General features: G+C 73.0%; 53 protein-coding genes and 3 pseudogenes (2 of these 56 cut by a window edge). 30 read left to right on the forward strand and 26 right to left on the reverse strand.

The genetic code is table 11. From position 1 onward, the window contains the following. The 7 genes from ACFV4P_RS27170 to ACFV4P_RS27200 form a co-directional block, all read left to right on the forward strand. Nucleotides 1–563 carry the final stretch of an FAD-dependent oxidoreductase gene (locus ACFV4P_RS27170; RefSeq protein ID WP_380475379.1) on the forward strand. Its footprint begins 844 nt before the window's first position, so the window shows 563 of its 1407 coding nt (coding positions 845–1407); its start codon lies off the left edge, out of view; the stop codon is at nucleotides 561–563. 42 nt (nucleotides 564–605) lie between these two features. Continuing rightward, on the forward strand, nucleotides 606–1544 hold the full coding sequence (locus ACFV4P_RS27175) for a dihydrodipicolinate synthase family protein (RefSeq protein WP_380475381.1): 939 nt from the start codon (nucleotides 606–608) through the stop codon (nucleotides 1542–1544). An 87-nt stretch (nucleotides 1545–1631) separates the two neighbouring features. Continuing rightward, entirely contained in the window at nucleotides 1632–2639 is a 1008-nt protein-coding gene (locus tag ACFV4P_RS27180) for a proline racemase family protein (protein ID WP_380475383.1), read from the forward strand. Between the two features lie 186 nt (nucleotides 2640–2825). Next, nucleotides 2826–4208: an aldehyde dehydrogenase family protein gene (locus ACFV4P_RS27185; RefSeq protein ID WP_380475385.1), complete on the forward strand. Its 1383-nt coding sequence runs from the start codon at nucleotides 2826–2828 to the stop codon at nucleotides 4206–4208. Nucleotides 4209–4304: 96 nt separating this feature from the next. Then, the gene (locus ACFV4P_RS27190; RefSeq protein WP_380475386.1) at nucleotides 4305–5312 is read left to right on the forward strand and encodes a proline racemase family protein; all 1008 of its coding nucleotides are present in this window, start codon (nucleotides 4305–4307) and stop codon (nucleotides 5310–5312) included. Beyond that, complete coding sequence (locus ACFV4P_RS27195) at nucleotides 5309–6223, forward strand: ornithine cyclodeaminase family protein (protein WP_380475388.1); 915 nt, start codon at nucleotides 5309–5311, stop codon at nucleotides 6221–6223. The genes ACFV4P_RS27190 and ACFV4P_RS27195 overlap by 4 nt, the downstream gene beginning before the upstream one ends. A gap of 88 nt (nucleotides 6224–6311) precedes the next feature. Then, nucleotides 6312–6995, forward strand: coding sequence for a GntR family transcriptional regulator (locus ACFV4P_RS27200; RefSeq protein ID WP_380475390.1), 684 nt, complete (start codon nucleotides 6312–6314; stop codon nucleotides 6993–6995). 199 nt (nucleotides 6996–7194) lie between these two features. On the opposite strand, the gene ACFV4P_RS27205 is transcribed toward ACFV4P_RS27200, so the two are convergent. Then, nucleotides 7195–7833: a flavin reductase family protein gene (locus ACFV4P_RS27205; RefSeq protein WP_380475392.1), complete on the reverse strand. Its 639-nt coding sequence runs from the start codon at nucleotides 7831–7833 to the stop codon at nucleotides 7195–7197. A 65-nt stretch (nucleotides 7834–7898) separates the two neighbouring features. Between ACFV4P_RS27205 and ACFV4P_RS27210 the strand changes: the two genes are divergently transcribed. Next, a complete protein-coding gene (locus ACFV4P_RS27210; RefSeq protein WP_380475394.1) occupies nucleotides 7899–8606 on the forward strand; it encodes an ArsR/SmtB family transcription factor in 708 nt (235 codons plus the stop codon). A gap of 836 nt (nucleotides 8607–9442) precedes the next feature. Here the strand turns inward: ACFV4P_RS27210 and ACFV4P_RS27215 are convergent. Both ACFV4P_RS27215 and ACFV4P_RS27220 read right to left on the reverse strand, forming a co-directional pair. Further along, nucleotides 9443–10141, reverse strand: a complete 699-nt coding sequence (locus tag ACFV4P_RS27215; RefSeq protein ID WP_380475396.1) for an ABC transporter ATP-binding protein — start codon at nucleotides 10139–10141, stop codon at nucleotides 9443–9445. A gap of 32 nt (nucleotides 10142–10173) precedes the next feature. Then, complete coding sequence (locus ACFV4P_RS27220; protein ID WP_380475398.1) at nucleotides 10174–11160, reverse strand: FtsX-like permease family protein; 987 nt, start codon at nucleotides 11158–11160, stop codon at nucleotides 10174–10176. A gap of 245 nt (nucleotides 11161–11405) precedes the next feature. Between ACFV4P_RS27220 and ACFV4P_RS27225 the strand changes: the two genes are divergently transcribed. The 4 genes from ACFV4P_RS27225 (at nucleotide 11406) to ACFV4P_RS27240 (ending at nucleotide 14982) form a co-directional block, all read left to right on the forward strand. After that, entirely contained in the window at nucleotides 11406–12698 is a 1293-nt protein-coding gene (locus ACFV4P_RS27225; protein WP_380475399.1) for a sensor histidine kinase, read from the forward strand. Continuing rightward, nucleotides 12695–13336: a response regulator transcription factor gene (locus ACFV4P_RS27230; protein WP_073808597.1), complete on the forward strand. Its 642-nt coding sequence runs from the start codon at nucleotides 12695–12697 to the stop codon at nucleotides 13334–13336. Before ACFV4P_RS27225 ends, ACFV4P_RS27230 begins: the two co-directional genes overlap by 4 nt. An 84-nt stretch (nucleotides 13337–13420) precedes the next feature. Further along, nucleotides 13421–14011: a helix-turn-helix domain-containing protein gene (locus ACFV4P_RS27235; RefSeq protein WP_380475401.1), complete on the forward strand. Its 591-nt coding sequence runs from the start codon at nucleotides 13421–13423 to the stop codon at nucleotides 14009–14011. After that, on the forward strand, nucleotides 14008–14982 hold the full coding sequence (locus ACFV4P_RS27240; protein ID WP_380475403.1) for a hypothetical protein: 975 nt from the start codon (nucleotides 14008–14010) through the stop codon (nucleotides 14980–14982). Before ACFV4P_RS27235 ends, ACFV4P_RS27240 begins: the two co-directional genes overlap by 4 nt. Here ACFV4P_RS27240 and ACFV4P_RS27245 read toward each other — a convergent pair. Beyond that, the gene (locus ACFV4P_RS27245; protein WP_380475405.1) at nucleotides 14961–15833 is read right to left on the reverse strand and encodes an NAD(P)H-binding protein; all 873 of its coding nucleotides are present in this window, start codon (nucleotides 15831–15833) and stop codon (nucleotides 14961–14963) included. The genes ACFV4P_RS27240 and ACFV4P_RS27245 overlap by 22 nt on opposite strands. A 127-nt stretch (nucleotides 15834–15960) precedes the next feature. On the opposite strand from ACFV4P_RS27245, the gene ACFV4P_RS27250 reads away from it, so the two are divergent. The 4 genes from ACFV4P_RS27250 (at nucleotide 15961) to ACFV4P_RS27265 (ending at nucleotide 17962) form a co-directional block, all read left to right on the forward strand. Further along, nucleotides 15961–16350, forward strand: a complete 390-nt coding sequence (locus tag ACFV4P_RS27250) for a winged helix-turn-helix transcriptional regulator (protein WP_380475407.1) — start codon at nucleotides 15961–15963, stop codon at nucleotides 16348–16350. 68 nt (nucleotides 16351–16418) lie between these two features. Beyond that, entirely contained in the window at nucleotides 16419–16790 is a 372-nt protein-coding gene (locus tag ACFV4P_RS27255) for a VOC family protein (protein WP_380475409.1), read from the forward strand. 61 nt (nucleotides 16791–16851) lie between these two features. Next, nucleotides 16852–17331: a hypothetical protein gene (locus ACFV4P_RS27260; protein WP_380475411.1), complete on the forward strand. Its 480-nt coding sequence runs from the start codon at nucleotides 16852–16854 to the stop codon at nucleotides 17329–17331. 94 nt (nucleotides 17332–17425) lie between these two features. Further along, complete coding sequence (locus ACFV4P_RS27265; RefSeq protein ID WP_380475413.1) at nucleotides 17426–17962, forward strand: hypothetical protein; 537 nt, start codon at nucleotides 17426–17428, stop codon at nucleotides 17960–17962. On the opposite strand, the gene ACFV4P_RS27270 is transcribed toward ACFV4P_RS27265, so the two are convergent. Both ACFV4P_RS27270 and ACFV4P_RS27275 read right to left on the reverse strand, forming a co-directional pair. Further along, complete coding sequence (locus tag ACFV4P_RS27270; protein WP_380475415.1) at nucleotides 17938–18411, reverse strand: carboxymuconolactone decarboxylase family protein; 474 nt, start codon at nucleotides 18409–18411, stop codon at nucleotides 17938–17940. The genes ACFV4P_RS27265 and ACFV4P_RS27270 overlap by 25 nt on opposite strands. 85 nt (nucleotides 18412–18496) lie before the next feature. Beyond that, complete coding sequence (locus ACFV4P_RS27275) at nucleotides 18497–19009, reverse strand: hypothetical protein (protein WP_380475417.1); 513 nt, start codon at nucleotides 19007–19009, stop codon at nucleotides 18497–18499. Between the two features lie 105 nt (nucleotides 19010–19114). Here ACFV4P_RS27275 and ACFV4P_RS27280 point away from each other — a divergent pair, with 105 nt between their 5' ends. Then, complete coding sequence (locus ACFV4P_RS27280) at nucleotides 19115–20131, forward strand: nitronate monooxygenase (protein WP_380475419.1); 1017 nt, start codon at nucleotides 19115–19117, stop codon at nucleotides 20129–20131. Beyond that, entirely contained in the window at nucleotides 20128–20838 is a 711-nt protein-coding gene (locus tag ACFV4P_RS27285; RefSeq protein ID WP_380475421.1) for a RibD family protein, read from the forward strand. Before ACFV4P_RS27280 ends, ACFV4P_RS27285 begins: the two co-directional genes overlap by 4 nt. Before the next feature lie 24 nt (nucleotides 20839–20862). Here ACFV4P_RS27285 and ACFV4P_RS27290 read toward each other — a convergent pair. Next, a pseudogene (locus ACFV4P_RS27290) lies at nucleotides 20863–21459 on the reverse strand (DUF6183 family protein); the annotation flags it as partial. Nucleotides 21460–21471: 12 nt separating this feature from the next. After that, nucleotides 21472–22923: an aminopeptidase P family protein gene (locus tag ACFV4P_RS27295; RefSeq protein ID WP_380475423.1), complete on the reverse strand. Its 1452-nt coding sequence runs from the start codon at nucleotides 22921–22923 to the stop codon at nucleotides 21472–21474. Nucleotides 22924–23142: 219 nt separating this feature from the next. Here ACFV4P_RS27295 and ACFV4P_RS27300 point away from each other — a divergent pair, with 219 nt between their 5' ends. The 6 genes from ACFV4P_RS27300 (at nucleotide 23143) to ACFV4P_RS27325 (ending at nucleotide 30683) form a co-directional block, all read left to right on the forward strand. After that, complete coding sequence (locus ACFV4P_RS27300; RefSeq protein ID WP_380475425.1) at nucleotides 23143–24882, forward strand: ABC transporter substrate-binding protein; 1740 nt, start codon at nucleotides 23143–23145, stop codon at nucleotides 24880–24882. 16 nt (nucleotides 24883–24898) lie between these two features. Beyond that, complete coding sequence (locus ACFV4P_RS27305) at nucleotides 24899–25858, forward strand: ABC transporter permease (RefSeq protein WP_380475427.1); 960 nt, start codon at nucleotides 24899–24901, stop codon at nucleotides 25856–25858. Then, nucleotides 25855–26844, forward strand: coding sequence for an ABC transporter permease (locus ACFV4P_RS27310; RefSeq protein ID WP_380475429.1), 990 nt, complete (start codon nucleotides 25855–25857; stop codon nucleotides 26842–26844). Before ACFV4P_RS27305 ends, ACFV4P_RS27310 begins: the two co-directional genes overlap by 4 nt. Beyond that, nucleotides 26841–27827, forward strand: a complete 987-nt coding sequence (locus ACFV4P_RS27315) for an ABC transporter ATP-binding protein (protein WP_380475431.1) — start codon at nucleotides 26841–26843, stop codon at nucleotides 27825–27827. Before ACFV4P_RS27310 ends, ACFV4P_RS27315 begins: the two co-directional genes overlap by 4 nt. Beyond that, on the forward strand, nucleotides 27824–28840 hold the full coding sequence (locus ACFV4P_RS27320) for an ABC transporter ATP-binding protein (protein WP_380475433.1): 1017 nt from the start codon (nucleotides 27824–27826) through the stop codon (nucleotides 28838–28840). The genes ACFV4P_RS27315 and ACFV4P_RS27320 overlap by 4 nt, the downstream gene beginning before the upstream one ends. 82 nt (nucleotides 28841–28922) lie before the next feature. Further along, nucleotides 28923–30683, forward strand: coding sequence for a glycoside hydrolase family 36 protein (locus ACFV4P_RS27325; protein ID WP_380475435.1), 1761 nt, complete (start codon nucleotides 28923–28925; stop codon nucleotides 30681–30683). A gap of 3 nt (nucleotides 30684–30686) precedes the next feature. Here ACFV4P_RS27325 and ACFV4P_RS27330 read toward each other — a convergent pair whose 3' ends face one another. The 11 genes from ACFV4P_RS27330 to ACFV4P_RS27380 form a co-directional block, all read right to left on the reverse strand. Further along, nucleotides 30687–31061: a hypothetical protein gene (locus ACFV4P_RS27330; protein ID WP_073808573.1), complete on the reverse strand. Its 375-nt coding sequence runs from the start codon at nucleotides 31059–31061 to the stop codon at nucleotides 30687–30689. Nucleotides 31062–31159: 98 nt separating this feature from the next. Next, nucleotides 31160–31591, reverse strand: a complete 432-nt coding sequence (locus ACFV4P_RS27335) for a roadblock/LC7 domain-containing protein (protein ID WP_380475437.1) — start codon at nucleotides 31589–31591, stop codon at nucleotides 31160–31162. Between the two features lie 40 nt (nucleotides 31592–31631). Continuing rightward, nucleotides 31632–32720: a transcriptional regulator gene (locus ACFV4P_RS27340; protein WP_380475439.1), complete on the reverse strand. Its 1089-nt coding sequence runs from the start codon at nucleotides 32718–32720 to the stop codon at nucleotides 31632–31634. After that, a complete protein-coding gene (locus tag ACFV4P_RS27345; RefSeq protein WP_380475441.1) occupies nucleotides 32720–33103 on the reverse strand; it encodes a hypothetical protein in 384 nt (127 codons plus the stop codon). Before ACFV4P_RS27345 ends, ACFV4P_RS27340 begins: the two co-directional genes overlap by 1 nt. A gap of 179 nt (nucleotides 33104–33282) precedes the next feature. Continuing rightward, complete coding sequence (locus ACFV4P_RS27350; protein ID WP_380475443.1) at nucleotides 33283–34581, reverse strand: MFS transporter; 1299 nt, start codon at nucleotides 34579–34581, stop codon at nucleotides 33283–33285. Further along, nucleotides 34578–35150, reverse strand: a complete 573-nt coding sequence (locus ACFV4P_RS27355; RefSeq protein ID WP_380475445.1) for a winged helix-turn-helix domain-containing protein — start codon at nucleotides 35148–35150, stop codon at nucleotides 34578–34580. The genes ACFV4P_RS27350 and ACFV4P_RS27355 overlap by 4 nt, the downstream gene beginning before the upstream one ends. 93 nt (nucleotides 35151–35243) lie before the next feature. After that, on the reverse strand, nucleotides 35244–37601 hold the full coding sequence (locus ACFV4P_RS27360) for an immune inhibitor A domain-containing protein (RefSeq protein WP_380475447.1): 2358 nt from the start codon (nucleotides 37599–37601) through the stop codon (nucleotides 35244–35246). Nucleotides 37602–37665: 64 nt separating this feature from the next. Continuing rightward, the gene (locus ACFV4P_RS27365) at nucleotides 37666–39753 is read right to left on the reverse strand and encodes a prolyl oligopeptidase family serine peptidase (protein ID WP_380475448.1); all 2088 of its coding nucleotides are present in this window, start codon (nucleotides 39751–39753) and stop codon (nucleotides 37666–37668) included. Between the two features lie 137 nt (nucleotides 39754–39890). Then, entirely contained in the window at nucleotides 39891–40220 is a 330-nt protein-coding gene (locus ACFV4P_RS27370; RefSeq protein WP_073808563.1) for a helix-turn-helix transcriptional regulator, read from the reverse strand. A gap of 46 nt (nucleotides 40221–40266) precedes the next feature. Beyond that, nucleotides 40267–40641, reverse strand: a complete 375-nt coding sequence (locus tag ACFV4P_RS27375) for a hypothetical protein (RefSeq protein ID WP_380475450.1) — start codon at nucleotides 40639–40641, stop codon at nucleotides 40267–40269. Nucleotides 40642–41225: 584 nt separating this feature from the next. Beyond that, nucleotides 41226–41957, reverse strand: coding sequence for a hypothetical protein (locus ACFV4P_RS27380; protein ID WP_380475452.1), 732 nt, complete (start codon nucleotides 41955–41957; stop codon nucleotides 41226–41228). Between the two features lie 312 nt (nucleotides 41958–42269). Between ACFV4P_RS27380 and ACFV4P_RS27385 the strand changes: the two genes are divergently transcribed. Beyond that, nucleotides 42270–45119 carry a DEAD/DEAH box helicase gene (locus ACFV4P_RS27385; RefSeq protein WP_380475454.1) on the forward strand — a complete coding sequence of 950 codons (2850 nt, stop codon included), beginning with the start codon at nucleotides 42270–42272 and terminating at the stop codon, nucleotides 45117–45119. A gap of 115 nt (nucleotides 45120–45234) precedes the next feature. On the opposite strand, the gene ACFV4P_RS27390 is transcribed toward ACFV4P_RS27385, so the two are convergent. Further along, complete coding sequence (locus ACFV4P_RS27390) at nucleotides 45235–46074, reverse strand: SAM-dependent methyltransferase (RefSeq protein ID WP_380475456.1); 840 nt, start codon at nucleotides 46072–46074, stop codon at nucleotides 45235–45237. A gap of 307 nt (nucleotides 46075–46381) precedes the next feature. On the opposite strand from ACFV4P_RS27390, the gene ACFV4P_RS27395 reads away from it, so the two are divergent. Then, nucleotides 46382–46954 carry a sigma factor-like helix-turn-helix DNA-binding protein gene (locus ACFV4P_RS27395; protein WP_380475458.1) on the forward strand — a complete coding sequence of 191 codons (573 nt, stop codon included), beginning with the start codon at nucleotides 46382–46384 and terminating at the stop codon, nucleotides 46952–46954. A 2-nt stretch (nucleotides 46955–46956) separates the two neighbouring features. After that, nucleotides 46957–47778 (forward strand): hypothetical protein, encoded by an 822-nt coding sequence (locus ACFV4P_RS27400; RefSeq protein WP_380475460.1) that lies wholly within the window; start codon nucleotides 46957–46959, stop codon nucleotides 47776–47778. On the opposite strand, the pseudogene ACFV4P_RS27405 reads toward ACFV4P_RS27400, so the two are convergent. The 3 genes and pseudogenes from ACFV4P_RS27405 to ACFV4P_RS27415 all read right to left on the reverse strand — a co-directional run. Beyond that, a pseudogene (locus ACFV4P_RS27405) lies at nucleotides 47741–48150 on the reverse strand (5'-3' exonuclease H3TH domain-containing protein); the annotation flags it as partial. The gene ACFV4P_RS27400 and the pseudogene ACFV4P_RS27405 overlap by 38 nt on opposite strands. A 98-nt stretch (nucleotides 48151–48248) precedes the next feature. Further along, complete coding sequence (locus ACFV4P_RS27410) at nucleotides 48249–48776, reverse strand: GNAT family N-acetyltransferase (RefSeq protein ID WP_380475462.1); 528 nt, start codon at nucleotides 48774–48776, stop codon at nucleotides 48249–48251. Then, nucleotides 48773–49723, reverse strand: a complete 951-nt coding sequence (locus ACFV4P_RS27415; protein ID WP_380475464.1) for a hypothetical protein — start codon at nucleotides 49721–49723, stop codon at nucleotides 48773–48775. Before ACFV4P_RS27415 ends, ACFV4P_RS27410 begins: the two co-directional genes overlap by 4 nt. A 214-nt stretch (nucleotides 49724–49937) precedes the next feature. On the opposite strand from ACFV4P_RS27415, the gene ACFV4P_RS27420 reads away from it, so the two are divergent. Next, a complete protein-coding gene (locus ACFV4P_RS27420) occupies nucleotides 49938–50243 on the forward strand; it encodes a hypothetical protein (RefSeq protein ID WP_380475466.1) in 306 nt (101 codons plus the stop codon). Between the two features lie 645 nt (nucleotides 50244–50888). After that, nucleotides 50889–51696 (forward strand): annotated as a pseudogene (locus tag ACFV4P_RS27425) (IS5 family transposase). Between the two features lie 148 nt (nucleotides 51697–51844). Here the strand turns inward: ACFV4P_RS27425 and ACFV4P_RS27430 are convergent. Both ACFV4P_RS27430 and ACFV4P_RS27435 read right to left on the reverse strand, forming a co-directional pair. Then, nucleotides 51845–52750 (reverse strand): 5'-3' exonuclease H3TH domain-containing protein, encoded by a 906-nt coding sequence (locus tag ACFV4P_RS27430; protein ID WP_380475674.1) that lies wholly within the window; start codon nucleotides 52748–52750, stop codon nucleotides 51845–51847. A 74-nt stretch (nucleotides 52751–52824) separates the two neighbouring features. Further along, the gene (locus tag ACFV4P_RS27435; protein WP_380475468.1) at nucleotides 52825–53913 is read right to left on the reverse strand and encodes a cation diffusion facilitator family transporter; all 1089 of its coding nucleotides are present in this window, start codon (nucleotides 53911–53913) and stop codon (nucleotides 52825–52827) included. 178 nt (nucleotides 53914–54091) lie between these two features. Between ACFV4P_RS27435 and chrA the strand changes: the two genes are divergently transcribed. Then, entirely contained in the window at nucleotides 54092–55291 is a 1200-nt protein-coding gene (chrA, locus tag ACFV4P_RS27440) for a chromate efflux transporter (RefSeq protein WP_380475470.1), read from the forward strand. 341 nt (nucleotides 55292–55632) lie between these two features. Here chrA and ACFV4P_RS27445 read toward each other — a convergent pair whose 3' ends face one another. Beyond that, a protein-coding gene (locus ACFV4P_RS27445) for a gamma-glutamyl-gamma-aminobutyrate hydrolase family protein (protein WP_380475472.1) crosses the window boundary here: on the reverse strand, nucleotides 55633–55722 show its final stretch. The gene runs 633 nt beyond the window's last position; the window shows 90 of its 723 coding nt (coding positions 634–723); the start codon falls outside the window, past its right edge; it ends in the stop codon at nucleotides 55633–55635.

Below are 55722 nucleotides of genomic sequence, written 5' to 3' on the forward strand. Positions count from 1 at the left end.
CGCAGATCGACCTGGCCGTCGAACTCGGCGCGGACACCGTCACCACCGCCGACGGCACCGCCGCGCTGAAGGTGGACGCCCAGCAGCGCACCACCGTGCCCGGACTGTGGGCGGCGGGGGAGACCTGCGGCGTCGGCGGGGCCGACCTGGCGCTCGCCGAGGGCGTGCTCGCCGCCTACTCGGTGGCGCAACGACCGGCTCCGGCCAAGGAGTTGGCGGCGCGCCGGCGGCGGCGGGCGTTCGCCGCGCTGATGGCGGCCGCGCACGCGCCCGGGCCGGACTGGACGGGCTGGGTGACCGACGACACCGACGTCTGCCGGTGCGAGGAAGTCCCGGCGCGGGCCGTCCGGGAGGCCGTCACCGAACTCGGCGCGGCCGACGCCCGCACCGTCAAGCTGCTGACCCGGGCCGGCATGGGCTGGTGCCAGGGCCGGATGTGCGGGCCCGCCGTGGCCTGCCTGTCCGGCGGCCCGCTCGGGCGGCCCGACAGCCGACCGCTGTCCTGTCCCGTTCCGCTGGCCCAGCTGGCCGAGCAGGACGGGTCGTCGGAACTCTCCGAGTAGAGCGTCGGCGAGGGCCTTGCGTCCTCGTCGAGGATTTGTAAAATGTCACACATCATATCGAGGGAGACCCCCGTGACTCGCACCGCCCACGACCCCGCCCGCCCCTGGCGCGGAATCATGGTCGCCACCACCCTGCCGTTCCGCGCGGACGGCGGCGTGGACTACGACGCCTACGCCGAGCACGTCAGCTGGCTGATCGACAACGGCTGCGACGGCGTCGTCCCCAACGGCTCGCTCGGCGAGTACCAGACCCTCACCGCCGAGGAGCGCGCCAAGGTCGTCACCACGGCCGTCGAGGCGGCCGGCGACGGCTCGCGCGTGATGCCGGGCGTCGCCGCCTACGGCAGCGCCGAATCCCGCCGCTGGGCCGAGCAGGCCGGCGAGGCCGGGGCCGGCTCCGTGCTGCTGCTCCCGCCGAACGCGTACCGCGCCGACCACGACGCCGTCCGCGCCCACTACGCCGAGGTCGCCGCCGCCGGCGTGCCGATCGTCGCCTACAACAACCCGATCGACACCAAGGTCGACCTGGTCCCCGCGCTGCTCGCCGACCTGCACGCGGCCGGGCACATCGTCGCCGTCAAGGAGTTCACCGGCGACGTCCGCCGCGCCTACGAGATCGCCGAGCTCGCCCCCGAGCTCGACCTGCTGATCGGCGCCGACGACGTCCTGCTGGAGCTCGCCGTCGCCGGCGCGGTCGGCTGGATCGCCGGCTACCCCAACGCGCTGCCCGCCACCTGCTCCGAGCTGTACCACGCCGCCGTCGCCGGCGACCTGGCCACCGCGCTGCCGCTCTACAAGTCGCTGCACTCGCTGCTGCGCTGGGACTCCAAGACCGAGTTCGTCCAGGCCATCAAGCTCTCCATGGACCTGGCCGGCCGCAACGGCGGACCCACCCGCGCCCCGCGGCTGCCGCTGCGCCCCGAGATCGAGGCCGCCGTGCGCGCCGCGACCGAGAAGGCGCTCGCCGAGGGCCACAAGTAGGCCCTCCCTTCCAAGCACCGGCCCGGACCGGCGACCTCGGGGGCGCACGGTCCGGGCCGGACCACCAGCCGTCAGGAGAACACCGCGATGCGGACCCGCCACGTCTTCCACGCCGTCGACTCGCACACCGAAGGCATGCCCACCCGCGTCATCACCGGCGGCTTCGGCACCATTCCGGGCGCCACGATGGCCGAGCGGCGCACCCACTTCCAGCAGCACCTGGACCACTTCCGCACGCTGCTGATGTACGAACCCCGCGGCCACTCCGCGATGAGCGGCGCGATCCTGCAGCCGCCGACCCGGCCGGACGCCGACTTCGGCGTGCTGTACATCGAGGTCTCCGGCCTGCTGCCGATGTGCGGGCACGGCACGATCGGGGTCGCGACCGTGCTGGTCGAGACCGGGATGGTGCCGGTGGTCGAGCCGGTCACCACGGTGCGGCTGGACACCCCCGCGGGCCTGGTGGTCGCGGAGGTCGCGGTGCGGGACGGGGCCGCGGTGGGCGTCACCATCCGCAACGTGCCGTCGTTCTCCGCCGCGCTGGAGCGCAAGATCGACGTGCCCGGGTACGGGACGGTGACGTACGACCTCGCGTACGGCGGCAACTACTACGCGATCCTGCCGCTGGAGCAGTTCGGGCTGCCGTTCGAGCGGGAGCGGAAGGACGAGATCCTGGCGGCCGGGCTCGCCATGATGGACGCGATCAACGCCTCCGAGGAGCACCGGCCGGTGCACCCGGAGAACCCGTCGATCCACAGCTGTCACCACGTCCAGCTGCTCGCGCCCGGTTCGGACGCGACGCACTCGCGGCACGCGATGGCGATCCACCCCGGGTGGTTCGACCGTTCGCCGTGCGGGACGGGGACCTCGGCGCGGATGGCGCAGCTGCACGCGCGGGGCGAGCTGGCGATCGGGGCGGACTTCCGCAACGACTCCTTCCTGGGGACGACGTTCATCGGGCGGCTGGTGGAGGAGACCACGGTGGCCGGCCTGCCCGCCGTCGTGCCGACCGTCACCGGGCGGGCCTGGGTGACGGGGACGGCGCAGTACTTCCTCGACCCGACGGACCCGTTCCCGGCGGGGTTCCTGCTGTAGCGCGCGTGGGGTAGTGGGGGATGGGGGAGTGAGCAGGCGGGTGGGACCGGGGTACGGGCGGCGGCGCGGGTTCGTGGCGTGCGACTCGGCGGAGTCGGGCGTGGCGTCCGTCCTCCGTGCCCCGATTCGACCCGCCTGCTCGTTCGGCTGTACCGGCGGTTCTTCTAGTGAGAGGTTTTTCTGATCGTGAGCACCATCGACTCGTACAACCCGGCTTCGCCCGAGGATCTCGTCGTCTCGGCAACGGCCGTGGGAGCCACGGGAGTTGAGGAGGCGATCGCGCGGGCGCGGGTCGCCCAGCGGGAGTGGTGGGCGCTCGGCGCGGCCGGGCGGTCGGCTGCGCTCGGGCGGGCCGCGGCGGCCGTGGAGGCGGCGGCCGAGGAGCTCGTCGCGCTGACGGTGCGCGAGGTCGGCAAGCCGCTCGCGGAGGCGCGCGGCGAGGTGGCGCGGACGGTCGCGATCTGGCGGTACTACGCGCAGGCGCCGTTCGCCGCGTCGGGCGAGGTGCACGAGCCGGCCGCCGGGCAGGGCCTGCTGCTGACGCGTCGCCGGCCGTACGGCGTCGCCGGCCTGGTGACGCCGTGGAACTTCCCGCTGGCGATCCCGACCTGGAAGGCCGCGCCCGCGCTGGCCGTCGGCAACACCGTGGTGCTCAAGCCCGCCCCCGAGGCGACGGCGTGCGCGCTGCGGCTCGCCGAGCTGGCCGGGCTGCCGGACGGGGTGCTGACGGTCGTCCCGGGCGGCGGCGAGGAAGGGGCCGCGCTGGTCGGCGGCGTCGACGTCATCTCGTTCACCGGCTCGACGGCCGTCGGCCGACTGGTGGTCGCGGCGGCGGCCGAGCGGGGCATTCCCGTGCAGGCGGAGATGGGCGGGCTGAACGCGGCCCTGGTGCTGCCGGACGCCGACATCGCGCAGGCGGCCGCGCACCTGGCGTCGGCGATCGCCGGATACGCGGGGCAGAAGTGCACGGCGACCAGCCGGGTGATCGCCGTGGGCGACGCCTACGAACCGCTGGCGGAGGCGCTGGCGAAGGCCCTCGGACAGATCCGGGCGGTCGACCCGGCGGGCGCGGGCGCGGTGTGCGGGCCGGTGATCAACCGGCAGGCGCTGGAGCGGCTGACCGACGCCATCGACAGCGCGAAGGCCGCCGGCGCGACCGTGCTGGCGGGCGGGACGCGGGCCGACGACCTCGCGGGCTGGTACCTGGAGCCGACGCTGCTGGAAGGCGTGCCGGGCGAACACCCGCTGGCGAGCGAGGAGTTCTTCGGGCCGGTGGCGGTGCTGATCGGCGCGGCCGACCTGGACGAGGCGATCGCGCTGGCCAACGGGACGCGGCACAGCCTGTCGACGTCCGTGCACTCGCGGAGCCTGGACGTCGCGCTGGCGGCGGCGGACCGGCTGGACGCGGGCATGATCCGGATCAACGCGCCGAGCAGCGGCGTGGACTTCCACCTGCCGTTCGGCGGCGCGAAGGCCGCGTCGTACGGGGCGCGGGAGCAGGGACAGGCGGTACTGGACTTCTACACGGCCTCGCGGACGGTGAGCGTGCTGCCGGCCGAGGAGTACTGACAGCCGCGCCGTCGGCCGGGGCGCGGGCACGCTGCCCGCGCCCCCCGACGGCGACCGTTCCTTGTCCAGTTCCGTTGTCACGTCATGGAGTTGCTGATGAACATCACCACCACCGACTACCACACGGCCGGTGAGCCGTTCCGGATCGTCACCGGGGGGCTGCCGCCCGTGCCCGGGGACTCGGTCGCCGAGCGGCGGGCGATCGTCATCGGGTCGGGCGGCGAGGCGACGGCGCCGCGGCGCAGCGCGCTGGACGACGCGCGGCGCCTGCTGACCCGGGAACCGCGCGGGCACGCCGGGATGTACGGCGGGTTCGTCGTCCCGGCGGACGACAGCGAGGCGCACTTCGGGGTGCTGTTCTGGCACAAGGACGGGTACTCGACGGCGTGCGGGCACGGGACGATGGCGCTCGGCGCGTGGGCCGTGGACACCGGGCGGGTGCCGGCCCCGGACGACGGGACGGCGCTGGTGCGGATCGACGTGCCGTCGGGCCGGGTGAGCGCGACGGTGCACCGGCGGGAGGGCCGGACGACCGCGGTGACGTTCCGCAACGTGCCGACCCGGGTGCTGGCGCGGAAGGTCGAACTGGCCGTCTCCGGCACGACGGTGGCGGTCGACCTCGCCGACTCCGGCGCGGTCTACGCGTCGCTGCCGGCCGCCGCGCTGGGCCTGTCCGTCGTCCCCGACCAGCTGCCCGCGCTGACCGCCGCCGGGCGCGAGATCCGGGCCGCGCTGGAGGGCCACCCCGTGCTGGCCGAGCACCGGGACGGCGTCTACGGCGTCATCCTGTACGACGAGCTGCCCGACACGCCGTCGGGGCCGTACCAGCGCAATGTGACGGTCTTCGCGGACGGGCAGATCGACCGCTCGCCGTGCGGGTCCGGCACGTCCGCCCGGCTGGCGCTGCTCGCGGACGAGGGGGCGCTGTGGCCGGAGCAGATCCTGCGGCACGACTCGATCATCGGGACGGTGTTCACCGGCCGGGTCCGCGGGCAGGAGGCGGGCGGCGTGGTCACCGAGGTCACCGGCACCGCGCACCGCACCGGCGAGCACCAGTTCGTGCTGGACGCCGACGACTCGCTGGGAGCGGGGTTCCTGCTGTGAGGCCGACGCTGGAGTTGACGATCGACCACCAGGCGGCCGTCGAGGCGCTGGAGCGGGTGCTGCTGGCCGGGCTGGACGTGGAGAGCTGCCCGCCGCGGTCGGCGGTGCCGGTGCCCGCCGGGGAGCTGCTGATGATGCCCGCCGCCGCGGGCGGGTTCGCGGGCGTGAAGATCGCCGGGGTGGCGCCCGCCAACCCGGCGGCCGGGCTGCCCCGGATCACCGGCAGCTACCTGCTGCTGGACGGCCCGACCCTGCAGCCGCTGGCCCTGCTGGACGGCGCGGCGCTCACCGCGCTGCGCACGCCCGCCGTCACGGCGCTGGCGCTGCGCGCGCTGGCGCGGCCGGACGCCGCGCACCTGGTGGTGTTCGGCGCGGGACCGCAGGCGTTCGGACACGTGGACGCGCTGCGTGCGGTGCTGCCGCTGGAACGGGTGACGGTGGTGGCACGCCGGGCCGACGCGGCCGAGGAACTGGTGCTCTACGCCCGCGAGTCGGGCCTGGAGGCGGTGGCCGGCGGGCCGGAGGCGGTGGCGGAGGCGGACGTGGTGGTGTGCTGCACCACGGCGCGCACCCCGCTGTTCGACGGCCGGCTGGTGCCGGACGGCGCGGTGGTCGCGGCGGTCGGCTCGCACGAGCCGGACGCGCGCGAGGTGGACGCCGAACTGGTGGGCCGCGCGGACCTGTTCGTGGAGGCGCGGGCGGTGGCCCGGCGGGAGGCCGGGGACCTTCTGATGGCCGGGGCGGCCGAGGAACGGATGAATAATCTGTCAGAACTGGTGACCGGAACGGCTGTTGTCCGTCATGATCGGCCGAGGTTCTTCAAGAGCGTCGGCATGGCCTGGCAGGATCTGGCGGTGGCGGCGGCGCAGTACGACCGCGCGGGAGCCGGCGGAAGTGGATCCGCGACGTAAGCGGATTCGACGGAAACGGATCAAGGCGTTCACTCTCCGCAACGTGACATTGTACAATGGGGCTCTGTTGAAACCCCGGAGGAACGCCATGTCCGACCTGAAGCCCCGCAACCTCATCTCCGTCCAGGAGCGGCTGCGCGACCAGGTCGCCCACGCCCTGCGTGCCGCACTGATCTCCGGCGAGCTGCGCCCGGGCGTGGTGTACTCCGCGCCCGCGCTGGCCGCCGACTTCGGGGTCTCCGCCACCCCCGTCCGGGAGGCGATGCTCGACCTGGCCCGCGAGGGCCTGGTCGAGGCCGTCCGCAACAAGGGCTTCCGGGTCACCGAGCTCAGCGAGCGCGACCTCGACGAGTACACCGAGATCCGCGCGCTGATCGAGGTCCCGACGGTCGGCCGGGTCGCCGGCGTCGCCACCGCCGAACAGCTGGAGGCGCTGCGCCCGCAGGCCGAGGCGATCGTCGCGGCCGCCCGCAAGCACGACCTGATCGGCTACCTGGAGGCCGACCGGCAGTTCCACCTCGACCTGCTGGCCCTGGCCGGCAACACCCGCCTGGTCGAGACCGTCGGCGACCTGCGCAAGCGCTCCCGCCTGTACGGCCTCAACCGGCTCGACCAGCGCGGCGAGCTGGTCTCGTCGGCGGAGGAGCACTTCGAACTGCTGGACGTGCTGCTCACCGGCGACGCCAAGGCCGCCGAGGAGTGCATGACCCGCCACCTCAGCCACGTCCGCCACCTGTGGGCGGAGGGCGAGCAGGGCTCGGTCGGGCGCTGACGGGCGGTTGGGCGCTGACGGGCGGGCAGTCGGGCGGTTGGGCGCTGACGGGCGGTTGGGCGCTGGCGGTTGGGCGCTGACGGGCGGGCAGTCGGGCGGTTGGGCGCTGACGGGCGGTTGGGCGCTGGCGGTTGGGCGCTGACGGGCGGGCAGTCGGGCGGTTGGGCGGTCTGGCAGTCGGGCGGTTGGGCGCTGGCGGTCAGGTGGTGGGGCGGCGGGGTGTGCGGCTGCGGGAGGAGTGGCCGAGCTCCGCGCCCAGGCCGAAGTAGTGGCGGAAGTTGTAGACCAGCGGGCTCCACGCCGCCGGTTCGACGTAGTCGGTGCCGGCGACGGTGATCGACTCGGCTGCGTGCACCCGCAGAACGTGCGCCTCGACGACGAGGAACTCGCCGGTGGCGTCGCTGCGCAGATCTGCGACCCGGGCCTCCAACTGGAGCGGGCACTCGGCGACCCGGGGCGGCGCGACCAGTTCCGCGGGCTGCGGCGTCAGGCCCGCGTGGGCGAACTTGTCGCGGACGAAGTGCGCCGCGTCCGGCCGGCCGGTGGTGTCGCCGAGCCGCTCCACCTGCCGCCACAGCTGCGGGCCGGGGACGTTGATCACCAGCTCGGGGCGGGCGGCGAGGTTGTGGGAGGTCCGGCCGTCCGGGCCGAGACCCAGGACGACGGTGCGGTCCAGCGCCCAGGCGGAGGAGATCGGCGCGAGGTTGACCACGCCGGCGGCGTCGACCGTGCTCAGCAGGACGACCGGCGTGCCGAAGTAGAGGATGTGCGGCTCTATCGCGCGGTGCGGCGCGCCGGTGCGGTGCGGAGCGGCGGTGTGGTGCGTGGTGCGGTGCATGGCGTCGACCGTAGGGCGGGGACGGTTCGGTCCGGACCGAAGTGTCGGCGCGGCACCATGGACGGGTGGACACCCCGCTCAGCGCCCGCCGGCTCGCCGACACCGCCGCCCTGCTCGCCGACCCGACCAGGGCCGCGATCTGCCTCGCGCTGCTGGACGGCAGGGCCTGGACGGCCGGTGAACTCGCCCGGCACGCGAAGGTCGCGGCGCCCACCGCGACCAGCCACCTGAACCGGCTGGTCGGAGCCGGGCTGCTCGCCGAGGAACGCCAGGGCCGCCACCGCTACCTGCGGCTCGCCGGGCCCGCCGCGGCCGAACTCGTCGAATCGCTCGCCCAGTTCGGCGGCGTGGCGGGGGTCGGGGTCGCCGCGGGCTCGCTGCGCGGCGTACGGCGGGGTGGCGAGCTGGCCCGCGCCCGGACCTGTTACGACCACCTGGCGGGGGCGCTGGGCGTCACCGTCACCGAGGCGATGACGGCTCTGGGCCTGCTGGACGACCGGCACGGGCTCGCCCTCACCGCCGCCGGCGCGCACTGGCTGGCAGCCGCGGGCGTCACCGTCGGCCCCGGCCGACGCGCCGCAGTCCGGGCCTGCCTGGACTTCACCGAACGCCGCCCCCACCTGGCCGGCGCGGTCGGCGCCGCGCTGTGCGCGCACGCACTGGCGGAAGGGTGGGTCGAGCGGCGGCCGGACAGCCGGGCGGTGCGGGTGACGGCGGCGGGGGAGCGGGCGTTGGGGGAACTGCTGGGGGTGCGGTGGGAGGCCGCGAGCTGACTTGACGGTGGGCCCGCGACGCTGCGTGAGCGCGGCTGCCGGGTCGGTGGGCGCGGCCGGGGCGGGGGCGAGTTTCGGCGGGTGGTCGGTTGTGGGGGTCGGACGGGGTCTGCGGCGGTGGGGGATGCGCGGCCGGGTGGCCGGGCGGTCGGGCGGACGGGCGGGGTCGGGGCGGTGTCGGCTGTCGGGTCCGGTGGGCGGGGGGCGGACACCGGGCTGTGGCCTGGGCGTTCGGCGAGTGGCTGTCAGGTCCGCCTGCGTGGGGATGCCGAGCCTGGCGCGGCGGTGACGGGTGGGCCGTCGGGGCGGCGTCGGTTGCCGGGGGGCGGGGGCGAGTTTCGGTGGGTGGTCGGTTGTGGGGGTCGGGCGGGGTCTGCGGCGGTGGGGGATGCGTGGCGCGGACGCAGGTGCAGGCGCGGTCGGACGCGGCGTGGGTGGTCGGGCGGGGTCGGGGCGGTGTCGGTTGTCGGGTCCGGTGGGCGGGGGGCGGACACCGGGCTGTGGCCTGGGCGTTCGGCGAGTGGCTGGCGGGTCCGCCTGCGTGGGGATGCCGAGCCTGGCGCGGCGGTGACGGGTGGGCCGTCGGGGCGGCGTCGGTTGCCGGGGGCGGGGGAGAGTTTCGGTGGGTGGTCGGTTGTGGGGGGCGGGCGGGGTCTGCGGGCAGTGGGGATGCGCGGCGCGGACGCAGGTGCAGGGCCGGTCGGACGCGGCGCGGGCGGTCGGGCGGGGCCGGGGCCCGGGTGTTCGGGGAGTGGCTGGCGGGTCGGCCCGGGTGGGGACGCCGAAGTCCGGCGCGGCGGTGACGGGTGGGCCGTCGGGGCCGCGCCGGGGGCGGGTCAGCGGGGGGTGAGGCGGCCGTCGTGCATCTCCAGGGTGCGGTCGGTGCGGGTCAGCAGGTCGCGGTCGTGGGTGACCATGACGGTGGCGGTGTTGTGGGTGCGGGTGATGTCGGCGAGGAGCTCGACGACCTGGGCGCCGCGTTCGTGGTCGAGGGCCGAGGTGGGCTCGTCGACGAGAAGGACCGACGGGTTGCCGAACAGGGCCCGGGCGATGTTCACGCGCTGGCGTTCGCCGCCGGAGAGCTGGTGGGGGCGGCGGCGCTGCTTGGCGGCGGCGAGGCCGACGGAGTCGAGGAGTTCCTCGGCGCGCCGGCGGGCGCGCTCGGGGCGGCGGCCGCGGACGGATTCGAGGACCAGGAGCTGTTCGACGGCGGTGAGCGAGGCCAGCAGGTTGGACTGCTGGAAGACGATGCCGAGGCGCTCGCGGCGCAGCGTCGTCCGCTCCCGGTCGCCGAGCGCGCCGGCGTCCACGCCGTCGACGAGGACCTGGCCGGAGTCCGGGCGCTGCAGCGTCGCGGCGACCGCCAGCAGGCTGGACTTGCCGGAGCCCGACGGGCCCGCGATGGCGGTGAACTCGCCAGGGGCGACCGTGAGTTCGACGTTGTCGAGGGCGACCAGGCGGCTCTCGCCGTCGGGGTAGGTGAGGGTGACGCCGCGCAGCGCGAGGCCGGTGCGGACGGCGGTGGTGGTGGTCATGGCGCGGGCCTTTCGGTGGTCGGGGGCGGCGGTCAGCGGTTGGCGCCGAGGGCGGCGAGCGGGTCGACGGCGGTGATCCGGCGGACCGCGAGGGCCGCGCCCGCCAGGCCGAGCAGCACCATCGCGGCGACCGGCACCGCGACCGTCGACACGCTCACGTCGAACGGCACCGCCGCCGAGGCGAACGCCCCGCCGAGCGCGCCGATCGCCCCGCCGAGCAGCGAGCCCGCCAGCAGCACGGCCGCGGCCTGGGCGAGCGCGTCGCGCACCAGGTAGCCGCTGGACGCGCCGACCGCCTTGAGGACCGCGATGTCGGGGCGGCGCTGCACCGTCCACACCGTGAAGAACGCGCCCACCACGAGGGCGCTGACCGCGAACAGGAAGCCCTGGATCAGCTGCAGGCTGCCCTGCTCGGCCGAGTAGCCGTTGATGCCCGACAGCGCGTCGCCCCGGGAGACGGCCTTCAGGTCGGCGGGCAGGTCGTGCGGGGTGCCGCGCACCGCGAGGGCGGTGGGCTGCTTCTGGCCGGAGACCTGCTGCCAGGTGTCGACGGTCGTCCACACGCTCGGCGCGTGCGACAGGGAACGCTCGGCGGTGACCGCGCTGACCGTCAACTTCTGCGAGCCGAGGGTGACTTGGGAGCCGGGGGAGAGGTGGTGCGCGGAGGCCGTGTCGGCGCCCACGGCGACCTCGCCGTCCTTCGGGGCCGCGCCCGCCGACAGCGGGGGCAGCAGCGCCGCGTCGGTGCCCAGCACGCTCACCGAGGCCGCGCCGTCCGGCGCCGTGAGCCGCGTCATCGCCACGCCCAGCGGGTGGACGGCGGTGGTGCCCGGGGCCGCGGCGACCCGCTCCTGCTGGGCGGCCGTCACCGTGCTGGACGCGAACGACACCTCCGCGTCAGCGCCCGCCGGCGCGCCGAACACCACGCCGTCCGCCGGGAGCTCGGCGACCGTCGAGGACGCGGCCGAGGCCAGCCCGCCGGTCAGGCCGTACAGGAACACCACCAGAGTTGTGATCATGGTGACCACCGCACCCATCAGGGCGAAGCGCCCACGGGCGAAACGGATGTCACGCAAGGCGACGAACACGGGAAACCTTCCGACGGACAGCGGACGAGACCACTCAACCCTCGCGGTTTTCGCCCGCCCTGCCATCAGGGAGACGGCGGACTTCGCACCGTCCGAGAGGTGCAGCCGAAAATCCATCGAACGGTTGATGCCGCGCCGCGCCGACCGGCCGCCCCCGCCCCGTACCCTCGGACAGCGTGCCCCGTACCGAACCGCCCCCCGCCGTCGAACCGCACCGCTCGCCCGTCGGGCCGACGCCCGCGCTGCGCCTGGCCAACCTCGCCGTGCACGGCCTGTTCTTCACCCTGCTCGCGGTACTGCTGGTCCGCGCCGCCGCCGACGGCGCACTCGACGCGGCCGGCTGGGCCTTCGCCGGGGCACTCGCGGCCGCGTACGCCGCCGGCGGAGTGCTGCGCCCGGTGCGCGAATCGCGGGCGATGGGCATCGCCTGGCTGCTGGCGGTCGCCCTGCTGTGGATCGAACTCACCCTGCACCACCCCGAGTTCAGCTACCTCGCGTTCCCGCTGTACTTCGTCTGCCTGCACGCCCTGCCGCCGCGCTGGGCGCTGCCCGCCGTCGCCGGAATGACCGCCGCCGTGATCGCCGCCCAGGCCACCACCCCCGGCGGCCTCACCACCGCCAAGGTTCTCGGCCCGCTCGCCGGCGTCGTCGTCGCACTGCTCACCGCCTACGGCTACGCCGCCCTCTACCGGGAGAGCCGGGCCCGCCAGCAACTCATCGACGACCTGGTCCGCACCCGCGACGAACTCGCCGCCAGCCAGCGCGAAGCCGGCCGCCTCGCCGAACGCCAACGCCTCGCCCGGGAGATCCACGACACCCTCGCCCAGGGCCTGTCCGGGATCGTCCTGATGGCCCGCGAAGCCGCCGCCGCGCTGCCGGACTCCCCGGCGCCCGCCGCCGCACCGCTGCTGCGCGACATCGAACGGACCGCCTCCGCCAACCTCGCCGAGGCCCGCCGCTTCGTCCACGCCCTCACCCCGCCCGCGCTCGACGACACCACCCTCGCCGACGCGCTGCGCCGCCTCGCCGACGGCGCCGACGCCGCCTTCCACCTCGACGGCGAGCCCTACCCGCTGCCCGTCGAGGCCGAGGTCGCGCTGCTGCGCCTCACCCAGGAAGCCCTCGCCAACGCCGTCCGGCACGCCGCCGCCCAGCACATCGCCGTCACCCTCGGCTACCTCGACGACACCGTCACCCTCGACGTCTACGACGACGGCACCGGCTTCGACCCGGCCGGCGCACCCACCCCCGGCTCCTTCGGCCTGCACGGCATGCACGAACGCATCGCCGCGCTCGGCGGCACCCTCACCGTCGAATCCGCCCCCGGCGAAGGCACCGCCGTCGCCGCCACGCTGCCGCTGCGCGCCATCGACCCGCCCGCGTCGCCCGCCGAGGAGCCGAAGGCCCCTCCGGCGCGGCCCGGCGGCGGCACCGCGCTGCGCCTGCGGCTCGCGGGGGTGCTGCGGTGATCCGGGTGCTGGTGGTGGACGACCACCCCGTGGTGCGGCGCGGCCTGCGCGCCATGGTCGACGACCTGCCGGACGTCACCGCCGTCGGCGAGGCCGCAGACGGGGCCGCCGCGCTCGACCTGCTCGCCGCGCTGCCCGCCGAGCAGCGCCCGCACGTGGTCCTGATGGACCTGCAGATGGGCGCCGGCATGCACGGCGTCGAAGCGACCCGCCGGGTCACCGCGCTGCCCGACCCGCCCGCCGTGCTCATCCTCACCACCTACTCCACCGACGCCGACATCCTCGCCGCCGTCGAGGCCGGCGCCACCGGCTACCTGCTCAAGGACGCCCCGCCCGAGGACCTCGCCGCCGCCATCCACGCCACCGCGCGCGGCGAGACCGTCCTCGCCCCGCCCGTCGCCGCCCGCCTGCTCGGCCGCGTCCGGGCCGGCCGCCCCACGCTGTCCCCGCGCGAGGCCGAGATCCTCCAACTCCTCGCCGAGGGGCTGCCGAACCGGCAGATCTCCAAGCGGCTGTTCATCAGCGAGGCGACGGTGAAGACCCACCTGGTGCACATCTACGACAAGCTCGGCGTCGACTCCCGGACGTCGGCCGTCGCGGCGGGCCTGGCGGCGGGGCTGATCCGGTCCGTGGGCTGATCCGGGCCGCTGCGCGAATTCCGGACCGAGTATGGTTTTGTACTCGGTCCAGCGTAGGGTGATCGGATGGTCGGACTGCGGGAAATGAAGAAGGAACGGACCGGGCGGCGGATCGCCGAGCAGGCGCTGCGCCTGTTCGACGAGCGCGGCTTCGAGGACGTGACGATGGGCGAGATCGCCCGGGCCGCCGAAGTGGCCCGGGCGACGCTGTTCGCCTACTACCCCACCAAGGAGGCGCTGGTCCTCGACGGAGTCGCCGGCGACGACCTGGCCGCCGCAGTCGCCGGACGCGCCGACGGACAGAACGCGCTCGCCGCGCTGCGCGCGCACCACCGCGCCCTGGCGGCCGGTCCGGTCGCCGCCGCCGACCTGCTCGCGCTGCTCGCCCGGGTCCGGGTGATCCAGGCCAGCCCCGCGCTGCGGGCCGCCGCCGACAGCCTCCGCTACCGGCAGCGCCAGGCCCTCGCCGACGTCCTGGCCGAGGAACACGGCGAAGCGGCGGGCACGCTGATGGCCGCCCAGATCGCCGCCTCGCTGGCCGTCCTTCAGGAACGCCACTTCGCCCGCCTGGTCGGCGGAGACCCGGACGGGCGGGCGGGCCGCGCTCTGGAGCAGGAGGTCGAACTCGCCTTCGACCTGCTGGAGCGGGGCTTCGCGCAGGCGGAGCGACGATGAGCACGCGCACGCTCGGCATCACCTACGACACCGGCACGTTCGGCGGCGAGCGGCTCACCCGGCGGCACTTCGATCCGGCCCAGGTGCGTCGCGAACTCGCGGTGATCGCCGAGGAGTTGCACTGCCGGGCGGTACGGATCACCGGCGGCGACCCCGAACGGCTGGACGTGGCGGCACAGGTGGCGAGCGAGGTCGGGCTGGAAGTGTGGTACTCGCCGTTCCCCGCGGACCTGCCGCCCGCTCGACTGCTGCCGTTCTTCGCGGACTGCGCGCGGCGGGCCGAGACGCTGCGGTCGGAGGCGCTGCGGCGGAACGGCGCTCCGGTGGTGTTCGTCGCCGGGTGCGAGCTCAGCGTCTTCGCCGAGGGGTTCCTGCCCGGCGCGACGCACCTCGACCGGCTGCACGCCATGACCACCGCCGACCTGGACTGGTGGCTGTCCCTCGGGCCCGTTCCGGAACGGCTGAACGACTTCCTCGGTGAGGTGGCGGCGACCGTTCGCGGGGAGTTCGGCGGCCCGGTCGGTTACGCCGCCGGGTCGTGGGAGCCGATCGACTGTACGCCGTTCGACCTGGTGGGACTCGACGCGTACCGGTCCGGGCAGAACGCCGCCGAGTACCGCGAGCAGCTGCGGGAGGCGCGCAGCCACGGCAAGCCCGTCGCGGTCACCGAGTTCGGCACCTGCGCCTACCGCACGGCCGGCGAGCGCGGCGGGACGGCGTGGCAGGTACCGGCCGACGCCGTGGCCGACGAGAGCGAACAGGTGCGGTACCTGGAGGAGTTGCTCGACGTCTTCGAGGAGGAAGGCATCGACAGCGCCTTCTGGTACACCTACGCCTCCTACGACAAGCCCGGGCCTCGCGACGTGGGCTCCTACGGCGTGGTGCGCCTGCTGGATGACGACGGCGAGCGGTGGGAGCGCAAGCGGGTGTTCGAGGCGATGGCGAAGGCCTACCTGAACGCGGCGACGTAGCGCTGCGCCCAGTCGGCGAAGGTGCGAGGGGCGCGGCCGAGGAGGCGCTCGACGTCCGGGCTGATGCGCCGCTCGGCCGGGGTCGGGTCGCCGAGGATGCTCAGCGTGGTGTCCGCGACCGCCTCCGGCATGAGGCGGAGCAGGTGCGCCCGCGCCTCGTCGCGGGTCAGCTCGACGAAACGGACGGGCTCGCCGAGGGCGTCGGCGAGCGCCTCGGCCTGCCGGCGGGGGGTGGTGGCGGACGGGCCGGTCAGCTCGTAGATCCGGCCGTCGTGGTCGTCGTGGTCGTCGTGGCCGTCGTGGTCGCCGGCTCGCAGGGCGAGTGCCGCGACCTCGGCGATGTCGTCCGGGTCGATGTGCGGCAGGGCGACGTCCGCGAACGGTGCGGCGACCGTCCGGTGGGTGCGGACCGACTCGGCCCAGGCGTACGCGTTGGAGTGGAAGCCGCTCGGCCGCAGGATCGTCCACGCCAGGCCCGACTGCCGCACCGCGTCCTCGAACGCGAGGGCCACCGCTCCGTGGGACTGCGAATCGGGGCGGGTCGCCACGCCCTGCGAGGACAGCAGGACGACGCGCCGGATGCCGGCGGCCTCTGCGACGTCCAGGATGTCGCGGGGGTTGAGCAGGTGGGCGCTCGGGCCGCCGTTCTGCAGGAACAGGGCCTCGGCGCCGTCGAAGACCGCGCGCAGGGCGTGCGGGTCGGCCAGGTCGGCGCGGCGGTGGGGCACGTGGTCCGGGACGTCGGCGGCGGAGATGTTCCGGGACGTCGCGGTCGTCCGCGCACCCGCCGCGGCGAGGATCCGGACCAGCGAACTGCCGACGTTGCCGGTCGCGCCCGTCACTACGATCATGACAACTCCCTTGATGATGTGCCTGGTTGACCCGCCCGGTCGGAGCGGCGCTCCGGGGCGGTGGGAGGACGCTAACAAGGCGGATACAGTACGTACCTAGGGGAAAGCGACTACCTGGGGAGTGCGCGTGGCCACCGAGACCGAGTGGGCGCCGGCGGCCGCGACCGACCCCGAACTCGCCTGTCCCACCAGTGCGGTGGTCGACATCGTGTTCAGCCGGTGGACCACGCCGATCCTGTGGACCCTGCACACCGAGGGCCGCCAGCGGTTCGTCGAACTGGAACGGCGGATCGGCACCATCACCGCGAAGGTGCTGACGCAGCGGCTGCGGCAGCTGGAACGCGACGGCATGGTCGTGCGCACGTACCACCCGGAGGTGCCGCCCCGGGTCGAGTACGAGATCAGCGAACTCGGCCGAGGCCTGGCCCCGCTCTTCGCGCACCTCGCGCAGTGGGCGGCGAGCAACCTCGACGAGGTGGAACGGGCGCGGCGCGCGTACGACGTGCAGAACCCCTGACGGGTGGGGTCACGGCCGGTGCGGGGGCGGCGCGTTGGGGGTGGCCGGGCTGCGCGAGAATCGGCGGCATGGTGAGTGTCGGGTCGGTGGTGTTGGGCGCTTCGGATGTGGCGCGGGCGGCGGCGTTCTGGACGGGTGCCCTCGGGTACCTGCCCCGGGAGGCGGGGACGGAGCGCTGGGTGGTGCTGGTGCCCGGCGACGGGGGCGGGGGCGTGCAGATCGCGCTCGGGCTGAGCGAGTCGCCGGTGCAGGAGCACCCGCGTGTTCACCTGGACCTGTACGCCGCCGATGCGGCGGAGCAGGCCGCCGAGGTCGAACGGCTGGTGGCCCTCGGCGCGCAGCGCGTCGACTGGGACAGCTACCCGCAGGACCCGGACTTCGTGGTGCTCGCCGACACCGAGGGGAACCGCTTCTGCGTGATCGACACCAGCCGCGCCTGACCTGCGGCGCCGCGGGAAAACCGCTGGTCGGAAGGGTGCTTCGGCTGGCAGGCTGCGGCGCATGGAGTCTCTGCGTGTGAGGGCGATGCGTCAGGTCGTCGGGCAGCTGTGCTGCGAGCAACTGCCCATGGCGGCGGCCGAGTTGCTGGCCGAAGGCGACGACTCGCCGACGCTGCGGGAGTTGGCCGGGTGCAACGGCCGGGAGCCGCGCGACGAGCTGGAGCAGCTGTGGGGGCGGGCACTCGACGAGCTCGGCGTGCAGCGGCCCGGGCAGGAGGAGGCCCAGCGGTGGGCGCTGCGCGACCTCGCCGGCCGCCTGCACTCCGGCGAACTCGACTCGCTGGCCGAAGCGGTGGCGACGGTCGGCGGACTGGAGTACGCGGAGGGCGAACCGGAGTTGGCGTTCTGCCGGATCGTCATGGAGGGCTGCTGCGAGGGGTGCGTCGCGGACGGGAACCCCGAGGCGCTTGCCGAGTGGGAAGCGAGGGTGCGGGCCGCCGCGGCGGCACTCGTGGCCGAGGGGCGCCGTGTCGGCGGGTGAACTGTCCATGGGTGGAGCGGCGTTGAAGCCGTGGTGCGGGCCAGTTCCTTGGGCGACGGGTGCCGGGTGCGTTCGGGTGGGAAGCGGAGGAGCGGTGAGCGGGACGGTGGGCGTGGAGCGGGTGCGGGAGGTTGCGCTGCGGTATCGCGTGGGGGAGCTGAGCACCGACGAACTGCCCATGGCCGCAGCTGAGTTGGTGGCCGAAGGGTGCGACTCGCCGGCGTTGTGCGACCTGGCCGGGCGGGCGCGGCGGGAGTCGGCGTTCGAGTCGGAGGCGCTGCTGCGGCAGGTGGTGGACGAGTTCGGGCTGAGCTGGCCCGAACTGGCCGACGGGGAAAGGTGGTTGCTGCGGAGCCTCGCGAGCCGGGCGGCGGCGGGGAGGACGACGCCGCTGGAGCTCGCCAGGGCGGTGACCGAGCGCGAGCTACGTGGCGTGGGCGAGGACGAGAAGGCGCTGACCAGGCTGCTCAACCAGTACTGCTGGTGCTGCGGCGGACGGTGGACGCCGGCGGAATTCGCCGTCTGGGAGGCGGACGTCCGGGCCGCCGCCGCGCGGGTGTCCGCCCCTGTCGCGGGGCCCGGGGGCACCGCGACAGGGGCGGAGCGTCAGGCGAACTGCCCGGGGACGTAGTCGCCCGCCGGCTGACGGATGATCACGTTGACCCGGTTGTAGGTGTTGATCAGCGCGATCAGGCCGACCAGGGCGATCAGCTGCTCCTCGTCGAAGTGCTTGGCGGCCTCCGCCCAGGCCTCGTCACCGACCCCGCCCGCCGCGTCGGCGATCCGGGTGCCCTGCTCGGTGAGTTCGAGTGCGGCGCGCTCGGCGTCGGTGAAGCAGGTGGCCTCGCGCCAGGCGGCGACCAGGTGCAGGCGCTGGTGGGTCTCGCCGGCGTGCACGGCGTCCTTGGTGTGCATGTCGGTGCAGAAGCCGCAGCCGTTGATCTGGCTGGCGCGGATCTTCACCAGCTCCTGGGTGGCGGCGGGCAGCGAGGACCCGCCGATGGCGGCGCCGGCCGAGTTGATGTGCTTGAGGATCTTCCCGGCGAGCGGGTTGCCGAAGTAGTCGATGCGTGCGTCCACGGTCGGGCTCCTTGTCGTGTGTGCTTCTGCAAGGACTGACCGAACAGGCCCCCCGAATGTGACGGCCCTGCAGATGTGACGCCCGTCACGCTACCGGCGGCTGCTCTCCCGGCCTCGGAACCGGGGCCGCGCCGACACCGCGCACCCACACCGGGAACGGCGGGAACCCCGGCTCGGGCTCGTCGAGTGCCGACCGGTCGGTGACGGTGACGAGGCTCGCCCAGGGGACCAGGCCCGGTTCCTCGTCCCGCAGGTAGCCCTCGACGATCGGGCCGAGGTCGTCGACCGGCAGGTACGCGGCGCCGAACGGCAGGCGGTCGGCGGGCACCGACCCGGTCGAGCAGCGGAGTTGGCCGGCCTGCTCGTCGTGCCACACGTAGAAGGTGGCGACCCCGGCGAAGCCCCGCTCCCGGATGCGCCGCCGGATGCGGTCGGCGGTCTCCTCGAAGGCGGCCACCACCTCCCGCACGGACAGTGCCCGTCGCTCGGCGTCGTCCGTGCTCAGCCGCCAGGTGTTGGTCTCCCACTCCACCGGCCGGTCGTCCGGCTCCAGCGCCAGCGGTTCGTCCGCCACTTCGGCGATCCAGGTCAGCAGCATCCGGGGAGTGTCCCACGGCCGCCGGACGAGGGAGCGTCGGGGGGATCGGGCGCGGACGTAGGGTGGGGGCGACCGGATCGGCGCGCGTGGAGGCGAGGGAGCGGCATGGCATTCGACTGGGAGGTGCCGCTGATCGCGGCCCCGATGGCGGGCGGGCCGAGCACCCCCGAGCTGGTCGCGGCCGTGAACGGGGCAGGCGGCATCGGCTTCCTCGCCGCCGGGTACCGGACGGTCGACTCGACGCTCGAACAGATCCGCCGCACCCGCGAGCTGACGGACCGCCCGTTCGGGCTGAACCTGTTCGTGCCCGCGCCGCCGTCCGACCCCGGGCCGGTCGCCGCGTACCGTGAGCGGCTGCTCCCCGAGGCCGAGCGGTGGGGCGTCGAGCTGCCCGCCGACATCCGGCCCGACCGGGACGGCTGGGAGGCCAAGCTGGAGGCGCTGCTGCGCGACCCGGTGCCGTACGTCTCCTACACCTTCGGCCTGCCCGGACCGGACGAGGCCGACGCGATCCGGGCCGCCGGAATCCGCCAACTCGGCACCGTCACCGACCCGGAGGAGGCCCGCGCCGCCACCGCGCTCGGCCTGGACGCCCTGGTCGTCCAGGGCCCGGAGGCGGGCGGCCACCGCGGCACCCACCGCGCCGAGGACGTCCCCGGCACCCTCCCGCTGCTCCCACTCCTCGCCGCCGTACGGGAAGTGACACCGCTCCCGCTGATCGCCGCCGGCGGCCTCGGCGACGGACCGGCCGTCGCCGCCGCCCTGCGCGCGGGCGCGATCGCCGCCCAACTCGGCACCGCCTACCTGCGCACCGACGAGTCCGGGGCCTCCGCCGCCCACCGCCGGGCCCTGGTGGAGATCCCCGACACCACCGTCACCCGGGTCTTCACCGGCCGCCCCGCCCGCGCCCTGCGCAACGCCTTCATCGCCCGCCACGACGGCCACGCCCCCGCCGTGTACCCCGAGGTCCACTACCTCACCCAGCCGCTGCGCGCCGCCGCCGCCCGCCGCGAGGACCCCTCCGGCATGCACCTGTGGGCCGGCACCGCCCACGCCTCGGCCCGCGAGGGCGGCGCGGCGGAGGTCACCCGCGCGCTGTGGGAGGAAGCCGGGCGCGCGTGACCCCCCACGACCCGAAGAGCGGAGCCACCATGGCCGAGCGGCCCTTCGTGCTGCTGAGTGTCGCCACCTCGATCGACGGGTACATCGACGACGCCTCGGCGGAGCGGCTGCTGCTGTCGAACGCCGCCGACTTCGACCGGGTGGACCGGGTGCGGGCCGAGTCGGACGCGATCCTGGTCGGCGGGAACACGCTGCGGTCGGACAATCCGCGGCTGCTCGTCAACAGCGAGCAGCGGCGGGCCGCGCGGGTGGCGGCGGGCAAGCCGGCGTACCCGCTGAAGGTGACGGTCACGGCGAACGGCGACCTCCCGCGGGGGCTCAACTTCTGGCACTTCGGGGGCGAGAAGGTCGTCTACACCACCGACGCTGCCGCGTCGAAGCTGCGCGACACCCTGGACGGGCTGGCCGAGGTGGTCGCCACCGGGGAGGCGGTCGACTTCGGGACGGTGCTCGACGACCTGGCCGCGCGCGGCGTGCGGCGGCTGATGGTGGAGGGCGGGGGACGGATCCACACGCAGTTCCTGGCGCAGGGCCTCGCCGACGAGATCCAGCTGGCGGTGGCGCCGCTGCTGGTCGGCGAGGCCGGGGCACCGCGGTTCGTGTACCCGGCGGCGTTCCCGGGCGGCAGCGCGCACCGGATGGCGCTGCTGGGCGTCGAGACGGTCGGCGACGTGGTGCTGCTGCGCTATGCGCCGAAGGGGAGTTGACGGCGCGCGTCGGTCGGTGTCGGTGGCCGCGAGGACGGCGAGGCGGCGGCCGTCGGGGGTGAGGGCGATGTGGTCGAACCAGGGGGAGGTGGGGGCGTTGAAGGTGAGCCAGCGGCACGCGGCGGCGCGGGACTGGACGGTGGCGGGGCCGGCGTCGGCGAGGGCGGTGACGGACTGCCGGGCGGTGAGGCGGCCGTACGCGCCGCGACTGCCGGAGCTGTAGGCGCCGCCGGCGGAGGCCGCGGCGAACAGGATGTGCCAGGCCTCGGCGGGCGGGCAGGTGGAGACCGAGAAGGCGGCGGGCCGCACACCGGCCAGGCACTCCAGTCCGAGGGCATGCAGGGCCCCGGGCACGGACGCGACGGGCAGCGGTTCGGCGAACGCGAACACCCGGGCCTCGATCCGGCCGTTGGATTCCGCCGCCCTCCCCGGCACCGTCGAGGCGTTCGGCGAGGCCGAGGTCGGTGGGAAGGCGGGGTCGCCCTGCGCGAGCCGTTCCTCGGCCACCGCCCGGACGCCGGTGACGCTGTTCAGATCGGGGAGCTGCGCCGGCAGGCGGGAGGGCGGGCGGTGCGGTCGGTCATGGCAGCCGAGCCGACGCAGCACCGCCCGCCCGATCATCCGGTTGTCGGGTCAGCGCTCCGACAGCAGTTCGCCCATCCAGGTCTCGATGCCGTCCACCGTGCGCGGCAGCGCGGAGGACATCAGCCGGGCGCCGTCGGCGGTGATGACCAGGTCGTCCTCAATGCGGACGCCGGTGCCGCGCAGCGCGGGCGGCAGGGTGAGGTCGTCGGGCTGCAGGTAGAGGCCGGGCTCGACGGTGAGCACCATGCCCTCCTCCAGGACGCCGTCCAGGTACGTCTCGGCGCGGGCCTTCGCGCAGTCGTGGACGTCCAGGCCGAGCATGTGGCCGCTGGCGCACAGGGTGTAGCGGCGGTACAGGCCGGAGTCCTCGCGCAGCGCCTCCTCGGCGGAGACGGGCAGCACGCCCCACTCGGAGAGGCCCTCGGCGATCACCCGCATCGCGGCGCGGTGGAAGTCGCGGAACGACGCGCCGGGGCGCAGCGTGGCGATGCCGGCGCTCTGGGCGGCGAGGACGAGTTCGTAGACGTCGCGCTGGGCGGAGGAGAAGGTGCCGGACAGCGGGAGGGTGCGGGTGATGTCCGCGGTGTACAGGGTGTCGGTCTCCACGCCCGCGTCCAGCAGCAGGAGCTGGGTGGGGTCGAGCGGCCCGTCGTTGCGGATCCAGTGCAGCACGCAGGCGTGCGCGCCGGAGGCGACGATGGTCTCGTAGCCGGTGCCGTTGCCCTCGGCGCGGGCGCGGGCGTTGAACGCGCCCTCCAGGATGCGCTCGCCGCGGTGGTGGCGCAGCGCGGCGGGCAGGGCGCGGACCACGTCGGCGAAGCCGGCGGCGGTGTGGTCGACGGACAGCTGCAGCTGCTCGACCTCCCACGGGTCCTTGATCAGGCGCAGCTCGCTGAGCGCGGCGGCCAGCTGGCCGTCGCGGACGGTGTGGTCGGCGTGCGGGCGGCCGGTCAGCGCGTCGAGGACGGGGTCGACGTCGGCGAGGACGCGGGTGGGGACGGAGCCGGTGAACAGCTTCGGCAGGTCGTCGAGGTGGGCGGCGCGGAGGCCGGTGAGGTTCGCGGCCTCGGCGAGGTCGGCGCGCCGGCCGACCCAGAGCTCGCCGTAGCGGCGGTCGCGGAAGAACGCGCCGGTGCCGTCGGACCGGTCGGAGCGCGGCCGCAGGTAGAGGACGCCCTCGCCGTCGGGCTCGATCACCAGGACGTGGCCGACCTGCTCCTCGCCGGTCAGCCCGGTGAGGTGGGCGTAGGCGCTGTTCGGGCGGAAGCGGTAGTCGCAGTCGTTGCTGCGGACCTTCAACTGCCCGGCGGGGACGAGCAGTCGCTCGCCCGGGAAGGCGGCGGCGATCCGGGCCAGGCGGCCCGCGAGGTACCCGTGGCCGGGCACCCGCAGGTCGGCGGAGAGCGGGGTCGGGGCCCACTGGTCGGACATGTAGGCGGACAGGGCGGGGGTGACGGGGAGGTCGTGGCTGCCGGTGTGCAGCGCGGACTGGTCGGCCATCGGGGGAGGGCTCCTTCGCGGGGGCGTGGTCAACAGGCGTGGTGGGAAAACCACTTGCACTTTCGGGCGGGAGTCAATGACACGTCTCGGTAACGGTCCGACCGCCTCATTGCGTAGTGCAATTTCACATTACTATGTTACGGGTCACACCTCAGAGCGGGCCAGTCCCCGGGCGGCACGGATCCCCGGTTGAGCGGCCCCCAGTACCGGAGTGCACTCATGAACAGGCGTACCCACGCCGCCCTCGCGGCGGTCATCACGGCATCCCTCACCCTCGCCCTCGGCGCGTGCAGCAGCACCTCCAACGACGGCGGCGACAACGGCGGACAGCAGGGGGTGACCACCGCGGGCGACGGCATCATCGGCGGCACCCCGGTCAAGGGAGGCACCCTGACCATCCTGTCCAACCAGGACTTCGACCAGCTCGACCCGGCCCGCAACTGGACCATGCCCGTGATGGACGTCGGCGTGCGGATGCTCTACCGCACCCTGACCACCTTCAAGGCCGCCCCCGGCGCCGAGGGCCTGAAGCTCGAAGCCGACCTGGCCACCGACCTCGGCACCTCCAGCGACGGCGCGAAGACCTGGACCTTCCACCTGAAGGACAACCTCAAGTACGAGGACGGCACCCCGATCACCGCCGACGACATCAAGTACAACGTCGAGCGGTCGTACTCGCCGGAGCTGGCCGGCGGCCCCGACTACGCGGTGCGCTACCTCAACGCCCCGGCCGGCTACCAGGGCCCGCTGAGCGGCGAGCGGCTCGGCAAGGAGGCCATCGAGGTCCCCGACGCCAAGACCATCGTCTTCCACCTCAAGCGCCCGGTCGCCGAGTTCGCCTACACCACCTCCCTGCCCACCTTCTCGCCGGTGCCCAAGGCGAAGGAGGCCGGCGCCAACTACTCCAACCACCCGGTCTCCTCCGGCCCCTACAAGATCGAGAGCTACGACCGCGGCAAGCGCATGGTGCTGGTCCGCAACTCCAACTGGGACCAGGCCACCGACCCGATCCGCAAGGCCTACCCCGACAAGATCGTCGTCGACCAGACCCTCAAGGGCGGCGGCATCGCCGACCGACTGATCGCCGACCAGGGCGACGACAAGAACGCCATCTCCTACGTCGACCTGGTTCCCTCGAAGATCTCCGAGGTGCTCACCAACCCCGACGTGAAGAAGCGCCTGGTCAGCGAGAACGCCGGCTGCACCACCAAGCTGGACATGAACAACACCAAGGCCCCGTTCGACAACGCCAAGGTCCGCCTGGCGATGCAGTACGCGGTGGACAAGGAGTCCTTCGCCGGCGCCATGGGCGGCCCCGCGTTCAACGAGATCGCCACCACCTACCTGCCGCCCGTGCTCACCGCCGGCGCGGCCGTCGACCACTTCATGATCAAGCCCGCCGGCGACCCCGAGAAGGCCAAGCAGCTGCTCGCCGAAGCCGGCTTCCCGAACGGCTTCTCCACCGAGATGGTCACCTCCACCGGCGGCAAGCCGCAGGCCGAGTCCATCCAGGCCTCCCTGAAGCGCGTCGGCGTGGACGTCACCATCACCACCGTCGACCCCACCGCCGTCAACTCCATCGTCGGCGACAAGGACAAGCAGCCCGGACTCACCAGCCTCGGCTGGTGTCCCGACTACCCGTCCGCCGGCACCTTCCTGCCGATGATCTTCGACGGCCGGGCCATCAAGGACAAGAGCAACAACGGCAACATGACCCGGTTCAACGACCCGTCCGTCAACGCCGAACTCGACCGGATCGCCGGCATGGACGACCTCCAGAAGGCCAACGCCGCCTGGCTGGCCCTGGACGCCAAGATCATGGACCTCTCGCCCGCCGTCCCGCTGATCTGGCAGAAGAAGCCCGTCCTGGTCGGCTCCAACATCGCCGGCGCCTACGCCCACCCCGTCTGGGCCGGCCAGCTCGACTACGCGGCCATCGGCCTCAAGTCCGCCAAGTAGAGCCGGAGTCCAGACCATGACCACCCCGCTCCCCACGGCCCCGGCCGAGGGAGCGGGGGCCCCGGCTGCCGCCGAGGCCCCCGCCTCCCCCTGGGCCCTCGCCCTGCACCGCCTGCGCCGCCGCAAGGCGGCCCTCGTCGGCGCCGGCATCATCGGCTTCTTCGTGCTCGCCGCCCTCCTCGCCCCCGTGCTGACCGCGATCAGCGGCACCCGCCCCGACACGGTCGACAAGAAGGCCATCGACCCGTACCTCGGCGGCCTGCCCCGCGGCTCCCTCGGCGGCATCAGCTCGCACCACTGGCTCGGCGTCGAACCACTGCTCGGCCGCGACATCTTCGCCCGACTCCTCTACGGCGCCCAGATCAGCCTGCTCGTCGCCTTCAGCGCCGCCCTGCTGATCACCCTCATCGGCACCGTCCTCGGCATCACCGCCGGCTACTTCGGCGGCCGCGTCGACGCCCTGATCAGCCGCTTCATGGACGTCATGATGTCCTTCCCCAGCCTGATCTTCATGATCGCGCTGCTCTCCGTCGCCCGGGACGTCAACCGCGTCGTGCTGCTGATCGGCGTCATGTCGCTGTTCTCCTGGCCGTACATCGCCCGCGTGGTCCGCGGCCAGACCCTCTCGCTCCGGCACCGCGAATACGTCGAGGCCGCCCGGGCCAGCGGCACCAGCAACGCCCGCATCCTGTTCGGCGAGATCCTGCCCAACCTCACCGGCACCATCGTCGTCTACGTCACCCTCGCCGTCCCCGGCCTGATCGGCACCGAAGCCGCGCTCAGCTTCCTCGGCGTCGGCATCCGACCGCCCACGCCCTCGTGGGGCCAGATGATCTCCGACGCGGTGCTCTACTACAAGGTCGACCCGATGTTCTTCATCCTCCCCAGCGCCTGCCTCTTCCTGGTCGTCCTCGCCTTCACCCTGGTCGGCGACGCCCTGCGCGACGCCCTCGACCCGAAGGGCAGCCGGGCATGATCGGATACCTGCTCCGCCGGCTCGCCGCGATGGCAGCCACCCTGCTGATCGTCTGCGCGCTCACCTTCGCCGTCTTCTACCTGCTCCCCAGCGACCCCGCCGCCCAGTTCTGCGGCAAGGACTGCTCCACCGAACGCATCGAACTCGTCCGACAGCAGCTCGGACTGGCCGACCCCCTGATCGTCCAGTTCTGGCACTACGTCCGCGGCATCTTCGCCGGCCAGACCCTCGGCACCGGCCAGTACGCCGTGCAGTGCGGCTTCCCCTGCTTCGGCTACTCCTTCCAATCCGCCCAGCCCGTCTGGGCGTTGATGATGGACCGGCTCCCCACCAGCATCTCCCTCGCACTCGGCGCGGCCACCCTCTGGCTGCTCCTCGGCGTCGGCGCCGGCGTGATCTCCGCCCTGCGCCGCGGCACCTGGCTCGACCGCACCCTGATGATCGGCACCATCGGCATCGCCGCCCTGCCGGTCTACTTCACCGCGATGATCCTGCTCTACCTGGTCGTCACCGTCGCAGGCATCCTGCCCTACCCCCGGTACATCGCCTTCGGCGAGAACCCCGTCGGCTGGATCACCAACCTGATCCTCCCGTGGATCACCCTCGCCCTGCTGAACGCCGCCATCTACGCCCGGATGACCCGCAACTCCGTCATCGAGACGATGGCCGAACCGTACGTCCGCACCGCCCGAGCCAAGGGCCTGCCCGAACGCCGGGTCGTCGGCAAACACGGACTGCGCCCCGCCCTCACCCCCGTCGCCACCATGCTCGGCATGGACCTCGGCGGACTGCTCGCCGGCGCCCTCATCACCGAATCGCTGTTCAGCCTCCCCGGCATCGGCAAACTCTTCGCCGACTCCCTCAACAAGTCCGACCAACCGGTGATCATGGGCGTGACGCTGCTCGCCTCCTTCTTCATCGTCACCTCCAACCTGGTCGTGGACCTCGTCTACGCCTGGATCGACCCGAGGGCGAGGCTGTCATGACCCCCCACCCGCTGCTCGAAGTCCGCGACCTCGCCGTCGAGTTCCCCACCGCCGAAGGCACCGTCCGCGCCGTCAAAGGCATCGACTTCACCGTCGAACGCGGACGCACCCTCGGCATCGTCGGCGAATCCGGCTCCGGAAAGTCCGTCACCTCCCTCGCCGTCATGGGACTCCACCGCGGCGCCACCGTCACCGGCTCCGCGAAACTCGACGGCACCGAACTGATCGGCACCCCCGACGACCGGCTCCGCGCCCTGCGCGGCCGGAAGATGGCGATGGTGTTCCAGGACGCCCTCACCGCGCTGCACCCCTACTTCACCGTCGGCGACCAGATCGCCGAGGCCTACCGCCAGCACTTCGGCGGCACCCGCAAAGCCGCCCTCGCCCGCGCCGTCGACGTCCTCGGCGACGTCGGCATCCCCGAACCCGCCCGCCGCGCCCGCGAACACCCGCACCAGTTCTCCGGCGGCATGCGCCAACGCGCCATGATCGCCCTCGCGCTGTCCTGCGACCCCGACCTGATCATCGCGGACGAACCGACCACCGCCCTCGACGTCACCGTCCAGGCCCAGGTCCTCGAACTGCTGATGCGCCTCCAACAGGAACGCGGACTCGGCATCGTCATGATCACCCACGACCTCGGCGTGATCGCCCGGGTCGCCGACGAAGTCCTCGTCATGTACGGCGGCTCCGCCGTCGAACAGGCCCCCGCGGAGAAACTGTTCACCGCACCCCGGCACCCGTACACCCGCGGCCTGCTCGACTCGCTGCCCCGCCTCGACGACGAGGACGGCGCCGAACTGCGCGCCATCCCCGGCGCCCCGCCCTCCCTGCTCGCCCCACCCGCCGGCTGCGCCTTCCACCCGCGCTGCCCCGCCTACGCCGCGAGCTCCGACGGCCGCTGCACCGGCGACCGGCCGCCGCTGCGCACCGTCGCCGACGGACACCGCAGCGCCTGCGTCCTCGATGAGGTGACCGCATGACCACCGAGACCCTCCACGCCGCCGAACACGCCCAACCCGCGCCCTCCGACGCCCTGTTGAGCGTCCGCGACCTCGGCATGACCTTCCCCGGCGCCCGCGGCGTGCTGCGCCGACTGCCCGGCGTCCGGGCCGTCGACGGCGTCAGCTTCGACGTCCGGCCCGGCGAGACGCTCGGACTGGTCGGCGAATCCGGCTGCGGGAAGTCCACCACCGGGCGGATGCTGGTGCGGCTGCTGGACCCGACGGCGGGCACCGTCGCCTTCCGCGGCCAGGACATCACCCGGACCTCGCAGGGACGGCTGCGGCCGCTGCGCAGCAAGTTCCAGATGATCTTCCAGGACCCGTTCGCCTCGCTGAACCCGCGGCAGACCGTCCAGCAGATCATCGCCGCGCCGCTGCGGGCCCAGGGGGCATCGTCCGGCGAGATCGCGCGCGAGGTCCGCGACCTGGTGCAGCTGGTCGGACTCGCCCCGGAGCACCTGGAGCGCTACCCGCACCAGTTCTCGGGCGGACAGGCCCAGCGGATCGGGATCGCGCGCGCGCTCGCCACCCGGCCCGAGCTCGTGGTGGCCGACGAACCGGTCTCCGCGCTCGACGTCTCGATCCAGGCGCAGATCGTCGGACTGATGGAGCGCCTGCAGCGCGAGCTCGGCGTCGCCTACGTGTTCATCGCGCACGACCTCGCCGTGGTGAAGCACATCAGCCACCGGGTCGCGGTGATGTACCTCGGACGGATCGTCGAGATCGGCGACAAGGACGACGTCTACCAGCGGCCGGCGCACCCGTACACCAAGGCGCTGCTGTCGGCCGTCCCGCTGCCCGACCCGGCCGCGGAACGGGCGCGCGAGCGGATCGTGCTGCTCGGCGACCCGCCCAGCCCGGCGAACCCCCCGTCGGGGTGCACGTTCCACCCGCGCTGCCCGAAGGCGCAGGCGCGGTGCCGCGAGGAGGCCCCGCTGCTGACGCTCACCACGCGGGCGCAGCAGGTGGCCTGCCACTACCCGGAGACGTAGCAGCCGCGTCCGGCCCCCCGCGCCCCGTGACGGGGCGCGGGGGCAGTTGTTCTTGTTGATTCGCTCGGAAGGAACGTTTGTTGTGACTGCTCTGTCGTGGGACGGCTCCGCGCCGCCGTCCGGTCTGGTCGAGACCTCCCGGACCGTCGAGGCCGGGGGACTGGTGGTGCGGGTGACGGCGGTCGGGAGCGAGGTGCCGCCCGAGGTGCGGGTGGTGCAGGACGCCGGGGTGGTGGTGGTCGAGGCGGACGGCGAGCGGCTGCGGGTCGAGTGGCAGCTGCCCTGCACCGGAGCCGCCGCCTACTGGACGCCCAACACCAACTCCCGCTGGCTGCCGCCCAGTTGGGCCCGCCCGCGGGAGTCCTCGGTGGCGAAGGGCGCCCCCGTGGGCAGCCTGGTCGGCGCGGGCGACCGGGCGCTGTGCACCTTCGCGCTCGGCGAGCTGGTCCGGCCGGTGACGATCGGCGAGGGCGCGGTGGAGGAGACCGGCCGGTTCGCCTGGTGGGCCGAGCACGACGGGCCGACGCTCTCCCTGCGCCTCGACCTGAGCGGACGTCACTTCGCCGACACCCTCGCCGACGTCTCCGCCTGGTGGGAGGCGAGCCTGCCGGCCCGGCCCCCCGTCCCGGACCTCGCGTACCTGCCGGTGTTCTGCACCTGGTACGCCCTGCACCTCGCGATGACGCACACCGACGTCGAACGGCTCGCCGCGCTCGCCGCCCCGCTCGGCTTCCGGTCCCTGATCGTCGACGACGGCTGGCAGACCGACGAACGCACCCGCTCCTACGCCACCACCGGCGACTGGCAGCCCGCCCCGGAGGCGTTCCCGGACTTCGGCGCGCACGTGAAGCGGATCCAACAGCTGGGCCTGGCCTACCTGTTGTGGCACGCGATCCCGTTCGCCGGCGACCGCAGCGCCGCCGCGCAGCGCCTCGCCGGGCACACCCTCGCGCACCTGCCGCAGCTGGAGACGCACGTCCTCGACCCGCGCAGCCCCGGCGTCCGCGCCCACCTGGTCGACCGGCTCGCCGCCGCCGTCGAGCAGCACGGCGTGGACGGACTGAAGATCGACTTCATCGACACCTTCGCCCGCCCCGCCGACACCGCGTCCCCGGAGGCCGACCGCCCGACCGTCGCCGAAGGCGTCAGCGAGCTGCTCGCCGCGCTCGACATCCGGCTGCGCGCCACCGCGCCGCAGGTGCTGGTCGAGCACCGGCAGGACTACGTGAGCGCGGGGCTGTGGCCGTACGCCACCATGGTCCGGGCCGCGGACTGCCCGCACAACGTGGTGGAGAACCGGGTCCGCACCGTGGACCTGCGGCTGACCGCCGGGCCGCTCGCCGTGCACGCCGACCCGCTGACCTGGCACCCCGACGAGAGCCCCGAGCAGATCGCCGTGCTGCTCCAGTCGGTGCTGTTCTCCACCGCCCAGGTCTCCGTGGACCTCGCCGCGCAGCGCCCCGAGCAGCTCGCCGCGCTCCGCTTCTGGCTGGGCGTCATGACCGAGCACCGCGGGCTGCTTCAGCGCGGCGAACTGCGGCCGAACCGCCCCGAGTTGGCGTACCCGCTGATCGAGGCGCGGAGCCGCCGGCAGCTCGCGTTCGGCCGGTACGCGCCGCTGCCGCTGCGGGCGGACGGGGAGTGGGACCTGCTGCTGGTGGCCAACTCCGACCCCGACACCCTGGTGCGGATCGAGTTCGACCGGCCGCCGGGCCGGGTCGAACTGCTGGTCCAGGACTGCCTGGGCGGCGAAGTGGCGCGGGCGCAGACCCCGGTCGACGGGACGGAACTCGCCGTCCGGGTGCCCACCGGGGGCCTGCTCACGCTCACCAGGGCCGAGTAGCCGTCAGACCTCCAGGTCGGTCTCCACCTTCTTCAGCTGGTGGCGGGCCATCGCCAGGTTCGCCCGGTTGCGGTCCAGCGCCAGGTACAGGAACAGACCCTTGCCGGAGCGGGAGGTGAGCGGGCGGATCAGGTGGTACTGCGAGGAGAGGGTGATCAGGATGTCCTCGATCGCCTCGTCCAGGTTGAGCAGCTCCATCGCGCGCAGCTTGGCCCGGACCACGTCGGTGTTGCCGGCGGCGGCGACGTTCAGGTCCAGGTCCGGGCCGCCGCCGATCAGGCCCAGGGCCATCCCGCTGTTGTAGTCGACCAGGGCGACACCGATGGTGCCCTCGACCGAAGCCATGATCTCCTTGAGGGCGGTTTCCAGACCAGACATCGTGCAAGTACCTCTTCCGTTGGGCAAGTTGAAGGCACGTCGGATCGACGCACCCGGCTGTTGCAGAGAGTGGGACGGGCGTCGCAGGGGCGACCGGATCAGAGCGGGCCGCGGTCGAGGTCCGCGTCGGCGAGGGCCGCTATCCGCGCCCCGGCCCGGCGCGCCTCCAGGTGCAGGCGGCCGACGTTGGCCTGCGCGCCGGCCATCAGGGTGAGCACCGTGTACGAGCCGGCGGCGTACGTCGCCGTGTAACCGCGCTCGCCGCGGGTGATCAGCTCCAGAAAGGCGCCCTGCCCGGTGGCCTCCGTGAGCCGCGCGCCGACGCCGAGCGCGGCGGCGGTCAGCGCGGCCACGCTCTCCGCCTCCAGGGCACTGGTGTCGTGCGCCACCACCAGGCCGTCGACGGTGGCGACCAGCGAACCCGTCAGGTGCGGGACGCGGGACCGCAGGCCGCGCAGTTCGGCGTGCACCTCGGCTTCCGGCAGCACGGACGTCCTCCTCGCGGTCAGTTGACGGAACGTACGCTTCATGACTCGAACGGCTGCTGGCAGGGGCGGGCGGGCAGGGCGGTCACAGGGCCTCCAGAGCGGCGCGTAGACGGAGCAGCAGGCCCACCTCCGGGTCCGAGGAGTCGTGGGGGCGCGGGCCGGGCGGCGACAGCCCGGCCGGAGGCGCCGTCGGCGGCACGGCGGCCGGTGGCGGGTCGGGGAGGACGGCGGGCCGGCCGGACGCGAGCAGCCCGGCGGCGGCCAGCTGCCGGACGTCCAGCAGGGTGCCGAAGGTGGAACGGCCCAGCAGCCGGGCCAGTTCGGGCGCCGTGCGGGTGCCGTCGGCGGCGGCCAGCAGCGCCTGAAGGCGGCGGCGCGGAACGGCGGTGCGGCGGACCGGCGCGGCGCCGGTGACGGCCGGCGGGACGGAGTCGAGCTCGGCGGACGGCCAGCAGGCGTCCAGCAGGGCGCGCCGCCGGCCGACCGCGCCGCGCAGCTCCAGCACGGACAGCGGGCGGGCCAGCCGGAACGCCGGGCGGGCGACGGGGTCGAAGCGCAGCTCGCCGCCGTGCTGGGCGAGTGCGTCGAACGCGCCGTCCAAGGTCGCGGTGAGGCAGGCGAGTTCGAGTTCGGCGCGGCCGACCAGACCGGCCGTGAACAGGTGGTCGGCCGGGCTCCCGGCGTCCCGCCGCACGGCCTCCTCCCAGTCGCCGACGGTGATCCGTCCCGCGCCGTGGAGCAGATGGCCGACGCTCGCCCCGCGCGCGGACTCGGCGTGCACCACCAGGCCCTCCGCCAGGTGCACCGCGCCGTCCGGGCCGTGCAGGACGCCGGTCGCGCCCTGGGAGGCGAGTTCGGTCAGCGCCGCCTCGAAGGTGGTCGCGGGCGCGCAGCTGGAACGCCGGCGGCGTGGCAGCGGGGCGGCCTGGGTGCGCGGCCCGCGCCGCGCCGACTGCGGCTCGGGCGGGGCGAGTCGGGGAGCGGAGACCAGCAGCGGCGGCACCGCCGGCATCGGCGGGACGGGCCGCGGGACGAGGGCGCCGACGGCCGGCGCGAGCTGCGGAGGGACGGCCGGCGCGAGCTGCGCGGTGCGGGCCGGGGCGGTGAGGGGCGGCGTCGTGAGGGTCGGGGCGGTGAGGGGCGGTGCGGTGAGGGTGTCGGTGGACCACATCAGGCGAGCACCAGTCGGTCGGCGATGGCGGCGAGGCGGATCCGGGCCATGGCCAGGTTGGCGTGGTCGCGGTCCAGCCGGAGGTAGAGGAAGACGTTCGCGTCGAAGGCGGCGGGGACGAACCGGATCAGGTGGTAGTGGCCGGCCGAGGTGACGATGACGTCCTCGGCGGGCGGGGCGCCGGAGTCCGGGTCGGCGAACGACGGGGTCTGGGTGACGGCCCGGGCGAGTTCGGTGGCGTCGGCCGCCCCGACCTCGTGGTCGCCGTCGGGGCCCAGGCCGGCCGTCCCGATGGCCAGGCCGTTGGTCCAGTCGACCAGGCTGACTCCCAGGGCGCCGGTGATCCCCATGGCTTCCGCAAGGCACTCTTCGATCCCGGGCACGTACGGCGTTCCCTCCCCACCGTGCGCGGCACGGTGCGTCCCTGGCCACCGCCTTCACCTGCGGTAGTCTGACCGGGACGCAACGCTACCGGCGGGGCCCCCGGAGGGCGAGACTTTCGGCCATATCCATCGGGCATATGCCCGAATGCGCTATCGTGCCTCGCCCTTCCGAGCCGCCGTCAGACCGAATGTTCGACCGGTTCCGGCTGGTCGGGCCGCTGATTCTGCTCCACCGGCCGGTCCCGGCCGGGAAGTTCGCGCAGCCGCGGGATCGGCGAGAAAACCACCCACAGTCCGGAGGCCACCGCTCCGATCGCGGCGATCCAGAGCGCGGGCCGCAGGCCCAGGGTGGAGCCCAGCAGGCCGCCGAGCAACGAACCGAGCGGCCGCACACCGTAGTTGACGGCCTGGTAGGCGCCGAACACCCGCGAGCGCAGGTCGTCGGGGATGCACGCGGCGAAGATCGTACCGGCGGAGATGTCGAGGATCATCACGCCGATGCCGGACAGGAACTCCGCGCCGAACAGCAGCGCGGCGGCGGTGGCGGTCGAGCCGCCGGCCAGCGGGATCAGCAGCAGCGGCGCGGGGAACAGCACCAGGCCGAACAGGAACGCCGGGCCGACGCCGATCCGGGCGGCCAGCCGTCCGGTGACCGCCGCGCCGAGCAGCGTGCCGACCGCCGCGGCGGCCAGCACCGCGCCCAACAGGCCCGGGCCGAAGCCGAGTTCACGCGTCGCGTAGAGCACGAACAGCGCACCGATGACGAAGGTGAACAGGTTGACGGTCGCGGTGCCGAGCAACGAGGCCCGCATCACGGGAGAGCGGCGGATCCAGCGCAGGCCCTCGCCCGCCGAGCCGCGCCCGGCCTCGGCGGGCGGCGGCTCCGCCGGGTCGATCCGGTGCAGGAACAGCGCGGACACCAGGAAGGACAGCGCGTCGACCACCAACGCCATGGGCGCCGCCAGCAGTTGGACCAGCAGGCCGCCGAGGCCCGGGCCCGCCACGTAGGTGGCGGCGCGGCTGCCGTTGATCAGCGCGTTGCCGCGCAGGTACTGGTCGGCGGGGACGAGCGCGACGAACAGCGGCGGGTTGCAGACGTTGAAGAACACCGACAGCGAGCCGACGGTCAGCACCACGGCGTACAGCTGGACCAGCGTCAGCGCGTCCGCCGCCCAGGCCAGTGGCACCGTCAGCAGCACCGCGGCGCGCCCCAGGTCGGTGGCGATCATCACCCGGCGGCGGCGCCCGTAGCGGTCGGCCCAACTGCCCGCGTGCAGCGACAGCAGCAGGTACGGCAGGTAGCCGGCGGCGGCCAGATAGCCCATCTGCGCGGCGTCGGCGTGCAGTGCGGACACCGCGATCAGCGGGATCACCAGCAGGGTGATCTGGTCGCCCAGCGAGGAGACGGTCTGCCCGCTCCAGTAACGGCGGAAGGCCGGCTCGCGCAGCAGCGGGGGTATCAGCGGGCGGCCGGTCACGGGCGCACGTCCGTCGGGACGGCCAGTCGGATCAGCTGGACCGCGCGTGCGCCGTCCGGCCGGTCGGCCGTCCGCTCCACGTACGGCCGGGTCAACTCCTCGATGCGGGCGTTGAGTTCGGCGAGCTCCTCGGCGGTGACGCGGACCACGGTGTCGCCGAAGCCGGCCGCCTCGCGCCACTCGGGCGGGTCCTCGGCGCGGCGCGCCAGCCAGGCGGTGGCGCGGGCGAACCAGCCGTCCAGCACGGCGCGTTGCAGGGTGTCGACGGCGGCGGCCTGCTCGGGGTCGGCGGGGGAGGCGTCCCAGCTGGTGAACGCGGCGGCGGCCTGCCAGGGCTTCTCCCGGCCGCGCCCGCCGCCGGCCTCCTCCACCAGCCCGTACTTGGCGAGTTGGCGCAGGTGGAACGAGCAGCTGGCGACGGACTCGGTGCCGAGCAGCTCCGCGGCCCGGGTCGCGGTCAGCGGCCCGTGCACGCGGAGCAGGCCCACCAGAGCCATCCGGGTCGGGTGGGCGTAGGCGCGCAGGGCGCGCGGATCGGTCAGCCGAACGGTCGGCGGCGGTTCGCTCATCATGGAAAGCTATCTTTCTAAAGGATGCTTTACAAGCGAGCGGACCGGCCGCCGACCGTCACGGTCGGTGCGGGATCGACGGGATCGGCGGGATCAGGACGCCGGGCCCACCCGGACGGTGGTCAGCTTGCCGCCCTGGGTCTCGCGAACCACCTCGATCTTGGTGTTGGTGTCCGGCACCTTCACCCCGAGCTGCGGGATCGCCGGGTCGCTGTACACCCCGCTGTGGTCGTTGAACGCGGGCACCGCCGGCTCCGACGGCACCTTGGTCGCCACGCCCGCCTTGTGCAGGGTGAACGCGTCGGTCTTCTTCAGCGAGAACGTCGCGTCGTAGGGCTGCGAACGCCCGTTGGTGAGCGAGCCGTCCGCGAACCGCAGCGCCTTCGGGTGCGCGTCCACCGGCAGGATCAGCCCGCCGCCCAGGTGGTCGACGGTGTTGTTGTCGCCGTAGGAGGTGTCCCACAGCCACACCAGCACACCCTCCTGGTACGGGTAGTTGTCGATCACGTCGCTCTTGCCCGGCACGCCCGAGTACCCGAAGTTGTACGGCCCGGTCTTCAGGAACGCGCCGTAGCCGGCGTAGCGGCGGTTCTCCACCAGGTACGCCCGCGGGTGCTGCTTGACGACGTTCTTGCCGTGGACGACGGAGAACCCGACGGCCGCCCAGTCGCCCGGGCCGCCCTCCGCGCCGTCGGACAGCAGCACCGCGCCGTCCGCAGTCAGCTTCACCGCGTCCACCAGCACGCCCTTGCCGTGCGTGTTGGTGTCGGAGGTGACGTGGAAGCGCACCTGCACCTGCTTGCCCAGGAACCCGTCCAGCGGGATGTGCAGCTGCTTCCAGCCGCCCGAACTGCCGCTCAGGCCGGGGGTCTTGGCACTGGTGTCGCCGATCGGCTGCCCGTCGACGGTGCCGTGCAGCGGCGTCCAGGTGCGGCCGCCGTCGGCGGAGGCCTCGACGGTGAAGAAGTCGTAGTCCTGCTCGGTGTCCCACCAGGCGGCCGTGTCCAGGGCGGCCGAGGAGGCGGCGCCGGTCAGGTCCACGGTGCGGGCCAGCGAGGCGTCCATGTTGTCGCCGGTGTCGCTCCACCAGTGCGCGCCGCCCTCGAACGGGTCGGTCAGCGAGGTCGTGGTCGAACCCGGCGGCAGGTGCACCAGGACGGCCTGCGCCTGGTCGGTGTTGTAGCCGGACACGCCCAGGGTGTGGCTGGAGCGGGTCGCGGCCTGCGCCTCGTCGTAGTTCAGCCAGCCCATCTGCAGCTTGCTCCAGGCGTCCAGGTCGCCCGGGTACGCGCCGGTGGTGTTGCGCCCCTTGCCCAGGTACGAGCCCGAGGACATCAGCGACCAGAAGGCGACGGAGTTGTCGCCGCCGTTGGTCGAGTACAGGTCCGGCAGGCCCAGGTTGTGCCCGAACTCGTGGGAGAACAGGCCGACCCCGCTGTTCTCGCCCGCCTGCACGTAGTCGTACACGTACAGGCCGGTGTCGCCGACCGGCGCGCCGCCGATCCGGTTGCCCGCCGGGCCGGTCTGCCCGGCCGGGTCGGGGAAGGTCCAGCTGCGGTGCGCCCACAGGGCGTCGCCGCCCTGCGCGCCGCCGCCCCAGGTCTCGTCGACGCCGGCGTGCACCACGATCACGTTGTCGAGGTAGCCGTCCGGCTCGTCGAAGTTGCCGTCCTTGTCGAAGTCGTAGCGGTCCTGGACGTCGTACTGCGCCAGCTCCGCCTTGACGTCCGCCGCCGTCCGGCCCTTGGCGATCTCGCCGTCGTACCAGGCCTTGGTGGCGTCGCGGACGAACTCCTGCGCCTGGGTCCAGCCGCCGCCGCCCTGCGGGCCCTTGTTGGAGCCGTAGCGGGCCTCGTTCCACGGGAGGGTGACCCAGTCGGTGACGGTGCCCTCGATGTCGTACCGGCCCGAGGACTGGGTGCGGTAGAAGTTGCGCATCGAGTTCGCGCCCGGCGCGTCGTCGAAGAACATCTTCCGGTACGAGTCGCGGCTGAAGTCGTTCTGCCAGTAGGTGTGCGTGTCGTTCGCGCCCGGCTGCGGAATCCGGTTGTGCTGCGGGCCCGGAGTGCCGCCGTAGCGCGGCTTGCCGTCGTACAGCGTGGTGTTGTCGACCTGGTCGCCGAACTGGGCGAGGATCACGAACACCTTGTCGGTGCGCTGGTGGGCCAGCTGGACGTAATCGTTGCCGATCTTGACCTTGGCCGGGGTGGTGCCCTTGTCGCTCTTGGCGACCTTGCCCTGGTTGACCTGCGCCATGGCCTGCGCCTTCAGCGCCTGGCGGGCCCGCTCCTGCGGCGGCAGCGGCGACGGCGGGGCCTCACGGCCCTCCTCCGCCCGGTCGGCCGTCAACCGGCCTGCGGCAGCGGACGGTTCGGCGTGGGACGGGACGGCGGACAGCGCTATCGCGCCGGTGGTCAGCGCAGCCAGAAGGGCTGTGGAGACTCTGCGCAAGTGACCTGCTCCTTGGTTGAAGGGGAGGTAAAGGAATGGGCGGTAATATTTCACATGTCATGCATCATGCGGAAGGGGTTGCGCCCAACTCCCGACGGAGGAACTCCAGTTCCACCGCCGCCACCCGCTCCAGCTCGCCGTCCGGCAGCATGTGGCTCACCCCGGGCAGCGGAAGCACCGCATGCGGACGGCCCGCCCGGGTCAGCGCCTGCGACAGCAGCATCGTGTGCGACGGGTGCACGTTGTCGTCCGCCAGACCGTGGATCAGCAGCAGCGGACGGTTCAGCGCCGGAGCGTCGGCCAGCAGGCAGTCCGCCTCGTAGCCCTCCGGGTTGTCCTGCGGCAGACCCAGGTACCGCTCGGTGTACGCCGTGTCGTACAGCCGGAAGTCGGTCGGCGGCGCGCCCGCGCTCGCCGCGTGGAACACGTCCGGGCGGCGCAGCACCGCCAGCGCCGCGAAGTACCCGCCGTACGACCAGCCGCGCGCGCCCACCCGGGACAGGTCCAGGTCCGGGTGCACCGCGGCCAGCGCCTGCAGGGCCGCGACCTGGTCGTCGATCGCCACCTGCGAGAAGCGGCGGAAGATCGCCCGGGTGAACTCCGGCGACACGAACGGCGTGCCGCGGTTGTCGACGGTCACCACGGCGAAGCCCTGGTCGGCCCACCACTGCTTGAGCTGCCAGCGGCGCGGCTCGTTCGCCACCGCCTGGAAGCCCGGGCCGCCGTACACGTCCAGCAGCACCGGCAGCCGTCGGCCCGCCACGTGGCCGCGCGGGTACAGCACCGCCGTCGGCAGGCCGTGCTCGGTGACGCGCTGGAGCAACGGCTGCGGCCGGTAGGGGAGTTCGGCGGACAGGTCGGCGAACGGGACGTGCGCGCCGGTGCCGGTGTGGCGCCATTCGCGGCGGATGCCGTCGAGGTCGGCCGAGGTGAGCAGCAGCACGCCCTCGCCGTACGCGGCCACGGTGTGCACGCCCGGGTCCCCGGTGAGCCGCTGCGGGTCGCCGCCGTCCGGGTCGAGCAGGAAGACCTGCTGGTCGGCCGGGTCGCCGTCGCCGGCCTCCACCAGCAGGCCGCCCTGCCACGGGCCGAGGACGCGCCGGACCTGCAGGCTCTCGTCGGTCAGCGGCTTGCCGTCCAGCGCCAGCCCGCGCGCCGCCGGGGTGTCCGCCGAGGTCAGCACCCGTCCGTCGGACAGCCGCAGCGGGGTGCCCGGCAGCGGGTCCACCCAGAACTCGTCCTCGGTGCGCGAGAGTTCACGCGTCACGCCGGTCGCCGGGTCGGCGCTCAGCAGCAGCACCCGCTGCTGGAGGCGGTCCGCGACGGTCAGCAGGAGCTCCGCGTCGCCGTCCCACTCCGCGGCCAGCAGGTACGGGAACTCGACGTCGTCCCAGCGCAGTCGGACCTGCTCGCCGTCCAGCCGCAGCACCCAGAGCTGGACGTCCGCGTTCGGGCCGCCCGCCTGCGGGTACGCGAACGAGTCGGCCGCCCGCTCCGGGTGCGCGAGGTCGCCCAAGTGCCGCATGGGAAGCGCGGATTCGTCCACCCGGGCGGCCAGCACGGCGGCGCCGTCGGGCGACCACCAGTGGCCCCGGGAGCGGCCCAGCTCCTCCGCCGCCGCGAACTCCGCGACGCCCCAGCGGGCCCCGTCCGCCGGGCTGAGCCGGCCGCCCGGCACCAGGTGCAGCGCGTCGTCGGCGACGTACGCGACGCGGGTGCCGTCCGGGTTCGGCCGCGGGTCCCACGCGGGCCCTGCGACGGGGAGCTCGGCGCACTCGCCGGTCGCGGTGTCGCACCGGAACAGGCGGCCGTCGAGGGTGAAGACGGCGGTGGCGAGGTCGGGGGTGGCGGCGAACCAGCCGATGCCGGGCGCCCAGATCCGGACCCGCTCGCGCAGGTGGCGCTCCACCGGCGGCAGGTCGGCGACCGCGCCGGTGCGCTCGGGCGCGAGCGCCGACGGGTCGGCCACCAGGCGCTCCTGATGGGTCGTCAGGTCGTAGCTCCACAGCCGCTCGACCGGGTCGGTCGGGCCGGTGGAGCGCAGGAACAGGGCGCGGCTCGCGTCGGCGGCGAGGGTGACCGCGCGTGGGGAGCCGTAGCCGAAGCGACCGGTGGCGGCGCTCAGCGCGAGAAAGGTGTCGGTGTGGGTCACCTGCCGATGGTGGCGGCAGGAGGGGTGGTTCGGCTAGAAGTGTGACCTGTGAAATGTCACACAGCACGAATGTTCGCCCGGCGCCCATGGCGGGCCACCCGGTGCGGGCCACCCGGCGCGGGTGGCCCGTCGGGGTGTCAGCGGGCGGCGCGGAGCTCCTCCAGCAGCATGCCCTGGTCGGCGAGCAGCTCGGTGAGTATCCGGCGGGCGGTGCGCAGCAGTTCGGCGACGTCGGCGCCGGCCAGGGCGTAGACCACCGTGGAGCCCTCGCGGGTGGAGGTGACCAGGCCGGAGCGGCGCAGGATCGCCAACTGCTGGGAGAGGCTGGACGGTTCGACGTCGAGCTCGGGCAGCAGGTCGCGGACGGGCGTCGGCCCGGCCTGGAGCAGTTCGAGCACTCGGATCCGGACCGGATGGCCGAGCATCCGGAAGAACTCGGCCTTGGCCTGGTACAGCGGTACGGGCATGCTTCCTCCCCTTGTTTCCGGCGGCCCGCAGGCCGCCGCCCCGCGCTCAGACCTCCAGGGACGCCTCGATCCGCTTCAACTGGTGCCGGGCCATCGCCAGGTTGGACCGGCTGCGGTTGAGCGCGAGGTAGAGGAACAGGCCGCGCCCGCCCGTCGTGGTGAGCGGGCGGATCAGGTGGTACTGGCCGGTCAGGGTGACCAGGATGTCCTCGATGCCGTCGTCGTGGAGGTTGAGCAGCTCCATCGCCCGCATCTTGGCACGGACCAGGTCGGTGTTGGCGGCGGCGGCGACATTCAGGTCGATCTCGCCCCCGTCGCCCAGCGTCCCGAGGGCCATTCCGCTGCCGTAGTCCACCAGCGCCACGCCGATGGCGCCTTCGATGGTCATGGCTTCCTTGAGCGAGGTCTCGAGATTCGCCATCGCCTGTCCTCCTGCTGTTGCGGCCGGGTCGGTCGGCACGACTGTAGGAACCGGATCGCAGTTCGGCCGAGTGTTGAGCGAAATCGTTCGAAGCTGGACGGTTTCCGATCGAGAAGTGCCGGACCGGTGACCACATGAAGACATTTGCACATCAGGATGTGAGCACTTCGCCCGAACGCCCGCCCCGGAACGTGACGGAGCCCGGGAGCGGTATCCAGCTCCCGGGCCCCTGAGGTGCCACCCAATTGCTCTGCGCCGGCACGTTTAAGGCCGAGGGTCACTCTCACGACGTCGTGCTTTGCCATTGAAGCTACCGCGCCACGGAGAGGCGCAGGCGGGAGTCGAACCCGCATCCGACGTCACCGGCCCTCGACCGGTCGATCCGGCGCTCGGCGGCGAATGCTGAGACGTGAGCGAGAGTCTGAGTTTCACGGGGCTGCCTCTGCCGGTTGGGCCACCCCGGCGCGTGATGGTGCCGGGGGGAGGATTCGAACCTCCACCGTGTACCCCGAAGTCAGCTTCAACTTCAGTGTCAGCTTGCGCTTTTCGCGCCACCCCCGGTCTCACCCGGGGGGCTCTTGGGGCTACCCGAACAGGTAGCCGAACACGGCGTCGCCGACCCGGCGGTCGGTGACCTCCGCGGCGTTCGCCTCCTCACGGGCGAACTGCACCGCCTGCTGGAGCCTCTCCACCCGCTCCAACAGCTCGTTCACCCGCCGCGCCGGCAGCGCGCCGGAGAACTTCACGGTCGTCCAGTACCCGATCGCGACGTCCTCGTAGTACACCTCGACCTGCGCCGGGTGCTTCTCCGTCGCCTCCGCCTTCACGTGGTTGCGCGGCACCTTCTTGGTGCGGATGGTGCGCACCGCCTCGGTCTTCCACGCGTCCGAGGACGGGTCGTGCGACCAGAACTCCGCGGCGTCCAGCACCGGCAGCTTGCGGACGAACGTCCGCAGGTCGGTCAACTGCTTCTCCAGGAACAGCAGGTACGTCACGGGCACGCCGGCCACCAGCGTCCGCCCGTCCACCACCACGTCCGCCCGGGCCTCGGTGTTGGCCCAGTCCTTCGTCGCGGTGACGTCGAACAGCCGGGTGAGCGTGGCGGCGGTGGCCCGCAGCACGTCCTCCGCCTTGACCTGGACCCGCGTCGACTCGGGCGGCAACTGCTCGCCCTCCTCGTCCTTCGGCTGGTACGACCGGGAGATACCGGCCAGCAGCGCGGGCTTCTGCAAGTCCTGGTGAGCCTGCGTCAGCTCCTGGAACGACTTCGACTTGACGCCTTTTTCCACGGCGATGATCTGGTTCAACTTGGCCACGGCGAGGACGCTAACGGAACGCCCGTTCGATTTGCACCCGGTTTTCCGGACGCCCACCGCCGCGCCCTTTTCGATCACCCCCGGCAGCCGTCCGATCACGCTTCGCACCAGCGCCCGGAACCCTTTTCAGCTGCCGGAAAACTCGGCTGTTGATGTCACTCCAGACGGGTAATCTCAGGCTGAGATGCTCGATCACCACACCCCAAGCACCCGCTGCGCCCCGTCGCCCACCCGGGCCACGGCCCCGCAGCCGCAGGCGTCGCCGTCTGCGACCCCGTCCAGCCACACCCACGGGAAGAAAAGGTGACGCCAGTGCACGGCAACCCCACGCCCGAAGAGCAGCTCAGCCCCGCCGAGCGCTACGCGGCCTCCCGCGAGCGCGCCAAGGAGCAGGCAACGGCCCTCTACGGCTTCCAGCAGTTGTACGACTTCCCGCTCGACGACTTCCAGATCCGCGCCTGCGAGACGCTGGAGAGCGGCAAGGGCGTCCTGGTCGCCGCCCCCACCGGCAGCGGCAAGACCATCGTCGGCGAGTTCGCCGTCCACCTGGCACTGGCCGCCGGGCGCAAGTGCTTCTACACCACGCCCATCAAGGCGCTGTCCAACCAGAAGTACGGAGACCTGGTCAAGCGCTACGGCCAGGCCAAGGTCGGCCTGCTCACCGGCGACAACTCCGTCAACGGGGACGCCCCGATCGTCGTCATGACCACCGAGGTCCTGCGGAACATGCTGTACGCGGGCTCCAGCGCCCTCGACGGCCTCGGCTACGTGGTGATGGACGAGGTCCACTACCTCGCCGACCGCTTCCGCGGCGCCGTCTGGGAGGAGGTCATCATCCACCTCCCCGAGTCCGTGACGCTGGTGTCGCTCTCCGCGACCGTCTCCAACGCCGAGGAGTTCGGCGACTGGCTGGACACCGTCCGCGGCGGCACCGAGGTGATCGTCTCCGAGCACCGCCCCGTCCCGCTCTGGCAGCACGTGATGGCCGGCAACCGGATGTACGACCTGTTCGCCAGCCCCGACCGGGACGGCCGCCCCAAGGGCAGCCTGAAGAACCCCGCCAAGGCCGTCAACCCCGAACTGGTGCGCCTGGCCCGCTCCGAGAGCGACCGCGGCCGCGACAAGTTCGCCCGAGGCCGAGGCCGCTCGATGCCCGCCGGCCGCCCCGGCCGGGTCTGGACGCCCGGCCGCGTCGACGTCATCGACCGGCTCGACGCCGAAGGCCTGCTCCCCGCCATCACCTTCATCTTCAGCCGGGCCGGCTGCGAGGCCGCCGTCCAGCAGTGCCTCAACTCCGGCCTGCGCCTGAACCGGGACGCCGACCGCCTCAAGGTCCGCCAGTTCGTCCAGGAACGCTGCCGCGACATCCCCGACGAGGACCTCAACGTCCTCGGCTACTTCGAGTGGCTCGACGGCCTGGAGCGCGGCATCGCCGCCCACCACGCCGGCATGCTGCCCCGGTTCAAGGAAGTCGTCGAGGAACTCTTCGTCCAGGGCCTGGTCAAGGCGGTCTTCGCCACCGAGACCCTCGCCCTCGGCATCAACATGCCCGCCCGCTCGGTGGTCATGGAGAAGCTCGTCAAGTGGAACGGCGAGACCCACGCCGACATCACCCCCGGCGAATACACCCAGCTCACCGGCCGGGCCGGCCGCCGCGGCATCGACATCGAGGGCCACGCCGTGGTCCTGTGGCAGCGCGGCCTCGACCCGGAGGCGCTGGCCGGCCTGGCCGGCACCCGCACCTACCCGCTGAAGTCGTCCTTCCGACCGTCCTACAACATGGCCGTCAACCTGGTCGGCCAGTTCGGACGCCACCGCTCCCGCGAACTGCTGGAAACCTCCTTCGCACAGTTCCAGGCCGACCGCTCGGTCGTCGGCATCGCCCGCCAGGTCCAGCGCAACGAGGAAGGCCTCGACGGCTACCGCGAGTCGATGACCTGCCACCTCGGCGACTTCGACGAATACATGTCGCTGCGCCGGGAACTCAAGGACCGCGAGAACGAACTCGCCCGCGAAGGCTCCACCCAGCGCCGCGCCGCCGCCGTCGAAGCCATCGAGCAGCTCAAGCCCGGCGACATCATCCACGTCCCCACCGGCAAGTTCGCCGGCCTCGCGCTCGTCCTCGACCCCGGCCTCCCGCCGGACGTCCGCGGCCGGCACGGGCGCACCGGCCCCCGCCATCCCGACTACCAGGACGGGCCGCGGCCCGTCGTGCTGACCGCCGAACGCCAGGTCAAGCGCCTCGCGATGATCGACTTCCCGCACCCGGTCGCCGCCATGGACCGGATGCGCATCCCCAAGTCCTTCAACCCGCGCAGCCCGCAGTCCCGCCGCGACCTCGCCTCCGCCCTGCGCACCAAGGCCGGCCACCTCGAACCCGAGCGCTTCCGCAAGGGCCGCGCCGCCGCCGCCGACGACCCCGAGATCGCCCGGCTGCGCAGCGCCCTGCGCCAACACCCCTGCCACGGCTGCGACGAACGCGAGGACCACGCCCGCTGGTCCGAGCGCTACCACCGCCTCCACCGGGACACCGAACTGCTGGAACGCCGCATGCGCTCCCGCACCCACACCATCTCCCGCACCTTCGACCGGGTCTGCGGCCTGCTCACCGAGCTCGGCTACCTCAGCGGCGACACCGTCACCGCCGACGGCAAGCGCCTCGCCCGGCTCTACGGCGAACTCGACCTGCTCGCCTCCGAATGCATCCGCGAAGGCATCTGGGACGGCCTCGCCGCCGCCGAACTCGCCGCCTGCGCCTCGGCGTTGGTCTACGAGGCCCGGCAGTCCGACGACGCCACCGCCCCCCGCGTCCCCGAAGGCGGCGCCAAGGACGCGCTCGGCCGGATGGTCCGCATCTGGGGCAAGCTCGACGCCCTGGAGGAACAGCACAAGATCTCCACCGACGAGGGCGTCGGCCAGCGCGAACCCGACCTCGGCTTCGCCTGGGCCGCCTACCGCTGGGCCCTCGGCCACGACCTCGACGCGGTCCTCCGCGACGCCGACATGCCCGCCGGCGACTTCGTCCGCTGGACCAAGCAACTCATCGACGTCCTCGGCCAGATCCAGGACGCCGCCGGCGACAACCTCGAACTCCGCCGCACCGCACGCAAGGCCGTCGACGGCATGCGCCGCGGCATCATCGCGTACTCCTCCGTCGGGTAACCGCTTTCCCGCACGCGAAGGGCCCGGTCACTCTCCTTGAGCGGCCGGGCCCGATGCTGTGTCAGGTTCGGCTTCACAATCGGGCCGCAGGCATGACACGGTGGAAGTGTCGGGGTCAGGGACGGAACGCCACGGCTCCGTAGCAGGAGGCTTGGGCGTCGGTGACCGTGGTCCCGGCGGAGGCGGCGTCGGGGTGCCAGCGCGGGGTGGGCACGATGCCGGGGTCGGCCAGGTTCCAGCCGTCGAAGAAGCGGGCGAACTCGGCGCGGGCGCGGGCTTGGACGTAGGTCCCGGACTCCCGGTACACACGGACGCCGCGAGCCGCGTCCTCGGGCGCGAAGTCGGGGGTGAAGTGGGAGAGGACCAAGGCGCTCCCGGAGGTGCGGAGCCTGCGTTTGAACGTCTCGGCGATGTCGAACACGCCGTCGTCGTCCGACACGAAGTGCAGCAGGGCGTTCATGCTGAGCGCCACAGGCCGGCCCAGGTCGAGGACGCCGGTCTTCTCGACGGCGTCGAGGACATGCTCGGGGTCGCGTACGTCGGCCTGGATGTACGCGGTGCGGCCTTCGGGCGTGCTGCGCAGCAGTGCCTGTGCGTGGGTGAGCACGATCGGGTCGTTGTCCGCGTAGACCACCCGGCAGGACGGGTCGACCTGCTGGGCGATCTCGTGCAGGTTCGGCGAGGTGGGGATGCCGGTCCCGACGTCGAGGAACTGGGTGATGCCGCGGCGGGCCAGCATTCTGGTCGTCCGGTGCATGAACGCCCGGTTGGCGCGGGCGGCGATCGGCGCGTTCGGGAACACTGCGAGCGCCTGCGCCGCCGCGGCCCGGTCCGGCTCGAAGTTGGTCGTGCCGCCGAGGAAGTAGTCGTACATCCGCGCGGAGTGCGGGCGGTGGATGTCGAGCGTCACCTCGGCCCCGGGTATCTCGCCGTTTCCCTGAGTCTCGTCCGCCATCTGCTCCCCCAGTCCTCGGCGTGACCTCCTCCCACTATGCCCACACCTCCGAGCGGGCAATCAAGGTCGGAGTTCAGTCGCCACGGTTCGCCAATCCGGACCCGTTCCCATCTGATCGAATGTGAACAGAAGTTGATGGTCCATCAGCTGACTCAACGTCATTCATGTTGTCTCACAATGCAGTTATGTGATCGCCTTCACGTTTGACTATCGGATGCGCTTCTATATCGGTACAGGGGGTGACCGACCCATTACGGAAGAAGACGGCGACCCGGCAACGGAGCCGGCCGCTGGGAAGGGCCGAACAGTGAATCAGCACGAGAAGGCGCCGCAGCCCCACACCGGGGCAGCGCTGCGGCTGTCGTACACCGTGTTCTGCGACAGGCACAGCGGCGCCTGGCTCGGCCTCGCCTGCGCCATGCTTCACGACGAGGGGCGCGCCCTGCGGGTGGTCGACGAGCTGAAGCGGCAACTCCAGTTGCGGTGGGGTGCCGTGCTCGCGGAGGAGCAGCCCGCCGCCGAGGCCTACAAGTTGCTCAACACCCTGATCGCGGACGCCGTCGTCGAGGCCTTCATCGAGACCGGACGGCTGCCCCGCAGTCCGCAGGACGACCGCGCCGAGTGCATCCGTCACTTCGTCGAGCGGGCCCGGGACGAACTGGGGCACCTCGGCGGTCGCCAGGAGGTGGCCGAGGCGCTTCGGCGCCTCACCGAACGCCAGCGCGCAGTAGTGGTCCTGCGCCACCTCCTCGCGTTCGAGTACTCGATGATCGCCGAGTACCTGGACACCACCGAGACCAACGTGCGGACCACCTACCACCAGGCGGTGCGCAAGCTCCGCCGCCTGCTGGGCGTGCAGGAAACCGCGAGCAAGGAGTGAACATGGGACGCGACCGTTCGGCACCCGCACCCACCGGACAGCGGATCGGACCGACTGACGGGGGACGACGTGACCTGGCTGACCTGGCGGCCGCGTCCCGTCACGCCTGGCGCCGCCTGCTCGGTGCTCCGCGGCCGATGGTCACCGAGCACCGGCAGGCGGCCCACGAACTCGGCCTCGCCGTCTCGCTCGTCCTCACCCAGCCCCAGGCGGCCCGGTCGCTGGAGCAACTGGCCAACAGCCACCGCATCCACCCCGAGGGCGCGCTGGTCCTCGGGGCCCTGCTGCAGGCGACGGGTCACCGGGAGGCTGCGCAGTTCTGGTGGGAGTTCGCCGCGGGCGCCGGCAGTTACACGGCCGCCAGCTGTCTCAACCTGCTGCACCGTAGCCGAGGTGAGCTGGACGACGCCGACCTCTGGCGGGACCGGGCTGCGGCGATGGCCGAGGAGTCCCGCCCGGCCGCCGCCCCCGTCGCGGCTGACGGCAGCCTGCTTCCCGCCCATGTGCGAGACGAGATCATCGCTCGCTGCCACGAAGGCCTCGACATCCACCTTCCGTCGCGGATCGCCGCCGTCATCCATCAACTCCCGGTCGCCGTCGACGACGAGGACTACGGCGAGGTCCCTCAACCCGACCCCGCACTGCTGCCCAGGCTCGCCGCCGCCGGCGCCGCCCACCCCGCCCCCGACAGCGCCCGCCCAGACGAACCCATCCTCTGGTACTACCGGCACCGACATCCCTCGGGGGACACCCCCGCCGTCACCCGGAACCCGTGCGGCCGACGCGTCACCGGCGGGTCGCCAGGACCTCCAGGAGGCGGGTGAGGGAGGTGCCCAGGGCCCAGCGGGTGGCGAGGTGTTCGAGGGCCATGGGGTCGCGGGGTTCGTGGGGCAACTGGGGGTCGAAGGGGGGAGTTGGATGTCGGTGGCGACGCGGACGACGGTGGGGGCGACGTCGAGGTAGGGGGCCGCTTCGAGGAGGTTCTTGCGGCGGGCCGGGGTGAGCTTGGAGGCGGGGTCGGCGGCGGCGGCCCGGACGGCCGGCAGGTCGCCGTAGGTCTGGATCAGTTGGGTGGCGGTCTTCTCGCCGATGCCCTTGACGCCCGGCAGGCCGTCGCTGGCGTCGCCGCGCAGGGCGGCGAGATCGGCGTAGGAGGACCCGGGGACGCCGTACTTCTCCAGCAGCGCCGCGTCGTCCATGGCTCCACCAGGCAGCAGTCGTCGCATATGGAAACGAGGGCAGGTTTCCCGAGTTCGAGGTGGTGCTGGTACCGGACTCGCCGATTCGAACGCCGTCAGCGTGGGCGCATCATGGCGGTGAGCCGGGGCGAGTCGGGTGAAGGCTGCTGGCTGTTGATGGCCTGGTATCCCCAGGACGTGTACAGGGCCTGGACCTTGCCCTCTCCGGCGAGCGGATTGACCATGAGGGTGACGCGATTCTCGGCGCGGTGGGCGAGGAGTTCGTCGTGGATACGGCGGGCGGTACCGGTGCCGCGCCAGGGGATGCGGACGCCGATCTCCTTGATGACCAGCACGGGGGTGTCGGTGAAGCCGCCGGGCAACGGTTCGGTCATGCGCTTCCAGTACCGGTCGTCGGCGTCGGCGGTGTTGCCGTAGGCGTAGCCGACCGGGGCGGCGCCGTCGTAGCCGAGGATGAGTTCGAAGCCGGGCTCGGTGGCGTGCCGGTCGAGGCGCTCGGCGAATGTCTGGACGCGGTAGTTGGCCAGGTGCAGCAGGGGTGCCCGCACGTCGGCGTAGACGTCCAGCAGGTCTTGGCGGGCCTGCGCGGTGAGGTCGGTGTGGTGGCGGAGCTCGATCGTCACGCGGTGGTCCTCCTGGTGTTGTGTGCGTACTCGGCCCAGGTGCGGGCCAGGTTGCTGCCCGCGGCCAGGTCACCCAGCTTGGCGCCGAAGGCGTTCAGCATGCCGGTGATGCGGGGGTGGGCGGAGACCTCCGCCGGGACCGACATGGCGGTGGCGACGGCGGGTTCGAGGTCGCCCTGGCCGAGCTGGGCGTGGGCGAGGCGGACTGTGGTGATCGCGTGCGAGCGCTGCATGGCGCCCCGGCGAAGCGCCATGCAGCGGTGCGCGTGAGCTTCCGCTTCCTCCCAGCTGCCGGCTGAGAGGTAGGCGGCGAGGGCCAGGGAGTCGAGTTCGGCCTGGTCGTAGAAGGCTGTTATCCACAGTGGGCGGGAAGCGCCGGAGTCGGCCCGGTCAAGGGCCTCCTGCGCGTGCCCCAGGGAGCGTCGCACCGCGTTGGTGTCTCCGGTCAGGCCGTGGATGGCTGCGTGGCGGGCGTGTCCGAGGGAGGCGAACAACGGGTCGCGCCGGGCGATGGGCAGGTTGCGGGCCACGTCGTTGGCCGCGAGCGCGTCACCGGGCCGCCCGAGATGCCGGTAGAGGCTGCCTGCGTGGGACCAGATGCGGAACTGGATGGACGAGTCACCGGACATGGCTGCCAGGGAGGCAGCTTTCTGGTGGTGATGGAGAGCGGCGTCGAAGCGGCGGCCGTCGATGGCGGCCCACATCGCGCTCGACATGAAGGAGGCCGCGCCGGCGTACAGCTGAGCCCTGATCCGCTGGGTGGCGGTACCGCGCTCCTGCAGGGCGAGGGCTTCGTCGGCCAGCTGGCCCGCCCGGGTCTCGATGCTGAGGCGACCGCCGTGGCGGTGGTCGCTGGCGACGACCTCGGCGAAGCGGGCTTGCAGCTGTTGGACGTCGCCGATCCCGATCCGACGTGGTCCGGCCGCGATGCCCGTGAGTGCGGCCACGGCGGTGCCTCCGGCGGCTGCTACGAAGTCGCGTCGCCTCACGTCTTCCTCCGATGTGCTGCTTCGGGCTCGTCCTGAGGGGACGAAGCCCAGTTCCTCGGGCGGGCAGTCGAATACTGCCGTGAGCGCAAGGCGGATCTTCACTGGCGGCCAACGGGTCTGACCAGTCAGCCAGTTGTGGACCGTGCGCTCTGATACCGTGCCGAGCTTCCCGGTGAGGATCTTGACCTCGGCGTTCACTTCGTGGCTCTTGCTCGCCGAGCTCGACATCCGCGCCATCTGCCGCACCCTCTACGCCGACCCCGCTGGCCGCTACCCGCACACCGACGACCTGCGGGCCTACGTCGCCGGTCGGCAGCCGCTGCGGGTCTTCCGCATCCGGCTGGCCCCGGGCGAGGGCTACATCGCCCCCACTGAACTGCTGCCCCACGACGGCTCGACCGACGACCAACCCGAGCCGTCCACGGCAGTGTTCTGGCTCGGCCATTGGCCGCGCGGCAGCCTCACCGCTCTGGTCTGATCTCTGGTGAATGGAACCGGGTAAGCCGGGGGCATGCCCTTCCTGTTCGGCGTGCCGGCGTGCCCTGTGCCGCTGCGCAAGTTGGCCGCTATGAGGCGTAGGTGACTCCGTCGAACGTGAACGCCCCGCTGCGCGAGATCGGTACGGCGATGGGCTCCGCGACGCAGGTCGTGGAGTCGACCACTCCGAATCCCATCGCCGGGCGGAAGGACGAGGCTGTCGACGTTGTAGTGCAGCGAAGCGTTCCGATCTCGAAGCCCCAGAGGGTGTCGGCCGTCGGGTCGTCGGTCGGGATCTCTCCGATCAGTGCGAGCCCGCTGGTTCCGTTGCAGATGATGGAGTGTCCGAACCCGCGAGCGAGCAGGATGGCGAGCGCACCCGGACAGCGACTGGGGCCGGGGCCGGTCGCGCTGAGGCTCAGTTGAGTCGGCGGTCAGGGTGAGGCCCCGGCATGGTGGACCAGCCGGTCGATCATCGTGGCCGCGACCACGTCGTCGGAGAAGGTCCCTCTACAACGATCCAACTCCAGTACCCGGCCCTATGCCCAGACCAAGGAGCCATCGCCACGTAGAACTCGTAACACGATCTTGCTGATCGTTGCTGGTGGGGCGTAACCGATGTGACGATTCGTCCGTTCGTGATGGCGTGAGCAACAAGCCTCGGGCCGTGGACGACGAGCTGTGGGCACGGATCGAGCCGCTGCTTCCGGCGTGGCCCGAGCGGTCACCGGGCCCGCGTCCCGTGGACGACCGGCGCTGCCTGCAGGGCATCCTGTTCGTCCTCTACACCGGCATCACCTGGCAGCAGCTGCCGCTGGAACTGGGATTCGGCTCCGGATAAACCTGCTGGCGGCGGCTCGGCCGCTGGCAGCAGGCCGGGGTGTTCGAGGCCCTGCACCGCATACTCCTGGCCGAGTTGAACGCGGCCGGCCTGATCGACTGGACGCGCGCCTGCTGGACGCCTCCCACGTGCACGCGAACAAGGGGGCGAGGCCACCGGCCCGTCCCCGGTCGACCGCCGCAAGACCGGGAGCAAGCACCACCTGATCAGCGACGGCGGAGGCATCCCGTTCAATGTGATCACCACCGCCGCCAACGTCAACGACGTCACCCGGACCCTCGCCCTGGTCGACGGCATCCCACCGGTCGCCGGCCGGGTCGGCCACCCCCGCAAACGCCCCGACGCCCTGCTCGGCGACAAGGGCTGCGACAGCAACCCCAACCGCCGGGAGCTGTGCAAGCGCCGAATCCTGCCGGTCATCTCCCGCAAGGGATCACGGGACATCATCGGCCTCGGCAAGCTCCGCTACGTCGTCGAGCAGACCTTCGCCCAGCTCCACCAGTTCAAGCGCCTCGCCGTCCGCTGGGAACGACGCCTGGACCTCCACAACGCCTTTGTCTCACTCGCCTGCGCACTCATCTGCTGGCGACGCCTCAACGTCCATCGCCATTGATCGTGTTACGAGTTCATAGAGGCCGGTTCAGAAGTCGTAGTACAGCTCGAACCTGTTGCGCCTGCGTGTTGGCACCGTCACGTGGAAGGGGTGCCGCGTCTCGGGACGTGCCGCGGAGCTAGCGCGGAGACAGACGCGGGCTCCGTTCTTAACGGGCGGTCGCGAGGGTGTCGAGGAGGCGGGTGAGGGAGGTGCCGAGGGCCCAGCGGGTGGCGAGGTGTTCGAGGGCCATGGGGTCGCGGGGTTCGTGGGGCAACTGGGGGTCGAAGGGCGGGAGTTGGATGTCGGTGGCGACGCGGACGACGGTGGGGGCGACGTCGAGGTAGGGGGCCGCTTCGAGGAGGTTCTTGCGGCGGGCCGGGGTGAGCTTGGAGGCGGGGTCGGCGGCGGCGGCCCGGACGGCCGGCAGGTCGCCGTAGGTCTGGATCAGTTGGGTGGCGGTCTTCTCGCCGATGCCCTTGACGCCCGGCAGGCCGTCGCTGGCGTCGCCGCGCAGGGCGGCGAGATCGGCGTAGGAGGAACCGGGGACGCCGTACTTCTCCAGCAGCGCCGCGTCGTCCATGCGCTGCGCCGCGCCGATGCCCTTGGCCGGGTAGAGGACCGTCACCGCGCGGGCGTCGTCGACCAGTTGGAAGAGGTCGCGGTCGCCGGTGACGATCTCGACCGGGCCGGTGGCGTGGGTGGCGAGGGTGCCGATCACGTCGTCGGCCTCGTAGTCGGGGACGCCGACGCGGGCGATGCCGATCGCGTCCAGCACCTGCTCGATCACCGGGACCTGCGGGGCGAGGGTGTCCGGCACCTCCTCCTCGCCGTCGGTCGCGGCCTCCGCCACCCGGTGGGTCTTGTAGGTGGGGATGAGGTCGACCCGCCACTGCGGACGCCAGTCCGCGTCCATGCAGGCGACCAGGTGGTCCGGGCCGTGGTCCTGGACGAGGCGGGTGATGAAGTCGAGCAGGCCGCGCACCGCGTTCACCGGCTCGCCCTGCGGGGAGCGGAGCGAGTCCGGCACGCCGAAGTAGGCGCGGAAGTAGAGGCTGGCGGTGTCGAGCAGCATCAGGCGCGGTGCGTTGGGTGGGGTCACCCCCCGATCATGCCGCATGCCGGTGACAGCCAGGGCCTGACGCGGGGTCAGTGCGGATGGGGGCCGGAGCGGTGGATCGGGCCGTGGGCGTCCTCGCAGTGTTCGCGGGCCTCCTGCTCGGCCGCCGCCGCCGCGCTGCTGGACGAGATCTGCAGCAGCCCGTCCGCGTCGCCCGCGCCGCCCGCGCCGACGTGGTCGACCTGGAGAGTGGCATGGGTGATCCGGTAGTCCTCGCGCAGCCGGCGCTGCAACTCGTGCTGCACCGCGTGGCAGTCGCCGCCCGGCGCGACCAGGATGTGCGCCGACAGGGCGGGCTGGTTGGAGGTGATCTCCCAGATGTGCAGGTCGTGGATCTCCTCCACCTGCGGCGTCGCCACCAGCCGGTCCGCGACCTGGTCGGGGTCGATCCCGGCGGGCGCCGCCTCCAGGAAGATCCGCGCCGAGTCCCGCACCAGCCCGATCCCGGCCCGCAGCATCAGCGCCACCACCACCAGCGAGGCGATCGCGTCCGCCCGGACGAACCCGGTGAGCAGCACCACCGCACCGGCCACCGCCGTCGCGACGAACGCGTACAGGTCGGTCAGGACGTGCTGGAAAGCGCCTTCCACGTTCAGCGAGGACCGGTTCGCCTTCGACATGCACCAGGTCGCCGCGATGTTCACCACCACGCCCACCAGCGCCGTCACCAGCACCAGCGACCCCGTCACCGCCGGCGGCGCGATCAGCCGGGCGACCGCCTCGTACCCCAGCCACGCCGACAGCACCAGCAGCGTCACCCCGTTCGCCTGCGCCGACAGGATCTCCGCCCGCTTCAGCCCGTACGTGTAGCCGCCGCGCGCCGGACGGGCCGCCAGCCGCATCGCCACCAGGGCCAGCGCGATCGACGCCGCGTCGGTCAGCATGTGCGCCGCGTCCGAGATCAGCGCCAGCGACTGCGCCGCGAAACCGACCACGACCTCGCCGGCCATGAACACCACCAGCAGGATCAGCGCGCTCCACAGCCAGCGGCGGTCGGCGTCCGCCGAGACGGCGTGGCTGTGGCCGGCGTGACCGCCGCGGCCGCCATGGTCGTCGTCGTGGCCGCCGTGCTCGTGGTCGTGGTCGCCGTGCTCGTGGTCGTGCTCGTGGTCCGCCATCGAGGGTCCCTCCGCTCCCGGTCTCCGACCCCGAAGTGAACCCCAATTCGGAGGAAGATCCAAAGGCTGCACTGGTGACCGTTGTCGTTCTCCTGTAGGCCATTCGGGTCAGGTAGGGTGCGGCCCGCATCCGCGCAGGTCGTGCGGGTTTTCGAGCCACCGACGGGGGTGCGGAGCGATGGCGGAGCAGGTGCCGCTGAGAGTGATCGCCAAGGAGTGGGGTCGGATCGGCGTCCTCGGGTTCGGCGGGCCGCCCGCGCACATCCTGCTGCTGCGCCGGCTGTGCGTGGAGCAGCGCGGCTGGCTCGCGGCGAGCGAGTTCGAGGACGGCATCGCCGCGACCAACCTGCTGCCCGGTCCGGCCTCCACCCAGCTGGCGATCTTCACGGCCTGGCGGGTGCGCGGCACGGCCGGGGCGCTGGTCGGCGGGGCGGCGTTCATCGTGCCCGGGCTGGTGCTGATCCTGCTGCTGGCCGCGCTGTTCCTGGCCGGCGACCCGCCGCGCTGGGTGCTCGGCGCGGCGGCCGGGGCGGGCGCGGCCGTCGCGGCGGTGGCCGTGCAGGCCGCGGGCGCGCTGGTGCCGGCCAGCCTGAAGCGCTCGGGCGGCGGCGCGGCCCGGGTCCGCTGGGCCTGCTACCTGCTGCTCGGCGCGGCGGCGGCGATCCTCACCGGACCGTGGCTGGTGCTCGTCCTGCTGGCCACCGGTGCCGCCGAGGTTGCCTTCCGGCGCCCCACCCGCCGAATCGGCCGAACCAGCCGAACGGGTGACACCGCACCGTCCCGACCGGAGGGTGACGCCCCTCGGGCCGCCCTGCCCCTGCTCGTCCCCGGCCTGGCCGCGACCGGCGGGCTCGGCGCGCTCGCCTGGGTCGCCCTCAAGGTGGGCGCGCTCTCCTACGGCGGCGGCTTCGTGATCATCCCGCTGATGCAGCAGGACGCGGTGCACCGCTACCACTGGATGACGGACGGTCAGTTCCTGAACGCCGTCGCCCTCGGCCAGATCACCCCCGGCCCGGTCGTCCAGACCGTCGCCGTGGTCGGCTACGCGGCGGCGGGCGTGCTCGGCGGACTGTTCGCGGCGGCGGTGGCGTTCGGCCCGTCCTTCCTGCTCGTCCTGCTCGGCGCCGCCCACTTCGACCGCCTGCGCGCCAACACCGCCGTCCAGGACTTCCTCACCGGCGCCGGCCCGGCCGTCATCGGCGCCATCGCCGGCTCCGCACTCCCGCTGGCACTGGCCCTCCACCAGCCGTGGCAGTACGCGATCCTGGGCCTCGCCGCGCTGTGGCTGCTCGTCCTGCGCCGGGGCGTCGTCCCCTGCCTGCTGGCCGCCGGCGCTCTCGGTACCGTCGCCGCCCTGTGCGAACTCGCGCTCCCGTAGCAGGAGTTGGTGTCTCGATGTCGGAAAAACCGCGTCGGAAAAACCGCTCCCTGCGGGGCGGGGAGAGTGGTAGCCATGGACCATGAGGCCAAAATTTCGAACGAAGGACAATCGCACGGTCCGCTTCGGAGACCACGTCTGGGCCCAGAACGGTGAGGGCCCGTTCGTCATCACCGGGTGGCTCCCGTACGGCGACCGCAGCCACCTGCAGTTGGACCTGGTGGGGGGCGGACCCAGCGGGTCCATGCGGGTCCACGCCCCGGAGGACATCACGCTCTACTACCTCGCGGTGAGGCCCCGTTAGCAGAGCCGCGGACTCGCCGTGTTCCTCGCGGCGGCGCTCAGCCGGCCGGGACGGGTGCCGGGCGGGTCGCGTGGACGAGGGCGCGGGCGACGCGGAGGTCCTCGCCCTGTTCCGGGTGCCACTGGAC

The organism is Kitasatospora sp. NPDC059795 (genome assembly GCF_042732175.1).
GTDB lineage: Bacteria > Actinomycetota > Actinomycetes > Streptomycetales > Streptomycetaceae > Kitasatospora.

What these genes read in the sequence shown, in the direction of transcription:
- ACFV4P_RS27175 (WP_380475381.1), top strand. Translation starts at nt 606, where the DNA reads ATGTCACACATCATATCGAGGGAGACCCCCGTGACTCGCACCGCCCAC.
- ACFV4P_RS27180 (WP_380475383.1), top strand. Translation starts at nt 1,632, where the DNA reads ATGCGGACCCGCCACGTCTTCCACGCCGTCGACTCGCACACCGAAGGC.
- ACFV4P_RS27190 (WP_380475386.1), top strand. Translation starts at nt 4,305, where the DNA reads ATGAACATCACCACCACCGACTACCACACGGCCGGTGAGCCGTTCCGG.
- ACFV4P_RS27200 (WP_380475390.1), top strand. Translation starts at nt 6,312, where the DNA reads ATGTCCGACCTGAAGCCCCGCAACCTCATCTCCGTCCAGGAGCGGCTG.
- ACFV4P_RS27205 (WP_380475392.1), bottom strand. Translation starts at nt 7,833, where the DNA reads ATGCACCGCACCACGCACCACACCGCCGCTCCGCACCGCACCGGCGCG.
- ACFV4P_RS27215 (WP_380475396.1), bottom strand. Translation starts at nt 10,141, where the DNA reads ATGACCACCACCACCGCCGTCCGCACCGGCCTCGCGCTGCGCGGCGTC.
- ACFV4P_RS27220 (WP_380475398.1), bottom strand. Translation starts at nt 11,160, where the DNA reads ATGATCACAACTCTGGTGGTGTTCCTGTACGGCCTGACCGGCGGGCTG.
- ACFV4P_RS27235 (WP_380475401.1), top strand. Translation starts at nt 13,421, where the DNA reads ATGAAGAAGGAACGGACCGGGCGGCGGATCGCCGAGCAGGCGCTGCGC.
- ACFV4P_RS27240 (WP_380475403.1), top strand. Translation starts at nt 14,008, where the DNA reads ATGAGCACGCGCACGCTCGGCATCACCTACGACACCGGCACGTTCGGC.
- ACFV4P_RS27245 (WP_380475405.1), bottom strand. Translation starts at nt 15,833, where the DNA reads ATGATCGTAGTGACGGGCGCGACCGGCAACGTCGGCAGTTCGCTGGTC.
- ACFV4P_RS27255 (WP_380475409.1), top strand. Translation starts at nt 16,419, where the DNA reads ATGGTGAGTGTCGGGTCGGTGGTGTTGGGCGCTTCGGATGTGGCGCGG.
- ACFV4P_RS27260 (WP_380475411.1), top strand. Translation starts at nt 16,852, where the DNA reads ATGGAGTCTCTGCGTGTGAGGGCGATGCGTCAGGTCGTCGGGCAGCTG.
- ACFV4P_RS27275 (WP_380475417.1), bottom strand. Translation starts at nt 19,009, where the DNA reads ATGCTGCTGACCTGGATCGCCGAAGTGGCGGACGAACCGCTGGCGCTG.
- ACFV4P_RS27280 (WP_380475419.1), top strand. Translation starts at nt 19,115, where the DNA reads ATGGCATTCGACTGGGAGGTGCCGCTGATCGCGGCCCCGATGGCGGGC.
- ACFV4P_RS27295 (WP_380475423.1), bottom strand. Translation starts at nt 22,923, where the DNA reads ATGGCCGACCAGTCCGCGCTGCACACCGGCAGCCACGACCTCCCCGTC.
- ACFV4P_RS27300 (WP_380475425.1), top strand. Translation starts at nt 23,143, where the DNA reads ATGAACAGGCGTACCCACGCCGCCCTCGCGGCGGTCATCACGGCATCC.
- ACFV4P_RS27305 (WP_380475427.1), top strand. Translation starts at nt 24,899, where the DNA reads ATGACCACCCCGCTCCCCACGGCCCCGGCCGAGGGAGCGGGGGCCCCG.
- ACFV4P_RS27310 (WP_380475429.1), top strand. Translation starts at nt 25,855, where the DNA reads ATGATCGGATACCTGCTCCGCCGGCTCGCCGCGATGGCAGCCACCCTG.
- ACFV4P_RS27315 (WP_380475431.1), top strand. Translation starts at nt 26,841, where the DNA reads ATGACCCCCCACCCGCTGCTCGAAGTCCGCGACCTCGCCGTCGAGTTC.
- ACFV4P_RS27320 (WP_380475433.1), top strand. Translation starts at nt 27,824, where the DNA reads ATGACCACCGAGACCCTCCACGCCGCCGAACACGCCCAACCCGCGCCC.
- ACFV4P_RS27330 (WP_073808573.1), bottom strand. Translation starts at nt 31,061, where the DNA reads ATGTCTGGTCTGGAAACCGCCCTCAAGGAGATCATGGCTTCGGTCGAG.
- ACFV4P_RS27335 (WP_380475437.1), bottom strand. Translation starts at nt 31,591, where the DNA reads ATGAAGCGTACGTTCCGTCAACTGACCGCGAGGAGGACGTCCGTGCTG.
- ACFV4P_RS27340 (WP_380475439.1), bottom strand. Translation starts at nt 32,720, where the DNA reads ATGTGGTCCACCGACACCCTCACCGCACCGCCCCTCACCGCCCCGACC.
- ACFV4P_RS27355 (WP_380475445.1), bottom strand. Translation starts at nt 35,150, where the DNA reads ATGAGCGAACCGCCGCCGACCGTTCGGCTGACCGATCCGCGCGCCCTG.
- ACFV4P_RS27370 (WP_073808563.1), bottom strand. Translation starts at nt 40,220, where the DNA reads ATGCCCGTACCGCTGTACCAGGCCAAGGCCGAGTTCTTCCGGATGCTC.
- ACFV4P_RS27375 (WP_380475450.1), bottom strand. Translation starts at nt 40,641, where the DNA reads ATGGCGAATCTCGAGACCTCGCTCAAGGAAGCCATGACCATCGAAGGC.
- ACFV4P_RS27390 (WP_380475456.1), bottom strand. Translation starts at nt 46,074, where the DNA reads ATGGCGGACGAGACTCAGGGAAACGGCGAGATACCCGGGGCCGAGGTG.
- ACFV4P_RS27400 (WP_380475460.1), top strand. Translation starts at nt 46,957, where the DNA reads ATGGGACGCGACCGTTCGGCACCCGCACCCACCGGACAGCGGATCGGA.
- ACFV4P_RS27430 (WP_380475674.1), bottom strand. Translation starts at nt 52,750, where the DNA reads ATGCTGCTCGACACCGCCAGCCTCTACTTCCGCGCCTACTTCGGCGTG.
- ACFV4P_RS27435 (WP_380475468.1), bottom strand. Translation starts at nt 53,913, where the DNA reads ATGGCGGACCACGAGCACGACCACGAGCACGGCGACCACGACCACGAG.
- chrA (WP_380475470.1), top strand. Translation starts at nt 54,092, where the DNA reads ATGGCGGAGCAGGTGCCGCTGAGAGTGATCGCCAAGGAGTGGGGTCGG.